We start from the raw sequence: 57,671 nt of genomic DNA, 5'->3' as shown, positions 1-57,671 counted from the left end.
CCGACGCGTCCCGCTGGTCGTCCAAGACCGGCACGCTGCTCAACCTCCGGCACGAGGTCGGCGTGGTCGAGCACGCGGACGGCCAGGTGTTCGCCGTCGCCGCGCTCACCGGGTCACGGGTGCCCGCCGTGGTGCAGCCGGGCGCGGAAGCGGTGATGGCGCACGTCGCCCGCACGCTCCGCGACCACCTGCGGGCGTCCTGACTCAGCGGAAGTCGCGTGAGGACGGCACGAGCGCGGCGGCGGCCGGTGCGGCGAAGCAGACCACCGCGCACACCACCAGCACGACCCCCGCGCCGAACCCGTCGATCGCCGGTGCGATCAGGGCCAGGCCGACCGGTGCCAGGCCGTAGGACAGCAGGAAGTCCAACGACGACACCCTGGCCAGCTTCGAGGGCTCGACCTCGCGCTGCGCCGCGGTGAACCACGGCACGTTGAACAGCTCGATCCCCAGCCCCGCCACCACGTACGCGGCGATCACGACCGCCGCGTGCACCGGCAGCAGCAGGCTAAGCGGCACGAACCCGTAGCAGGCCAACCCGGCCAGTGCGGTCCAGCCCTCCGCCCGGGGCCGCCGGCGCGCGGCGATGACCGCACCGACCAACGCGCCCACCGTGTACGCGGTCATGGCAGCCGCGAGCACCGCGCCGGTGCCGTAGCGGTCACGGCTCACCAGCGGCAGGACCACACCGGTCGCCGAGTACCCCGTGGCGATCACCGCCGTCAGCGCGCCCAGACCGGCCACGAACCACGGGTGCCGCCTGGCCTCGCGCACCCCGTCACCGAACTCCGCCGCGAAACGCCGGCGGGCCACCGGAACGACGACCCGGTCGCCCGCCGGCGGGACGAAGGCCGCGACCAGCCACAGCACCCCCGTGGCGACGACCAGCGCCGGCGTGTCGACGGCCAACGCCAGCAACGCGGTCAGTCCCGGCGCCACCAACGTGGTGACCCGCACCGCCAACGTCATCGCCGCGTTCGCCCGCCGCCGCCCGTCCTCGGCGACGACTTCCGCCGTGAGCGCCTGGAAGGCCGGTCGGCACGCGCCCTGCCCCGCGCCGACCACCGCCGCCGCCACGGCCATCAGCACCAGCGAGCGCCCCAACCCGACCGCGATCAACGGCGTGCCGAGCCCGGCGGCGAGCCCCGACCACAGCACCACCCGCCGCCGCGGGTGCCGATCGGCCAGCACACCGGCGACCGGGACCGCGACCAGGAACCCGGCGGTCCGGACGGCCAGCACGACCCCCAGCTCCACGGCCGTCATCGACCGCTCCAGCACCGCCAACCCGAGCACGAACGGCAGCGCCCACGTCGCCAACCCGGACGCGGTGACCGCCGTCCACAGCCGCACGAACGCCCCACTGCGCAGCAGGGCGGCACCGGGCCGGAGGTCAGCGCGCACGGACGGTCAGCCGACCTCGGTGGCGTCCGACCGCCCCGTCGCACGCACCAGGTCGTCGCGCGCCCGCGCGACCCGGGACCGGATCGTGCCGATCGGGCACCCCGCGATCTCGGCCGCCTCCGCGTAGGACAGGCCGAGGACCTGGGTGAGCACCAAGGCCTCCCGGCGGTCCGGGTCCAGCGCGTCCAGCAGCATGGTCAGCTCGACGGTGCCCTCGAAACCGGACTCGACCGGCCGCCGGTCGACCTCGCGCTCCCAGTCCGCTCCGGGTGACAACCGCGGCCGTGACCGGGCCAGGCGGACCTGGTCGACCACCACCCGGCGGGCGATCGACAGCAGCCACGTGCGCGCCGACGAACGCCCGGCGAACCGGCGCAGGCTGCCCAGGGCGCGCGCGTAGGTCTCCTGGGTCAGGTCTTCGGCCACGGTGACGTCGGAGAGGTGGGCGATGAACCGCCACACGTCCCGCTGCGTGGCCCGCACGAACCGCTCCAGCGCGTCCCGGTCGCCGGAACGGGCCCGCAACGCCCAGCGCGTCACCTCGTCGTCGGGGCCGGCCACGTCGGGGAAGGTCACGACTCCGGATCGTAACCACGCCGGGGCCGCGAACTCTTGCGCCGAATGGACCGACTGCCGCGGACGGCCGGACCCGCCGCGCGGACCGTGCCCGCTCAAGCGCGCCAGACGGTGCCGCGGCGCTCGTACTCCAGCACGGTCTCCACCCGCTGGGCGAGCTTCGCGCCGAGGAACCGCTCCACCAGCCACAGCGCCACGTCCAGGCCCGAGGTGATGCCGCCGCCCGTGATCAGGTCGCCGTCGTCCACCACGCGGGCGTTGACGACGTTCGCGCCCTGCGCGGCCAGGTCCGCTTTCGCGCCCGTGTGCGTGGTCGCGTTGCGGCCCTTGGTCAGACCCGCGGCGGACAACACCATCGTGCCGGTGCAGATGCCGACCCGCAGCGCGTCCACGGCGGCCAGGCGGCGCAGGAATCCCTGGTCGGCGGCGAGCCGGTTGACGCCGGGCCCGGTCTTGTCGTTGTACCCGCCGCCGGGCACGACCAGCACGTCGGCGTCGTTGTGCGCCCAGCCCTCGGCGACCTCGACCTCGGTGCCGTAGGTGCAGGTGACCGTGCCGGGACGTCCCGCGGTCGTCAACGTCGTGGTCACCGCGCCGCCGCTCATCCGCCCGGCGAGGCCGAGCACCTCCAACGGTGCGACGAAGTCCTGCTCCTCCACCCCGTCGAACATCACCACCCGCACCCGCAGCGGTGCCGCCGCCGACGCCGTGCCACCGGACACGGCACCCACCGCTCCCACCGACAGTGCCGACGCGCGCAAGAAAGTACGACGTTCCACCGCTGCCTCCTCGGTTGCCCGTTCACCTCAGTGGTCGGCCGAGGGCACCTTCGGGTTCCGGGTGATCCGCACCGAGTGTCGGCATTCTCATATCTCTATAGCTTCAGTGCAATCTGAAATCAACGCTGTAGCGGGTGGTGGTCGAGCCAGGTCCGCAGCGCCCACCAGTGGTGCAGGGTGCCCAGGACGGTCGACGGCGCCTCCGCGGTGTCGTCCCACGGTGTGCCGGTGATCTCGGCGAGCCGGTCCAGCCGGTACCGCACGGTGTTGGGGTGCACGTGCAGCGCGGCGGCGGCGTGGCCGAGCCGCTGGCCGTGGTCGAGGTAGACCAGGGCGGTGCCGACGAGTTCGCGGTGGAAGTCGTCGGCGTGGTCGAGACCGGCGAGCGTGCCGCGCAGCAGGTCGGCGAGCACCGGCTGGGCGGCCAGCGCCACTTGGCCGGACAGGTCGGTCAGGTCGTGCACACCGCGCCGCCCGGCCCGGCCGGCGATCCGCAGCGCCGCCACGCACAACGGGTGGACGTCACGCAGCGCCGTGAGCGCCGTGGCGGGCGCCACCACCAGGAGCGCGTCGAGGTCGGCCGAGGTCGGCCTGCGGGCGGACAACCCGGCCAGCCGGCCCTCCACCAACCCGTACACGCCGCCGCAGCCCAGCAGGCGCTGTTCCAGCGCACGCGCCTCACCCGGCTGCGTCACGTCGGACACCAGGCAGTGGTAGAGCCCGTCCGGTGACAGCCCCGCGCGCCGCAGCTGCGCCGGTTCCGGTGGCGGGCCGTCGCCGGGCAGCAGCAACCGGCGCAGCAGGTGGGTGTTGGCGTCCCGGTTCGTGCGGGACAGTTCGAGTTCGGCCGTGTGGTAGCCGTTGACGACGTGCCGTTCCAGGACGCCGGTGTAGCGGTCGAGGTCGACCATCCCCTCCAGCAGCACCTCGTCGGGCACACCCACGGCCCGGCTGCGCGCGATGGCGATCTTCATCGCCTGCGTGCGGGCGGCCTGGACACCGCGCAGCAGGCCGTCGATCGAGATGCCCTGCGCGGCGCGGTCGGCGCCCAGCGTCTCGGCGGCGCGGAAGTCTTGCTCGTCCGGTTCGTCGGACCGCTCGAAGAAGTCGAGCCCGGTGGCCAGCAGCACCTCGACGTGGCGGCGGTTCTCCGCTTCCGGCAGCCGTGCCACCTCCGGCGACTGGCCGCGGGCGGCCCGGACCAGCTCCTCCACGACACCGCGGTCGGTCGCCATGCTCCTGAGCACCTGTCCGAGCAGGCGACCTCGGTCGTGCGCTGCCGACACCGGCCCATCCTCCCGCCGCGACGTTGTGGCAGTGGCATAACGAGCACGCGGCTCGTTGGGCATCGGCCCCTACCGCGGGCGTGCCGCGAGCCGGTACCCATGACCTACTGAACAGTAGCCTTGTGGTTGGGAGCTGTCGTGGACGAGAAATCCGGGTCGAAGAGGCACGTGCCCCGCCGGTTGCTCGGTGTGCTGGCCACCTGCGTGCTGGCCACGACCGCCGCGCCCGCCGTCGCCGCGCCGGCCGAGACCTTGCGCGAGGTGATGTTCGTCGGCAACAACTGGGACGGTACCGCCGACGTGATCGCCTCCAGTGGCGACTTCGCGAAGATCGGCCGGGTGAACATCATCCCGGACCGTCAGGAGCGGCTCTGGGAGATCTACCTCAACCCGATCAAGCTCGCGTTCTTCCTCGGCATCCGGTCCGGCCCCGGCGAGGGCCACGACCAGTTCGTGGACGACATGTACACCACGCCGGACGGCCGCGCGGTGGTCGCCTCCCGGCCGAGCTTCGCCGACGTGGTGTCCCTCGACCTGGCGACGGGCCGGGTCAACTGGCGCTTCCCGGTGTCGGGCTTCCGCTCCGACCACATGGCCGTCTCGCCGGACGGGCGCCGGGTCGCGGTGTCCGCGTCGACGTCCAACACCGTGCACGTGCTGGACATCCAGACCGGTCGCGAGGTCGGGTCGTTCCGGACCGGCGACAAGCCGCACGAGAACGTGTTCACCGATGGCGGCCGGTACTTGTGGAACATGTCCATCGGCGAGGTCAACACCGCGCTGGACGACCCGGCGCTGGACTTCACCAAGGGCGACCGCCGCGTCACGGTCGTGGACACCGCGACGTTCCAGCAGGTGAAGGTGATCGACATGCGGCAGCGGCTGGACGCGTTCAGCCGTGCCGACCTGTCCGACTCGGTGCGACCGGTGGCGTTCACGCCCGACGAGTCGAAGCTGTACTTCCAGGTGTCGTTCTTCCACGGCTTCCTGGAGTACGACGTCGCCACCGACCGGATCACCCGGCTGAAGGAACTGCCGAAGAACCCGGGCACCAGCGAGGACCGCACCACGTGGGTCAACGACTCGCGCCACCACGGCATGTCGATGAGCCCCGCCGGCGACAAGCTGTGCGTCGCCGGGACGATGGACGACTACGCCGTGATCGTGGACCGGGCGACCCTGCGCGAAGGCGCGCTCGTGCCCGCGGCCAAGCCGTACTGGGCGACCGTCAGCGGTGACGGGCGCAGTTGCGTGATCTCGGAGAGCGGTTCGGACCAGGTGACGGCGATCGACTTCGCCACCGGGCGCAAGGTGGTCTCGGTGCCGGTGGGCGACCACCCGCAGCGCGTGCGCGTCGGCCACGTGCCCGCCGGCTGGACCGGTCCTTCGACCGGCTGACACAGGGCGCGCGGCGACGTCCGCCCGGCCCGTCACGGGTCGGCGAGTCCCGCTTCGTAGCCCGCGATCACCAGTTGTGCCCGGTCGCGGGCGGCCAGTTTCGCCATGAGGTGGCCGATGTGGGTCTTGACCGTGTGCCGGCTCAGGTGCAGGGCCTGCTCGATCTCGGTGTTGGACAGCCCTCGGGTGATGAGCTGGAGCACTTCCCGTTCGCGCGGGGTCACGCGGTCGAGCGGTCGGTGCGGGCGGCGGGGCGCGGGGGAGCGGAGGAAGTCCGCGATGAGCCTGCGGGTGACGGTGGGCGCGAGCAGCGCCTCGCCCGCCGCGACCGTCCGGACGGCGTCGAGCAGCCGGTGCGGTGCGACGTCCTTGAGCAGGAACCCGGCGGCGCCCGCGCGCAACGTCTCGTAGACGACGCCGTCGAGGTCGAACGTGGTGAGGATGAGCACCTTCGGCGGGTCGGGCAGCGCGGTGACGTGCCGGGTCACGGCGATGCCGTCGAGATCGGGCATGCGGACGTCGACCACGGCCACGTCCGGTCGGTGCCGGGCGGCCAGCTCGCACGCCGCGCGACCGGTGCCCGCCTGGGCGACGACCTCCACGCCGGGGTCGGCGTCCATCAGCACCCTGATGGTGTCGAGGTACAGCGGCTCGTCGTCGGCGAGCAGTACGCGGATCGGCTCAGTCGTCATGGTGGAAGGGGAGGGTCGCGCGGACTTCGAACCCGCCGCCGGGAGCCGGTCCCGCGTGCAGCGCGCCGCCGTGGAGCGCGACCCGTTCCCGCAGTCCGAACAGTCCGTGCCCGGCGGGGTCGGGTGTGGTCGCGGTGGTGCCCTCGTCCACGACGGAGACCACGAGCCGGCCCGGTTCGACGGTCGTGACGAGGTGGCAGCGCGGCGGGTGGCAGTGCCGCCGCACGTTGGTCAACGCCTCCTGCACGATGCGGTAGGCCGAGATCCGCACCGCCGCCGGCGTTCCGGTCAGGTCGGCGTGCTCGGCGGTCACGTGGACTCCGGCCGACCGGGCGTCGGCGACGAGCCGGTCCAGTCCGGCGGTGCTCGCCGGTGTGGCGGCCGGGTCGCGCAGCCCGCGGAGCACGGTCCGGACGTCGGCCAGGGCGGACCGGCTGACCTGTTCGATGCCCCGCAGTGCCGCTTCACGCTCGTCGGGACGGGTGTCCGCCACGTGGTTGGCGACGGCGGCTTTCATGGCGATCAGGCTGAGGTTGTGCCCGACCACGTCGTGGATGTCGCGGGCGATGCGCAGGCGTTCCTCGGCCACGGCCCGCGCGGTGCGTGACTCGGCCAGTTCGGCGAGGTGCCGCCGGCGGGTGCGGACGGCCGCGGCGACCGCCCAGGACCCGATGAGGACCACCGCGCTGAACAGCAACGTCGGCACGGGGGAGGTGGCGAACGACTCCGTCCCCGCGGGCGCCGGGACGAGCGGCAGGCCGGGGACGGCCGCCACCGCGGTACCGGCGGCCACCACGCACGCCAGCGCGGCGACCGCGCCCACGACGCCCGATCGGGGTGAGGACGACACGACCGGGTAGAGCGCGAGCGCGACCGCCGCCAGCACCGACTCGTTCCCGATGCCGACCACGATGGCCACCGCGCCGACCAGCAGCACGGTGGTCAGCACGGCGGTCGGCCGCAGCCGGCGGGCGGCGACCGGGATCCCCAGCGCCGCGGCCACGACCACGGCGGGCACGTCGACCGCGGGCGCCCGCAGGACGGTCCACACCACGACCACGACGGCGGCCACCGCGTCCACCACCAGCAGCCCTCCCGGGCCGAGTCCCCGCACCATGGGTGGGCACGGTAACCGGCCGGCGATCGGCGGAACTCGGACCACGGTCTGATGGCACGGGAGCCGATCGCTTCGAGACTGCCGGTGTGTTCACCTTGATCCTCTCCGCTCTGATCGTCTCCGCCGGGTCCCTCGTTCCCTCGACCACGGCACCACCCGCGGTCGACGGTGCCGCCGTCGACGCGGTCGTGGCGCAATACCGGGAGCAGACCGCGGTGCCGGGGGTCGCGGTGACCGTCACCCGCGGCGACACCGTCGTGCACACCGCCGGGTACGGCCGCACGCCGGACGGCGACGCCGTCTCCGAGCACACCACCATGGCAGCGGCGTCGCTGAGCAAGTCCTTCACCGCGTTGGCGGTCGTGCAGCTGGTGGAGGCCGGCCGGGTCCGGCTGGACGACCCGGTGCGCGCGCACCTGCCCGAGTTCACGATGGCCGACCCGCGTGCCGCCGACATCACCGTGCGGCAGCTGCTCGACCAGACCTCGGGCCTGTCGGACACGACGTTCCGGTCGTTCAGCGGCCCCGCGGTCCACACCCTGGCGGAGGCCGTGGCGGCGATGCGCGGTTCGGCGCTGGCCTCCGCGCCCGGCACGCGTTGGGAGTACCACAACCCGAACTTCCAGGTGGCCGCACGGCTGGTCGAAGTCGTCGTCGGCGTGCCGTTCGCGGATTACCTGCGCGAGCACGTCTTCGCACCGCTCGGCATGGACGACAGCCACACCGCCGACACCGAGCGCGACCTGCCGCCGACCGCCCGCGGGCACGTCAAGGTCCTCGGCCACCCCGTCGCGCTGCCCGAACCACCGGCGTTCGGCAACGGTTCCGGTGGCGTGCTGACCTCTGCCCACGACCTGGCGGCGTGGCTGATCGCGCACAACAACGGAGGCCTCGGACCCGCCGGCAGGTCGATCGCCACCCCGCAGGGCATCACCGCTACGCACACCCCGTCCGCGGTGTCGGAGTACGGCCTCGGCTGGTTCGTGGGCCGCACGGCGTCCGGCGCGCCGTTGATCGACCACGGCGGTGACCTGTTCACCTCGACCGCGTACCAGGCGCTGCTGCCCGGCTCGGGCCACGGCATCGCCGTCCTGGCCAACACGGGCCTGCAGTACGGCGACGCCAAGGCGATCGGCGAGCGCCTCATCGCCCTGGTCGAGGGCCGGCAGCTGCCGCCCGTGGACGACCCGTACCCGGTGGTCGACGCGGTGCTGCTCGTCCTCGCCCTGGCGATCGGGGCACTGGCCGGGCGCGGCGTGGTCCGCTCCCGGCGGTGGGCCGACCGCCGACAGTCGGGACCGTGGACGGTGGCACGCCTGCTCCCGCTGGTGCTGCCGCTGCTGCTCGCCGCGACGGTCCACCGGATCGTGGGCTTCCTCTACCGGGGCCGTGACGTGGCGTGGCTGCAGGTGCCGTACCTGTACCCGACGTTCATGCTCGCGCTGGCGGTGGCGACGCTGGGCGGTGTCGCCGTGCTCGCCGCGCGGCTCCTCGCGCTGTCCCGGCGACGTGCCACCGCTTGACGCACACCTCAGCGTCGCGGCGACGACCGGGCCCGTCCCGCCGCTGTGGCAGCCGGCGCCACGGCAAGCGATGATCTTCGCGTGACGGAGGGACCGCTGACCGCCGTGGCCGCCCACGCCCGCTTCGACAGCACCCCGGAGGAACACCGATGACCGCCCGCACCATCGACCCCGCCGACCTCGCCGAGTCCATCCGCGACGGGATCCGCGCCGACCTCGCGGCGATCCCGGAACGCCTCACCGTCGTCGGCTTCCTGGTCGACGGCGACCGGCCCGCGCGCACCTACGCCGAGTACACCCGGCGCGCGTGCGCCGAGGTCGGCATCGACTTCGACCTGCGCACACCCCGTGCCGACGACGTCGAGGCCGCCGTCCGCGACGCCGGTGCCGACGACGGCATGCACGGCGTGTTCGTGTACTACCCGGTCCGCGACCCCGAACGGGACCGCTGGCTGCGCGAGCTGGTCGACCCGCGCAAGGACGTCGAGGGCCTGCACTCGTTCTGGAGCCGGTGCCTGTACGAGAACCGGCGGTTCATCGACGACGCGGGCACCCGGCGGGCGGTGCTGCCCTGCACCCCGCTGGCCGTGATGAAGCTGCTCGGCGAGGCGGGCGCGTTCCGCGGCGACGGCGACACCCCGCTGGCGTCGGTGAAGGCGTGCGTCTTCAACCGCAGCGAGGTCGTCGGCCGCCCGCTGGCCGCGATGCTGGCCAACGACGGCGCCGAGGTGACGTCGTTCGACCTCTCCGGTTCGCTGGTGTTCCGCCACGCGCCGGGCATCCAGGGCCACCACGTGGACGCCGTCGCGACCGACCGGGCGACCGCCCTGGCCGAGGCGGACGTCGTGGTCACCGGCGTGCCGTCACGCGAGTTCCCGCTGGTCCGGGCGGACGAGATCAAGCCGGGCGCGGTGTGCGTGAACTTCTCCACGAGGAAGAACTTCGCCGACGACGTGGTGGAACGCGCCTCGGTCTTCGTGCCGCGGGTGGGCTCGATGACCGTGACCATGGCGATGCGCAACGCCGTCCGCCTCTACCGCAACGCCCACTCGTCGTGAGCGGCGGGCAGCGGCGTCCAGAGCACGGGCCGGTTGGTGCTGTCCGTGCCGGTGGTGTGGCCGACGACGACGGCAGGTGCAGTTCGGTCGGGGCGGCCACGCCGTCGCCCCGCCGGACGAGCACGCCGAACCGGCCCGTGTCCCCACCGCGGGCAGGCGTTTCACGTTGAGCGTGGCGGGTCGGCCGGGTCGCACGAGGGCGTCGAGCCGGGGTTACGCTCGCCCGGTGATCCCGCACGACCCCCCGCAGGCCGACGAGCAGGAGACCTCGCTCCGACCGCAGTCGCTGATGCTCAGCTTCCTCGGCGTCCACGTGCTCAACCGGGGCGTCGCGGTCTTCTCCGGCAGCGTCATCGACGTGTTCGCCCGGGTCGGCGTGTCCGAGGAGGCGGTGCGCTCGACGCTGACCCGGATGGTCAAGCGGGACCTGCTGGCCCGGCACCGCCGGGGCAGGCGGATGTACTTCGGGCTGACCGCGCGGTCGGCGGCCGTGCTGGAGGACGGCGAGCACCGGGTCTGGCGCAGCGGCGCGGTCAACAGCGACTGGGACGGCACCTGGACGATGGTGGGCTTCTCGCTGCCCGAGTCGTGGCGCGGCCGGCGGCACGACCTGCGCTCCCGGCTGGTCTGGGGCGGGTTCGGCCCGCTGCAGAACGGCCTGTGGGTCGCGCCCGGCGTCGTCGACGTGGCCGCCCTGGTCGAAGACCTGGACCTGAGCGACTACCTGAAGGTGTTCACCGCGCACACCGCCAAGCCGACCGAGGCCGAGCAGATCGCGCACACCGCGTTCGACGTGCCCGCGATCGCCGGGCGCTACCAGGCCTTCCTGCGCCGCTGGGACCACGACCACCCGCTGGCCGACGCACCGGACGACCTGGCCAGGCAACTCCTGCTGCACACCGAGTGGCTGCACCTGGTCCGCCAGGACCCCCGGCTGCCCGCCGAGCACCTGCCCGCCGACTGGCCGGCGATCCGCGCCGAACAGGTCTTCCACACCCTCGCCGAGGCCTACGACGCACCGGCCCGCACGATCGCCGAGTCGGTCCTGGACACGATCTTGGTCGACGGCCCGGGTGCCGGCTAGACCGCGGTCGGCAACGCCCGGGGTGACGCCGTACCGCCGGACGTGCACGCGGTCGGCGACGTCGAACCAGTGGCCGTCGGTCATCCCGCGAGCCTGTGCGACCGGCGGTTTTTCGCGTTTCCCGGCTTTTTCCGCGCCGTCGCGCCGAACCGTTCCCGTGATGTGGCGTTGACGGCCCGGAAACCTGTGCTCTACCTTCGCGACAAGGATTCGAAGAACTTTCTAGAGCGTGCCGCCAACCGCCGCCTCCGTTTGTCGGCAGCCGTTGCCCTTCTGCGTTCGCACCGGCGTTCACCAGCGTGAACGCATTCATCAGTGTGAACGATGCGGGGCCGGCGGAATCGGTCGATGACCGCCCGGTTCACCCTGAGGAGGCTCTTTTGAGCAAGCACGGAAGATTAGCGTCGCTCGGCGCGGTGGCGAGCGCGTTCGTGGTCGCGGTGGCGGTTTTGCTGGTGCCCTCGGCAGCAGCGGCCACGTTGTTCGGCGACGACTTCGAGGACGGCGACTCGATCGGCTGGAGCTCCAGCGGCGGCAGCTGGTCCGTGGTCACCGATGGCTCGCGGGCGTGGCGCCAGTCCGGCACCAGTTCCGACGCCAGGGCGCTCGCGGGCGCGGTCTGGACCGGCCAGTCGGTGCAGGCCAGGGTCAAGCCGACCGCGTTCAACGGCTCGAACCGGCACGTCGCCGTGACGGCCCGGGCGCAGAACACGGGCAACTACTACTACCTGGGCCTGACCAACGCCGGCAGCGCCGTGCTCGGCAAGCGGGTCGGCGGCGGGTTCACCGTCCTGGCCACCGCGCCGGCCACCGTGGCGGTCGGCACCTGGTCCACGCTGCGGCTGGAGGCGTTCGGCAGCACGCTGCGCGGATTCGTCGACGGCGCGCAGCTCGTGACGGCGACCGACGCGACGTTCGGCAGCGGCCGGATCGGCGTGGCGACCCACTACGCCGCGGCGACGTTCGACGACGTGCTGGTCACCGACGTGGCGGGACCCGGTGGGCCGACGAGCACCACCACCACGACCACCACGTCGCAGCAGCCCGGCACCTGCGCCACCTCGGACCGCCCGACCGGGTTCGCCTCGGTCACCGCGTGGGGCCAGAGCGGCACGACCGGCGGCGCCGGCGGACCCACGATCGAGGTCGACACGGCCGCGGAGTTCCTCGCCGCGATCGCCCGGACCGGGCCGCTGAACATCTGCGTGCGCGGCATGATCGCGCTGCCCGGCCCCATGCACAACGTCACCTCGGACAAGACGATCGTCGGCATCGGATCGGCCTCCGGCTTCACCGGCGGCGGGCTCAACATCGGCCTGCCCGCCTCGAACGTCACCACGCCGCCCGCCGACGCGGTGCACAACGTGATCATCCGCAACCTGGTGTTCCGCGACTGGGCCGACGACGCGGTCAACGTGCAGATGTTCTCGCACCACGTGTGGATCGACCACAACGACCTGTCCAACGGCTACGACGGCGCCATCGACATCAAACGCGGCTCCAGCTACGTCACCGTCTCCTGGAACCACACCCACAACCACACCAAGAACATGCTGCTGGGCCACGACGACAGCAACGGCGCCCAGGACGTCGGCCGGCTCAAGGTGACCTACCACCACAACTGGTTCGACCGGACACCGCAGCGCAACCCGCGGGTGCGGTTCGGCGAGCCGGTGCACATGTTCAACAACTACTACCTCTACAACACCGACGTCGGCGTGGCGTGCCAGGCGGACTCGGGCTGCGTGGTCGAGGGCAACTACTTCGAGGACGTCGAGGAGCCGGTGAGCAACAGTTACGCCGGTCCGGGCGGGCGGTGCGTGGCGCGGAACAACGTGTTCGTCGGCGAGTCCGGCCAGCCCGACTGCAGCGGCACCGTGCAGGAGCCGCGCGACTACTACCCCTACACGCTGGACGACCCGAACACCGTGAAGGCCACCGTGATGGCCGGCTCGGGCGTCGGCAAGATCGGCTGACCGCGACGGCGTGGCCGGCTCCAGTCGGCCACGCCGTTCACCCCACCCACCGATCCACCGCGAGTCGAACGTTCAGGTCCCGCGTGTCGTCCACTCAGGACCCCCGAGTTCCACGCTCGGGACCCTGCCGGGCGGCCGACGCCGGACGCGAACGCAGAACTCGGGGGTCCTGAACGTTCGACACGCGGGCGCTGAGGGTTCGACTCGCGGTCAGGAGATGGCGGTGACGGCGGCGAGGATCTGGGCGGCCACCTCGGTCGGGCGGGACAGGGCGATGGCGTGCGAGGCGTCGACCTCGACGGTGGTGGAGCCCAGGCGGCCGGCGGCGGCGCGCTGGGAGTCCGGGTGGATGGCGTTGTCGGCCGTGGCCACCACGAACCACGACGGCAGGGACTTCCACGCGGGCTCGACGGACAGCGGCTCGCCCAGCGCACGCGCGGCGATCGGGCGCTGGCTCACGGCGGCGGTCGCGGTGACCTCCGCCGGCAGGTCGGCGGCGAACACGCTCGCGAACGCGTCACGGCGGATCGTGAACTCCGTGTCGGTGCCCTCGCCGTCCGGGAACTGCCGCGGCACCAGGGACGTGTTCAGCTCGACCGGCGGGAAGCTCTCCACCGAGCCCAACGCGCTCTGACCCCGGTCGATGCCGAACGACGCCACGTACACCAGCGCCTTGACGTTCGGCGCCTTCGTGGCCGCGTGCGTGATCACCGGGCCACCGTACGAGTGGCCGACCAGCACGACCGGCCCGTCCACCTGCCCGGCGACGCTCGCCACGTAGTCGCCGTCGTGTGCCAGCCCGCGCAACGGGTTGCTCACCGCGACCGCATCCACGCCCCGGGCACGCAGCAGCTCGATCACCTGGGCCCAGCTGGACCCGTCCGCGAACGCGCCGTGCACCAGGACGACGGTGGGGTTCTGGCCGGTCATCTCGATCTCCTCGGTTCGTCGTGCGCTTCGTTGCCACAAAGCTAGTGCGCGATTGAATTGTGCACAAGGTAAGTCGAACGTGACGATCTTCACGGTCGGTCGTTGGATGACTGCGCTCCCCTGCGACCCCAGCGCCCGACGACCCGGAGGAACCCATGCGCCTCGTGATCGCCCTCGCCCTGGCGGCTGTCGCCGTGACCCCTCCCGCCGCCGCGAGCGCCGATCACCCGGCGCCGGACCACGTCTGCGTCGCGAGCGTGCCGGAGACCGACCCGCCGGCACCCGGACCGGTGAACATCTGCGTCAGCGTGTTCAAGCCCGCCACCGCGTCACGGGACGACCGCGTGCCCGTGCTGCTGCACAGCCACGGCTGGGGCGGCAGCCGCACGTCCGCGCCAGGCTCGTTCCAGCGGTACCTCGACGCGGGTTTCGGCGTGGTCAGCATCGACCAGCGCGGTTTCGGCGAGAGCGGCGGCAAGGCGCACGTGGAGGACCCGGCGTTCGAGGGCGAGGACGTGATCCGGGTCGTCGACCACGTCGCCACGCTGGACTGGGTCCGCCGCGACGGCCCGAACGACCCGGTCCTCGGCGCGATCGGCGGCTCCTACGGCGGCGGCTTCCAGTTCGCCGGCGCGTTCACCGAGATCGCGAAGACCGGCCGCACCCGGTTCGACGCGCTGGCGCCCCAGATCACCTGGCACTCCCTCAACGACAGCCTCGCGCCGCGCGAGGTCGTCCGCACCACCTGGGTCACCGCCCTGTACGCCGCCGCCCTCGACGCGCACACCTCGACCCTGCACGCCGGCTACGCCGAAGGCCTGCTGACCGGCGACTGGCCCACCACCATGGACGAGTTCTTCCGCGACAACGGCCCCGCCCACCACGTCGCCGCGGGCCGTCGGCTGGACATCCCGGTGCTGCTGCGCCAGGGCATCAGCGACAACCTGTTCCCACTGGACCAGGCGATCGACAACTTCGACCGCGCGCTGACCCCGCGTGCCCGCGCGAACAGCCTGCTCGTCGGCTACAACGGCGGTCACGCGCTGCCTAACGCCATCCCCGCCGGGTACGCCGTGACGGGCGACGCGTGCTCGGCCGGGCACGGTGGCTACGACGAGCTGGAACTGCGGTTCCTGGCCGAGAACCTGCAAGGCGCGCCGCGCACGATCACCGGCCACGGCCGCTACCAGCTCATGACCGCCGAGGGCGGCTGCGTCACCACGGACTCCGTCGCGCCCACCACCTCCGTCGCGCTGCCCGACATCGTGACCACGGCCGCGGTCGGCCTGCCGCAGGCGATCAAGATCGCGGACGGTCCGCTCACCGTCGCCGGTTCGCCGACGCTCGACGCCGTCGTCAGCACGCTCGGCCTGGACAGCCGCGCGTTCTTCGCCCTCAGCGTCGGCACTTCGCCGCTGGACGCCAAGGTGATCCAGAACAACGTGCTGCCGCACCGCGAGAAGAGCCTCAACCTGGGCACCCGCCGCACGATCGAGCTGCCGTCCGTCGCCGCGTCGATCCCGGCGGGCCAGTCGCTGTTCCTCACCGTCACGCCGATCTCGGACATGTTCGTCCTGCACGGCAGCCGCACGCCCGGCGTGATGGTCCTGCGCGACGTCACCGTGCGGCTTCCCGTGCGTGGCTAGATTCGGAGCCGTGGACTTCGAGGAGATCGTGATCGAGACCGATCGGCTCGACTTCCCCGCGCTCGCGGCGGGCGACGGGCCGGTGGTCGTGTGCAGGCACGGGTTCCCCGACCACCCGGCCACCTTCGGACCGCTCGCCGAGCACCTGGTCGCCGCGGGCCGCCGGGTCGTGGCGCCGTTCCTGCGCGGCCACCACCCGGCGACCGCGGACCGGATGACCTGCGCCGACAGCATCACGCCGACGCCGCCGACGCCGCCGACGCCGCCGACGCCGCCGACGCCGCCGACGCCGCCGACGCCGCCGACGCCGCCGGGGTCGCGCGGGCGCTGTCCCCGGACGCCGGGATCGACCTGATCGGGCACGACATCGGCGCGGGCGTGGTGGGCCGGCCGGCGGCGGCCTGGCCGGAACGGGTGCGGCACGCGGTCACGACGGCCCCGTGAGCCGGCCGGCGACGCCCGGACCCGCCGGCCATCCGCGCTGGTCCGCGCGGATTGTGCAGGGTTGTGAGCGCTAACAGGCGTTGACTGCGGCGTGGTCGGCAGGTGATCAGCGCCAGAAAAACGACTCTTGAGCTGCCTCGCCCAGTGCTGTTAGCGTTAACACATCAGCGCGAACCCGGCGCGCGTGCCTGTATCGACACTGCTTCAAGGAGGAAGCCGTGCCATCGACCAGCGCAGTGCCGCGACAACCGGTGCGCGACCCGGCCACCGGCCCCGTCGCCGCGATCACGAACCCCTGACCGACCGCCCCGCGGGTGGCCGGCGGCCCGTCTCCCGCCGCCGGCCACCAACCCCACCCTGCGCGCGTTCGAGCGCGACGGGGAGTTCACCCTTCACCTGAGGAGTGGTTGTGCTGTTCGCTCAACGTCGAGGAACCGCCTGGCGGGCGTTGCCGCTCGTCGCCGCCGTCGTCGCCGGGCTGATGCTCAGCCCGGTCGGCCAGGACCAGGCGTCGGCCGCACCCGGCCCGTCGTTCACCAACCCGGCAGTCGGGGTGCCCAACAGCGCGGACCCGACACTGGTGCAGTACAACGGCAACTACTACTACGTCGCCACCACCTGGTCCTCCGACGTGGTGATGCGGCGGTCGTCCACGATCGCCGGTCTGAAGAGCGCCCCCGAGCAGCTCGTGCTGCGCACCGGCGGCACGCAGATGTGGGCGCCGCACCTGGAGATGGTCGGCAGCCGCTGGTACCTGTACTACTCGGTGGAGATGTCCGGCGCGCCGCGGCGGACGCACGTCGCCGAGAGCGCGGGCAGCGACCCGATGGGCCCGTACACCTACCGCGGCGTCGTCAACCTCATGCCGGACAACGGGTGGGCGATCGACGCGAGCCTGCTCAAGCTCAACGGCGCGCTCTACATGACGTTCTCGGCGTTCCACGGGGACGGACTCCAGTCGCTCTACATCGCGCCGATGGCGAGTCCGGTCCAGACCAGTGCGTTCGGTTCCCGGATCTCCGCGCCCACCCTCGCCTGGGAACGCCAGGACGGCGCCGTCAACGAGGGGTCGTTCGCGTTGCAGCGGGGCGGCCGGACGTTCCTGACCTACTCCGCCAGCCACTGCAACGGCCCGAACTACAAGCTCGGCACGCTGGAGTACCGCGGCGGCGACCCGTTGGCGCAGGGCTCGTGGACGAAGTTCACCAACCCGATCTTCCAGCGCAACGACGCCAACGGCGTGTTCGGCCCCGGCCACCACTCGTTCTTCACCTCGCCGGACGGCACCGAGACGTGGATCGCCTACCACGCCAACTCCTCCGCCTCCCAGGGCTGCGGCACCACCCGCACCACGCGTGTGCAGAAGATCTCGTGGAACGCCGACGGCACCCCGAACCTCGGCGTCCCGGTCTCCACGTCCACGGTGCTGCAAGGCCCGTCCGGTGAGACCGGTGGCCCGTCCCGGGTGCACATCCGCAACCGGCACAGCGCCCTCTGCCTGGACGACTACAACTTCGTCACCACGCCCGGCGCGGAGGTCCGCCAGTGGACGTGCAACGACCTGGCGGTGCAGGACTGGTACCTCCGGTCGGTCGGCGACGGGTACTACGAGATCCGCAACGGCCACAGCAACCTGTGCCTGGACAACAAGGACTTCGCCACCGCGCCCGGTTCGGTGGTCCAGCAGTGGACCTGCAACGGCCTGGCCGTGCAGCAGTGGCGGATCACGTCGGTGGGCGGCGGCTACTCCACGCTGACCAACCGGCACAGCGGTCTCTGCCTGGACGACTACAACTTCGGCACCGCACCGGGCGCCGAGGTGCGGCAGTGGACGTGCAACGGCAACAACGCCCAGCAGTGGACCACGCTGTGACCCTCACCCCAGGGTGAGGGCGACGCCGGTGAGGACCGGCACGGACAGGACGGTGGTGAGCAGCACGGCGTCGCGGGCCAGCTCCGTGCCCCGGTCGTAGGCGGTGGCGTAGACGAACACGTTCTGCGCGGTCGGCAACGCCGAGGCGATGGTGACGGCCTGCAGCGCCGGGTCGTCCAGGTGGACGACCCAGCGGCCGAGCGAGTAGGCCAGCGCCGGCTGCGCCACCGTCTTCAGCGCGACCACCAGCCACACCTGACCGGCCGCGCCGCTGGACGCCGGGCGCGGTGCGCCGTGCAGGCTCGCGCCGTAGGCCAGCAGCGCGGCCGGGACGGCGAGGTCGGCCAGCAGTTCGACCGGCCGCAGCACCGGTGCCGGCGGCATCCAGTCGACGGCGGCCAGCGCCAACCCCAGCCCGCAGCCGATCACCAGCGGCGTGCGCAGCGGTTGGGTGAGCAGCTGGGTGCGGGTCGGCGCGGTCTGGCCGGGGTCGCGGGACGCGGCCAGCACGGCCAGCCCGATCGGCGCCAGGACCAGCACCTGGAACAGCAGGACGGGCGCGACGAGCGAGGCGTCGCCGAGCACGTACACGGCGATGGCCACGCCGAGGTTGCCCGCGTTGACGTAGGACGAGGCCAGCGCGCCGGTCGCGAGGTGACCGGCGCGCGGCTTCCACCGCCACCGCGCGATCACGACGTAGAGCACAGCGCACACCACCGCGCTGCCCGCCGTGGCGACCAACGTGGTGGACAGCAGCACGGCCGGGTCGGCTTCGGCGAGCGTGAGCAGCAGCAACGCCGGTGTCGCGATGAAGTACGACAGCCGCGACAGCACCCCGGCCGCACCCTCGCCCAGGACGCGGGCGCGGCCGGCGATCCAGCCGACCGCGATCACCGCGACGAGGGTGGCGAAACCGGCCAGGACCGCGTTCACCCGGAGGCGTCCACCGTGGTGGTCTCGACGGTCCAGGCGCGGGCCTGGTCGCTGAGGGTGATGCCCAGCCCGGGTCGGTCGGACAGGTGCATGCGCCCGTCGCGGGTGTCCAGGCGTTCGTCGAACAGCGGGTGCAGCCAGTCGAAGTGCTCGACCCACGGCTCGCGGGGGTAGGCGGCGGCCAGGTGGACGTGGATCTCCATCGCGAAGTGGGGTGCGAGCTGGAGGTGGTGGTGGTCGGCGAGGGTGGCGAGCTTGAGGAACTGCGTGATGCCGCCGACCCTGGGCGCGTCCGGTTGCAGGATGTCCACGGCGCCGGCCTTGATCAGCTCGTAGTGCTCGGCGACGCTGGTCAGCATCTCGCCGGAGGCGACCGCGGTGGTCAGGGCACGGGCCAGTTCGGCGTGGCCTTCGACGTCGTAGGCGTCGAGCGGTTCCTCGATCCAGACCAGGTCGAACTCGTCCAGTGCGCGTCCGATGCGCAGGGCGGTGGGCCGGTCCCACTGCTGGTTGGCGTCGACCATCAGCGGCACGCCGTCGCCGAGGTGCTCGCGGACGGCGGCGACCCGGCGCAGGTCCTCGGCCCGGTCGGGCAGGCCGACCTTGATCTTGATGCCGCCGACGCCGGAGTCCAGGGTGCGGGTGGCGTTGTCCTTGATCTGCCCGATCGACTCGTGCAGGAAGCCGCCGGAGGTGTTGTAGCAGCGCACGGAGTCGCGGTGCGCGCCGAGCAGCTTGGCCAGCGGGAGGTTCGCGCGCTTGGCCTTGAGGTCCCACAGGGCGATGTCGAACGCGGCGAGCGCCTGGGTGGCCGCGCCGCTGCGGCCGACCGACGCGCCCGCCCACACCAGCTTGGTCCACAGCCGGCCGATGTCGTTGGGGTCCTCGCCGATCAGGTCCGGCGCCACCTCGCGGGCGTGCGCGAACTGGGCCGGCCCGCCCGCGCGCTTGGAGTAGGAGAACCCGACGCCCTCCAGCCCGGCCTCGGTGCGGATCTCGGCGAACAGCATCGCGACCTCGGTCATCGGCCGCTGCCTGCCGGTGAACACCTTGGCGTCACTGATCGCGGTCGGCAGCGGCAGGGTCACCGACGACAACGTCACCGAGCGGATCCGGTCGGAACTCATCGCACTCCTCAGCGGTCAGGCGATCTGCTGGACCAGGGCGGCGAGCCGGGCGCGCTCGTCGTCGGTCAGGTCGGTCAGCGGCGGGCGCACCGGGCCACCGTCGCGGCCCACGGCGGTCAACCCGGCCTTCACGATCGACACCGCGTACCCGCGCTGCCGGTCGCGGAGGTCGAGGTAGGGGATGACGAAGTCGCGCAGCATCCCGTACACGGCGGTCCGGTCCTGGGCGCGGACGGCGGCGTAGAACTTCAGCGCGAACTCGGGCACGAAGTTGAACAGGGCCGACGAGTACGTGGTCACGCCGAGCTGGAGCAGCGGCAGCGCGAACGTCTCCGCGGTCGGCAGGCCCCCGATGTACATCAGCCGGTCGCCCACGCGGGCGTAGGTGCGGGTCAGCTGCTCGATGTCGCCGATACCGTCCTTGAGCCCGATCAGGTTGGGGTTGCGGTCGGCCAACTCGGCGACGGTCGTGTCGGTCAGCACGGCGTTGGCGCGGCTGTAGACGATCACGCCCAGCCCGGTGGCCCGGCACACCGCCGAGACGTGCTCGACCAGGCCGCGCTGGCTCGCCTCGGTGAGGTAGGGCGGGAACAGCAGCACGCCGGACGCGCCGGCGGCCTCAGCGGCACGCGCCTGCTCCACCGACACGGCGGTGGCACCGGTCGCCGGCGCGATGACCGGCACCTCGCCGCCCACCTCGTCCACCGCGGCCCGGACCACCCGGTCCACCTCGGCCGGGGTCAGCGAGAAGCCCTCGCCGGTGCCGCCCGCGGCGAACAGCCCGGCCACGTCGAAGCTCGCCTGCCAGGCCAGGTGCTCGCGGTAGCGGGGCTCGTCGAACCGGAGGTCGGCGTCGAAGTGGGTGACCGGGAAGGAGAGCAGCCCGGAGGCGAGTCGGTCGGCGAGAGCGGCTGGGTGCGTCACGACCTCAACCTAAGGACCATTGGTGATGCTTGTCCAAGAGTTGTTTAGCATTGCGCAATACCCTGACGGTATCACTCGAACGGCGTGCGGCCCTCCAAGACGCTCAACGTCCGCCACAGCGCGGGGTTCGCCGACGCCTTCAACCACACCAGGTGCAGTTCCACCGGCTGGGCCACGGCCGTCTCCAGCCGGACGAACTCGACCCCGTCCAGGCGCAACCGCGCCGCCGACTCCGGGACGAACGCGACGCCCCGACCCGCCGCCACCAGCCACAGCATGGTGAGCACCTGGCCGACCGTGTGCACGGTGTTCGCCGGCGCGATCGGCACGGTCCGCACGACCAGGTCGTAGAAGTACCGCGCGTCGGTGGGGGAGTGCATGATCACCGGCTCGCGGACCACGTCGGCGGCCGTCGCGGCACGCCCCAGCGTCGGCAGGTGGTGCCCGGCGGGCACGGCGACCAGCAGCCCTTCCCGGTGCAGCAGCCGCGAGCCGAACGCGGAGTCGTCGAATGGCGGCCGGCCGAGGCCGAGGTCGATCTCCTCGTTCACCAGCGCGGCGACCTGTTCCCGGGTCACCAACTCGGCCAGTTCCACGTCCACGTCCGGCAGGAGCCCGGCCAGCTCGTCCAGCAGCCGCCCGAGCACGCCGTAGGTCGCCGCCGCGGTGAACCCGACCCGCACCACCCCGCTCGACCCGGACGACACCCGCCTGGCCAGCTCCGGCGCGGTCTCGGCCAGCGACAGCAGCCGCCGCGCCTCGACCAGGAACACCTCGCCCGCCGCGGTGAGCGTGACCCGCCGGTTGTCCCGGATCAGCAGCCGGGCGCCGACCACCCGCTCCAGCTTCTGGATCTGCCTGCTCAACGGCGGCTGCGTCATCGCCAGCCGGGCGGCGGCACGGCTGAAGTGCAGCTCCTCGGCCACGGCTACGAAACCCCGTAGCTGCTCCAGCGTGAACGCCATGCGGGGAAGGTATCAACCCTGGTCAGGTGCGGTCGGGCGGGTGAGAGGGCCACCGCCCGCACCACCCACCTGAGCACGACGGGCACGACCGCGTCGGCCCAGTGCCGGGACGCGTGCCCGCGATCGTGCTGTCCCACGACCCGACCGGCTCCGCGACGGCCCGGAACGTCATCGCCCGCACGCTGACCTTCGTGTCGACGCAGGAGTACACGATGTGCCGCACGGACCACCCGGCGTTCGTGGTCGACTACACGTTCCGAGCCGCTTCACGCAGCACGCGCACGGCTTTCGGCCCGACGCCGTGCATGGCCAGCAGTTCGGCGTCGGACAGCGCGGTGGCCTGGGCCAACGTGGTCAGGCCCGCGTTCGTGAGCGCCTGCGTGGCCGGCTTGCCGATGCCCTTGGGCAGGTCACCGACCTCGCCGGCGACGGCCTCGTCCGCGGCGGCGACCTGCTCGGCGAGACGCTTCGGCGCCCGCCCCAGCCAGGCCCGCCGCACCCAGTGGTTGAGCTGCTGACCGTCGAGGTCGCCGAGCGCGACGCGCACGCCCGTGCCGCGGCTCAGCCGCTCGGCGGTCGGGTGCGCGGCGAGGAACCCGTCGACCTCGGCCGCCGGGAGGTGGAGGTCGACGCGGCCGTGCTCGTCCACCGAGGCGAACCGCTTGTCCCGCACGCGGAACGCGAGGCCGTGCGCCACCACCTCCGGCAGCGGCTGCACGGCCTTGCGCAGCTGGGCGATCGTCGTCACGCCCTCATTGCATCACGCGGGCAGGAACCGCCACAGGTGGTCGGCGGTGCCGACGTCGGCGAACTGCACGACCCGGGCCGAGTTCGCGGTGGACCTGCCGTCCACGGCGAGCACCTTGCCGCTGTTCTTGTTCTGGACACGCACGACCGCGCCGGGCGTGCCCCAGCCACGTGACCCCCGGACGGGTCCAGCGAGGCGGGCAGCAGGTTGAACGCCAGGTCCTCGGTGCGGTCGGCCCACACCGCGTCGCGGCGGGACGCGGGGAGAACGGCGTCACGCCGAGAGCGGTGGCGGCGGTGAGGAACGTACGACGTCGCATCGACACGGTCGGCTCCAGGTTGTCCTCGTCGACAGGGTCCGGCCAGTTTTCCAACGTTGTATCAACGATGTAAATCCGCCACCCGGCCCTGCGGTGGTGGGCCCGCGACCAGAGGCCGGCCGCCCGTGGTGGGCAGCCGGCCTCCGGTGTCAGCGTGCGGTCAGGACGCGGTGCAGGTCAGGCTCGGTGTCCCGAGCGTGCCCGAGGCGACGAAACCGAACGTGGTGCTCGCCCCGGCGCCGAGCGAGCCGTTGTAGTTGACGTTGCGCGCGGTCACGGACGTGCCGCTGGTGGTCGCCGCGGCGCTCCAGATCGAGTTGATCCGCTCGCCGTTGGCGAAGGTCCAGGTCACCGCCCAGCCGCTGACGGCGGCGGAACCGGCGGTCACGCGCACCTCGGCCTGGAAGCCACCGTTCCACTGCGAGGTCGTGCGCAGGGTCGCCGAGCAGCCGCGGGGCGGCGCGTCGGTGGTCGTGGTCGTCGTTGTGGAGGTCGTGGTGGTGGTCGTCGTGGTAGTGGTGGTCTGCCCGCCGCCGGTGAAGTTGACGTCGCTGCAGAAGTAGTACGACTGGTCGAGGTGGCTGGCCTGCCACACCGTGTACAGGACGTGGTGGCCGGTCCGCCCGGGCGCGTTGACCTGGACGGGCGTGGTGCTGCCGGTGGCGATCCGACCGGTCTGGCCGACCAGTTCCAGGTCGCTCCAGCGCAGCTTCTGGGTCTTCGGGTCGAAGCCCTGCCGGGTGGCGTAGACGCGCATGTAGTCGGCGCCGTGCGAGGACTGGTCGTGCAGGTTCAGCGTGAACTGGGCCGGGCGGTCGACGGTCTTCCAGTTGCCGGGCTCGTCGAACGCGCCGTAACGCCCGTTGTGCGCCAGGCCGGCGCTGCACAACTGGCCATCGGGGATCACGGACTCGTGGCGGCCGGCGACGCCCTCGCGGAACAGGCCGTTCCAGTTGTACATCGCCGACGAGTCGGTCTGCCAGGCCTTGTAGCACATGGGGTCTTCGGTGGCCATCTGCTGCGTCGGGCCGTTGGGCCACCGGTGGTAGCAGGCGTACTGGCGGGCGGGCGGGTCGCTGACGGCGCCGTGGGCGGACGCCGTGCCCGCGCCGAAGGTGACCAGCAGGGTCGTCAGCAGTGCCAGGCAGGCGCCGAGTACCGCCGACACCCGCAACAGCGCGCCCGGACGGGCCGGGACCCGCACGGTCAGGGCGCCTCGCGACTGCTTGGGAGCGCTCCCAGAGCGGTGAAGCATGTGAACCGCCAAATCTTCGTTGATCGACGTTGGGCTGCCGCGGTTCCGCCGTGAGCGGAACCGCTTGGTGCTGGAGCTCGCCGACGCGGAAACCGCGTGGCCCGCTGGGCAAGGGACTACCAGCGCTCTCTGGGAGCGCTCCCAGCGAGGTCAGTGTCGAGAGGTGCGGGACCATCGGCATCGGCCATTCGGGTGATGTTGCGCAAAACCGTCTGTCGGGCGGAGCCCGAGTGGTGGAACGGGCGCACCGGCACGGCCGTTCGGCCGCTTGCGCGACAGCGGGGTCGGCTGTCGCGGTCCGGGCGCGCGACCCCGGCGATACCCGTTTCCCGCACCGGTGCGGCAACGCCAGTTGAGACTCGAAACATCCGCGAAACGTCTGGTAGACGGGTTGATCGCGACCTGATAGTGGTCAGCGCTCGTCCGACGAAGGGGATTTCGCGATGCGGTGGAGAACGGTGTTGTTGACCACTGGCCTGGTGCTCGGCTTGAGCGCGGCGCCGGCGAACGCGGCCGAACCGGTGATCGTCGACTCCACCAAGCACGGTGGCCGCACGGTCTCGTTCACGTTCGACGACGGCCCGAACCCGGCGGACACGCCGCGGCTGCTGGCCATCCTGCGGCAGCACCACGTCAAGGCGGTGTTCTGCCTGTGGGGCGACTTCGTGGTGGAGAACCCCGACGTGGTGCGGCAGATCGTCCGCGGCGGGCACATCCTGTGCAACCACAGCATGCACCACGACAACATGGGCGAGTGGACGCCCGAGCAGATCGAGGCCGACCTCAAGCAGACCAGCGAGGCCATCCGCGACGCCGTGCCGGGTGTGCCGATCCGCTACTTCCGCGCCCCCTACGGCAGCTGGGGCCAGACACCGCAGGTCGCCGCCAAGCTCGGCATGACCCCGCTCGGCTGGAAGCTCGCCATCGGCGACTGGGAGCCGCCGGGCGTGGACGAGTTGGTGCGCCGGGTCAAGGAAGGCCTCACCGAGGGCGCCGTGGTCCTGATGCACGACGGCCCGAACGAGCGCGGCCAGACCGTGGACGCGGTGGCCAGGCTCATCCCCGAACTCCGCGCCGACGGCTGGCGCTTCGACCGTCCCGCCCGCCGGTGAGGGGCCGGGACGTGAAGCGCACCGCCACGGCGGCGTTGGCCGCCCTGCTGCTCCTGCTGCCGACCCCGGCGTCCGCGTCACCGCGGGCGACGTGGGTCGGCGCGTGGGCGACCTCGCCCACCACCGTGCCCGCCTCCGACACCACGTCGTTCGAGGACCAGACGCTGCGCCAGGTGGTGCACCTCAGCGTCGGCGGCAGCACGATCCGCGTGCGGCTGTCGAACGAGTTCGGCACCCGGCCGCTGGTCATCGGCGAGGCCCGCGTGGCACGGCGGTCCGGTACGGGGTCGGCGGTCGAGCCCGGCAGCGACCGGCGGCTGACGTTCGGCGGCCGACCGTCCGCGACCCTGCCGCCCGGCACGCCGCTGCTCAGCGACCCGGTGGCGCTGCCCGTGGCGGCCGACTCCGACCTGGTGATCAGCATCCACCTGCCCGAGCGCACCCCCGGCGACACCGTGCACGCGTTCCCCTACCAGGACGGGTGGGTCGCGACGGGCAACGTCACCGGCCGCGCCGAGATCACCCCGACCGCCGTGCTCGGCAAGTGGCACTTCCTCACCGGCGTCAGCGTCACGGGCGGCAAGCGCGGGTCGACCGTGGTGGCGTTCGGCGACTCCATCACGGACGGCGCGGAGACCACGCGCGGCGCGAACCGGCGCTGGCCCGACGTCCTCGCCCGTCGCCTCCAGGACGAGCGGAGCCTGCGGCACCTCGGCGTGGTCAACGCGGGCATCGCCGGCAACCGGCTGCTGCACGACCCGAACCCGCCGGTCGGTCACCCGGCGGAGGGCTACGCGGCGTACTTCGGGCAGGCCGCGCTGCGCCGCTTCGACCGCGACGTGCTGGCCCAGCCCGGTGTCGGGCACGTCGTGGTGCTGCTCGGCGTCAACGACCTCGGCCACCCCGGCACGAGCGCGCCGCTGTCGGAGAAGGTGACCGCGCAGGACATCATCGGCGCGCACCGGCAGCTGATCGCCCGTGCGCACGCCCAGGGCCTGCGCATCCACGGCGGCACCATCACGCCGTTCCGCGACGACACGTTCGGCTTCTTCAGCCCGGAGAACGAAGCCGCCCGCCAGACCGTCAACCAGTGGATCCGGACCAGCGGCGAGTACGACGGCGTGATCGACTTCGACCGCGCCCTCCGCGACCCGGGCCGACCCGACCGCCTGCTGCCCGCCTACGACAGCGGCGACCACCTCCACCCGAACGACGCGGGCATGGCCGCGATGGCCGCCGCCGTGCCACTGCGCCTGTTCCGCTTCTGATCGCCGCTGCTCCTCAGACGGCGGCGGGGGCGCGTCGGTCGCGAGCGACCGACGCGCCCCCGCGGGTGGGTGGCCTCGTCACCCGTCGTTCACGTCGTGGCACCTCCCGCTTGGTGACGAACTTTTGCGATCTTGGTTATGTTGGGTCGGAAGTCTCGTAAGCGCCTGGACCGGGGGAGTGCCAGATGCCGCTGTTGCGGATTTGTGCTGTCGTCGTCGCCTTGTTGGCCGCCACCGCGGTGCCCGTGTCGGGGCAGCCGCAGGTCGCGGCGGCGCAGTCGCACTCGGAGAAGATCATCTTCGACGGTGGTGGCGACGACGTGCTCAACGGGCTCCGCTACCACTCGTTCCGCATCCCGTCGCTGATCCGCACCAACACGAACCGGCTCATCGCGTTCGTCGAGGGCCGTGCCGCGGACAACGCCGACTTCGGCAACATCAACCTGGTCTACAAAGTCTCCGACGACAACGGCGCGACGTGGTCGAACCTGCGCGAGGTGGTGGGCGCCGGCCAGGGCACCTGGGGCAACCCGACCGCCGTGGTCGACCGCTCGAACAACAAGGTCTGGCTGTTCCTCAACTTCCAGCCCGAGGGCCACTCGCCGGTCGACTCGTGGGACGACCGGCAGGTGTGGCTGACCTCCAGCACCGACAACGGCACCACTTGGGCGTCACCGGTGAACATGTCCGAGACCCTCAAGCCTCGGACGCTGGCCAACGGCCGGAGCTGGAACTGGGACGCGGTCGGCCCCGGTGTCGGCATCCAGACGACCTACCGGAACGCCGGCCGCCTGGTGATCCCCGCGCAGCACCGCAACATCTACAGCGACGACCACGGCGTGACGTGGAAGTCCGCGCCGTTGCGCACCACCACGGGTGGCGCGATGGAGCAGACCGGCGAGTCCACCGTGCTGGAGCTGTCCAACGGCGAGCTGTACCGCAACGACCGGCCGACGTCGGCGACCGCGGAGATCCAGGAACGGCGCTGGGTCACCCGCGGCACCATCGAGTCCGGCTTCCGGCCGTTCGCACCGGCGAGCTGCCTGCTCGACCCGGTGAACGAGGGCTCGACCATGCGCTACAACGCCGACGCGCCCGCCCGGCTGGCGTTCGTGAACTCCGCCAGCACCGAGACCCGCACCAAGATGCGGATCCGGATGAGCGAGGACGAAGGCCGCACGTGGGCCTACAGCCGACCGTTCTCGGACGCGCCGCTGCCCGGCGAGGGCGGCAGCTACCGGGAAGGCGGCTACTCCAGCATCGTCAAGACGGCCGACTACCACGTGGGCGCGCTGATCGAGGTCAACGAGAACACGTCGTCGAGCTCCACCTCGCACCGGTCGATCGCGTTCCGGAAGGTGAACCTGCCGTGGATCCAGGGCGGGGTCCGGGACGCGGGCTGCGACGGTGGCATCTCCTGACCGACTCCCGACCCGGGCCCCTCACACCGACATCGACGGCACGAGCGGACGGCGGGTCGACTCGGCGCCGAACGCCCGCCACGCGTCGGCGAGAGCGGCGACGGCGGCGCTGATCACGGCCGGCGCGGCGGTGAACGGCACCCGCAGCCGGTCGCCGCTGCCGCCGGTCGGGTCGAGCGAAGCCCCGGGCAGCACGGCCACCCCGTGCCGCAACGCCACTTGGGCGTACGACGCGGCGTCCACCCCGGGCAGCCGCACCCACAGCGTCTGGCCGCCCTCGGCGGGCGTGAACCCCCACTCGGGCAGTTCCTCGCGCAGCCGCGCGCACAGGTGGTCGTGTTGCCGCCGCAACGCCGTGACGCGCTCCGACCGCACGGCGTCGAAGTCGGCCAGCAGCTCCACCGCCGCGAACTGGTCCAGCACCGCGCCGCCCAGGTCGTGCACCGCCTTGAACCGGGCCAGCCGGGCGACGAGCGCCGCGTCGGCCCGCACCCAGCCGACCCGCAGCCCGCCCCACACCACCTTGCTCAACGACCCCACCGTGATCACGCCCGGGGTCGGTGGCGGCGCAGGCGCCCCGGTCAGGTCCAGGTCGGCCAAGACCTCGTCGAACACCAGCGGCACGTCACCGGCCGACCGCGCCAGGCGCGTGCGCTCCAACGCGCTCAGCGACGAGCCGGTGGGATTGCGGAACGACGGCATCGCGTACACGAGCGCGGGCGTGGACCGGGCGAGGGCGTCCGCGAGGTCGTCGGTCGCCCGCACCACCGCGCCGACCTCCCGGAACAGGTCCAGCGCACCGGGGTACGTCGGCGCCTCCACCAGCACCTCGTCACCCGGCCGCACGAGCGCGCGTGTCAGCAGCGCCAACGCCTGCTGGGCTCCCGTCGTGACCAGGACCTGGGCCGCCGTGGTCGGCACGCCGAGGTCGCGGTACCGGGTGGCGAGCGCCGCGCGCAGCACCGGGTGCCCGGACGGGTGGTAGCCCAGGTCGTCGCCACCCAGCCGGTCCACCGCCCGCCGCTGGGCCTCGACCAGCCGTGGTGGCGGCGCGGACGGCCCGGCGCAGGCGAACTGGAGCACGCCGTCCGGCGGTTCCAGCAGGTTCACGAACATCGGGTTCGCGGTCTCCGCGCGGGCCGCCGCCGCGCCGCCACCCGGCGACACCCACGTGCCGCTGCCGCGCCGCCGCGTCAACCGACCCTCCTGCCGCAGCAGGTCGTACGCCGCGATCACGGTCGTCCGCCCGACCGCGAGACCGGCGGCCAGCGACCGGTCCGGCGGCAGCACCGTCCCCGCGGGCAGCAGCCCTTCGTCGACCAGCTCACGCAGCCGTGCGGCCAGCAGCAGGTACAGCGAGCCGCGCCCGGCCGACCAGCGCCCGAGCCTGCCCGCCAGGTCGTCGACGGAGATTGGCTTCATGATGAGACCAATCTAGCCGAATTGGATCTGCAGACATACCGCTTCACGAACCAGACTCGGTTCATGCCGACCCACTCCCGCGCCGCGGTGCCCCCGCTGACCAGCACGCCCCTGTCCGTGCCGCTGTACCAGACCTCGAGCTTCGCGTTCGACGACCTCGACACCCTCGCCGACGCCATGACCAGGCCGGACGGCGCGTTCGTCTACACCCGGTTCGGCAACCCGACGGTCCGGGCACTGGAGGACGCCGTCGCCGCGCTCGAAAGGGGCACGGCGGCGCTGGCCACCGCGTCCGGGATGGGCGCGATCAACGCGGTGCTGCTCGCCACCCTCAAGTCGGGCGACCACCTGATCGCCCAGCGCGCGCTCTACGGCGGCACCCTGGCCTTGCTGCGCGACCTGGAGGAACGCTGGGGCGTCGCGGTCACCTACGTCGGCGGCCACGACCCCGACGAGGTCCGCGCGGCGCTGCGGCCCGAGACCAGGGTGCTCTACCTGGAGACGATCGCCAACCCCACCGGCCACGTCAGCGACCTGCCCGCGCTGAGCGCCGCCGCGGGCGACGACGTGCTCGTGGTCGTGGACAACACGTTCGCGTCACCGCTGCTGTGCCGCCCGATCGAGCACGGCGCGGACGTCGTCATCCACTCGACCACCAAGTACCTCGGCGGGCACAGCGACGTGACCGGCGGCGTCGCCGTGTTCGCCGACGACGCCCGGTACCGCTCGGTCTGGCGGCACTCGGTCGAGCTGGGCGTCACGCCCGACCCGTTCGCCGCCTGGCTCACCATCCGCGGCCTGCGCACCCTGGCGCTGCGCGTCCGCCGGCACGAGGAGAACGCCGGGATCCTGGCCCGACGCCTCGCCGCGCACCCGGCGGTGCGCGTGGTGCACTGGCCCGGCCTCGACACGCACCCCAGCCACGCCGTCGCGGCCCGGTTCCTCGGCGGCTTCGGCAGCACGTTCGCGTTCGACGTGGCGGACGTGGCGGCGGGCCGGAAGTTCGTCACCGGCGTCGAGCTGGCCCGGCTCGCGCCGTCGCTGGGCGGCACCGAGACGTTGGTGCTGCACCCCGCCAGCACGTCGCACCGGCAACTGGACGAGGAGCAGCTGAGGGCGAACGGCATCACCGGCGGCACGATCCGGCTGTCGGTGGGCATCGAGGACGCCGACGACCTGTGGCGGGACATCGCCCAGGCGCTGGAACGCTGACCGGGTGGCCGCCACCGCGGCGGCCACCCGGTCACCGCTTCGATCAGCAGGCGCCCCCGTCCCGCCACACGGCCCACGAGCCGGGCGCGCCGGGCTCCGCGCCGGTGGAGTACCAGGTCGACGTCCACCGGTGCGCGTTGTGCGAGACCACGTCGTCAGGCACGTAGGCCCGGGACGCGCTCCACGCCGGCAGCCCGGCGCAGCCGCCCGGCGTGCCCTCCCGCACGGTCACCGTGAACGTCACCGAGTGCGACACCGCCGGTCCGGCACCGGTGACCGTGACGGCGTACGTGCCCACCGGTGTGCTCGCGGACGTGGTGATCGTCAACCGGGACGACTCGCCCGACGCGACCGTGGCCGGGTCGAACGCCGCCGTCGCGCCCGCCGGCAGGCCGGACGCGGACAGGGCCACCTTCTGCGACTCGCCCGCCGTGGTCGTGGTGCCGACGGAGGACGTCACCGCGCCGCCGGGTTCGGCGGTGCCCGCGGTCGGGTCGAGCGCCAGGGCGAAGTCGTCCGCCGGCGGTTCGCCGCCGACCGTGAGGTGGTAGGTCACCGTGTGGCTGGTCGACCCCGCGCCCCGCACGGTGATCGGGTACGTGCCCGGTGCGACGTCCTCCGTCGTGGCCACGGTCATGGTCGAGGACCCGCCCGACGTCACCGACGACGGGGTGAACTGCACCGCCACGCCGGACGGCTGCCCGGTGGCGCTGAACACCACCGCCTGCGGGTCGCCGGACGTGGTGGTCGTGCGGAGGGTCGACTGGGTCTTGCCGCCCGGCTCCACCGTGCCCGCGGCGGGGTCGAGCGAGAGGGTGAAGTCGTCGTCCGGCACGGTCACGCACGTCGGCTCACCGGGCTGCGCGGGCAGGTTGATCGCGTTCCACGCCGCCTTGACGGCGGTGAACTGCCGGCAGGTCGGGTCGAGGTTCTTCGCCGCGGTCAGGGTCGCCACGCGGTAGCGGAAGTGCGTCATGCCGGACGTCTTGAGCAGCATCGCGTTGTAGAACACCCGGCCCGCGGCCTGGATGCCGATACCGGTCACGGTCGAGCCGTCGCACGTCGGGCTGGCCGCCGAACCCTCGGCCAGCAGGTGGAACCAGTGGTTGAGCGGACCGGCGGCGGCGTGCACCTCCGTGCCGGGGATGGCGCTGGACCAGCAGTTCGGGTGGCCGCTGACGGCCGAGGGGTTCGCCATGTTCCGGATCGGGCCGCGGCCGACCAGGTTGACCGACTCGCCCACCAGGTAGTCCGGCGTGTCGAACGGGGTCGGCTCGTTGGCGTAGGCCTCGGTCAGCGCGCCGAAGATGTCGCCGGTGGCCTCGCCGAGACCGGCTTCGCGTGCCGCGCCGCCGGGCGTGTACTGGTCGATCGCGTGCCCGTGCTCGTGCGCCACCACGTCCATGGACGCGATCCACTGGTTGGCGTTGTTGCGGCCGATCTCGATGTGCTGGCCGGTCCAGTACGCGTTGACCGCGTTGAGCCCGACCTTGACCGTGACGCCGCGGCCTTTGCCGTCGATCCCGTTGCGGCCCAGCCAGGTCTTCATCATCTCCCACTGCTTCTGCGTGGACCACAGCACGTCGACGCAGCCGGTCTCCTTGCTGGTCGCGTTGCCGTTGCCGAAGGAGTTGGTGGCCTTGGTGAACGGGGCGTCGGTCGCGTAGTCCACGCAGCGGACACCGGGCCGCGTGTCGTCCACCGTGCTGTTGTTGCCGGTGTCGATGGTCAGCGGGTTCGGGCCGTTCCACTGGCTCGTGCCGGTGCCCGCCCGCGCGTCGTCGTGGGTGCCTTCGACGGCGCCGGTTCGTGCGTTGACGTAGACGTGCAGGCGGCTCGGCGCGCCGTCCTTGCGGCCCGCCAGCACGGTCTCGTAGACCAGCGTGCCGTGCCCACCCGCGAGCACGGACAGCGTGGTGCTCTCCATTTTGTCCACAGTGGAGAGTCGGGTTCCGGCGATGGCTTCGGCGCGCTCGGGAGCGATGGCCGGTGTCGTGTCGACCGCGAGCCCGCCCAGGGGAGCGGCGACGGTGTCGAGCACGGCGCCCGCCGCGTCGGTGGCCACCACGGCGTCGCCGCCGATGACGGGCAGACCGTCGTACGTGCGGTCGTAGGAGACGTAGAACAGGTCTCTCCGGCTGGGGATGCCACCTTGGTAGACAGCCCGACGCCGGAACTGTTCGTGTGGACCCTTGGCCAGGGCGTCCAGCCCGGACGCGGCGGCCTGGTCGGCCGCCCGGATCGCGAGGGCTCGAGGGCTCACCGGGTCCGCGGGTGCGGCCGGCGCCCCGGCCACCTGGACGGACAGGGCCGCCAGGCACACGGCCAGGTACGTGCCGATTCTGCGATTCACGCCAACTCCTCAGGCATGCAGGGAAATCCCGAGTGGCGGCCTCGATGGACAACTCAGTGTCTAGTGCCTCGGCGGTCTTTCCATCGAGGCTTGACCGTTGCCAGTGGAAATCGGCGAATCGGTTGGCCTATAACGTTCTTCCCATCCCATTTCCGTTATGCCGCCATTGGCGCGGGATCACTCCACCGCTGCCCATCCCGTATGCGGGCGGCCGGAACGGGGCATTCATCACGGCCCCGGCAGCAGACGGGGATCACAGCGACACCCGCCCGCCCCGAAGGGCGGGCGGTGCGCTTTCCCCCCTGCCCGGGCGGCCCGGCTCCCCAACCAGACCCCCGACACTGGAGAAGAGGGCGGTCGGGCGGTGCTGGATACACCCGGCGCGAAATTCTTCCCGTCACCGACCTGCCCGGTCGGCCGACGAGCACGGCGCCGGGCAGGTCACCCGGGCGTCAGGCCGGTTCGATGGGGAGCCAGAGCTCGCAGGTCGCGGTGCTGAAGTCGGCCGCGCGGTCGAGGACCGTGACGATCGAGGGCCCCGGCCGCAGCCGCCACGGGTTGGAGGGGAACCACTCCGTCGCCGTCGCCGCCCAGGTCGTCTGCAGGGCCTGCGGGTGCGGGCCGGTGGTGCGGAAGACCGCCCACCGGCCCGCCGGCACCTCGATGGCGTCGAGGTCGTCCGGGGCCGCCGTGTCCCGGGAGACGGCGACCCCGTGCAGGTAGGTCAGCTCGCTGCCCTCGGTGGCGTCGGGGTCGACGTCGTCGCTGACCTGCAGCAGGCCCGCCGGCTCGGTGTTGCCGAGTGCCTTGAGCCGGACGTGCTCGTCCTGCGGCAGCGCGGTGATGTGCCGCTGGATGTGCGGGTTGACGCCGTGGTGGATGAGCGGGACGCGGGTGGCGTGTCCGACGAGCCGGAACGCGGGGCGGTCGACGATGCGGGTGTCCATGGCAGTGCTCCCTTCGACGGTCAGGCGGAACCTGAGCTGTGGTTGTGCGCGAAGGGGGCCTCCGTCCCGGCGGACGTCACCGGGGTTGGCGCCGTGGACCGCCCGGAACGCCCGGCCGAACGCCTCGGTCGAGCCGTAGCCGTGCCGGACCGCGATGCCCAGCAGGTCGTCCTCGCCGCGGACGACGTCCGCCGCGGCCACGGTCATGCGGCGCCGGCGCACGTACTCCGACAGCGGCATGCCCGCCAACGACGAGAACATCCGGCGCAGGTGGTACCCGGTCGTGCCGAGCGACCTGGCCAACCCGTCGACGTCGAACTCCTCGCCCAAGTGCTCCTCGACCAGGTCGACGAGGCGGTTGAGTGCCGAGATCACGAGGCCTCCTTTCGACCTCAACCCTGACCGGTCACACCCCGGTCGCGCCCGACCGCGGCGAACCGGTCCGATCAGTTTCCACCCCCACTGGCCTCAATCCCCCGCGGGCTGTTGGATATGGTCCGCACTGAATCGCTCACCTACCGTGCATGGAGGTCGACGTCCGGTGATCGGGCATCCCGACGAGCGCGATCTGGAACGGTGGGCGAACGCGGACCTGGCGGCCCTGCGCGACGACCTGGACCACGTGCTCAACGCCGACACCGCCTCGTCGTCCGGGCTGTCGGCGGGGTCCTCGGGCGTGCCGTCGTCGTCCCGGCCGCCATCGGACGCGGAACTGATCGACGCCGTGCGCGGCGGGGAGATCCAGGCGTACGGGCAGCTGTTCGAACGGCACGTGCGCGCGGCCCGCACCCTGGCCCGACACCTGGCCTGGTCCAGCGCGGAGGCCGACGACCTGGTGTCGGACGCGTTCGCCAAGGTGCTCGACACGTTGCGCGCGGGCGGCGGCCCGGACTCGGCGTTCCGCGCGTACCTGCTGACCGCGTTGCGCCACACCGCCTACGACAAGACGCGGCGGGACAAGAAGCTCAGGCTGGCCGACGACGTCGAGGCCGTATCCGGCGTGGAGAAGGTGACCACGGTGCCGTTCCACGACCCGGCCGTGGCGACGCTGGAGCGGGCGCTGGCGACCAGGGCGTTCGCCAGCCTGCCCGAGCGGTGGCAGACGGTGCTGTGGCAGACCGAGATCGAGGGCCAGTCGGCGGCCGAGTTGGCGAAGCTGCTGGGGTTGACCGCCAACGGCGCGTCGGCGTTGGCCTACCGGGCCCGTGAAGGGCTCAAGACCGCCTACCTCCAGGCGCACCTCGCGGACAACGCCACCAACCGCTGCCGCGCCACCGTCGCGAAGCTGGCCGCGTGGACCAGGGGCGGTCTCACCAAACGGGAAACCGCCCAGGTCGAAGCGCATCTGGACGAGTGCGCGACCTGTCGCGCGATGGCCGCCGAACTGGCCGACGTCAACGGCACGCTGCGCGCGGTCGTCGCACCGCTGGTGCTCGGCGCGGGCGTGTCGGGGTACCTGGCGACCACCGCGGGCACGGCGGAGGCGGGCGCGGCCGCCGCGAGCGTGGCCGCCAACTCGGTCACCACGACGGCGCAGTGGCTCGGCGTGGCGGCGTCGGCCACGGCGGTGGTCGCAGCCCTGGCGCTGGGGCTGAACACCGCGCGGCCGGCGGTCGTGCCCACGGTCGACGCCCAGCCACCCGCGGCGACGGCCGACCAGCAACCGCCGGACGTCACCTCATCGTCCGTTCCGGTCACGGGGTCCGTGCCGGCCCCGGGGTCCGGCGGGCCATCGGTGACCACGACCGGGTCGGCCGACCAGCCGTCCGGAGCGGTACCGCCCGGAGCGGTCCCGTCCGGTGCGCCCACGACCGTCGAACCCCCGGCGCAGCCACTGGTGCCCGTCGTACCGGCCGGGTTCACCATGGCCACCGGCGGACCGCCCGTCGACCTGCCCGTCATCGTCCGCAACACCGGCTCGACGCCCCTCACGCCCACCACGCTGGTGCTGACCCTGCCCGAAGGCGTCCAGGTGGTGGGTGCCGGCAGGAACCTGCGCGGCAGGCCGCTCGTGGGGTTCGACGGCGCGTCACGGGTGGGCTGCCCGGCGGGCAAGGGCACGGTGACGTGCACGTCCGAGGCGGTGTTACCCGCCGGCGGGTCGGTGACGTTCGTGTTCCGGCTGCTGGCGGGCCCGAAGTCGGTCGGCGGCACGATCCGCGGCACGGTCACCGCCGGCTCGGCGCAGCCCGTGCCCGTCGACGTGCCCCTCACGGTCACGCCCCGGTAGACCGGCCGGTTTGACCCGTTGGGCCATCGGGTACCACCGCCTTGTTCATGCCTTGAGACCACAGGGCATTGGAGGGCGATCCATGAGCACGATCGAATTACCCAGGGACGGCGTCGACCTCGGCCTCCCGGACACCCCTCCCACCCCGAACGAGCTGCTCAGACTGGTCGCCGTGACGTTCCCGGGCACCGACCGCGACCGGCTCGTGGACATCCAGGTGGTCGCCGCGCAGCTGGTCGGCAACGCCTACCGCCACGCGGGCACACCTCGCCGGCTGCGGTTGCGCCGGGTGGCCGAGCACGACGTCATCCGGGTCGAGGTGGAGGACGGCAGTCCCAGCAAGCTCCCGGTCCTGGGGCGTGTCGACACCCCCGAGGACGGCCGCGGCCTGGTCATGGTGAACCGGCTGTCGGTCAACTGGGGTCACGAGTCCCGCGGCGACCGCAAGACGGTCTGGGCCGAGGTCCGACTCGTCTGAATCGTTCCCGTCGCGGGTGGACGGCAATGCGACACGGGAGGCGATCGGTGGCGACCACATCACGTTCGCGCGGTCCACGCGCGGGTTTCTCCTGCGATTGCCGCACCGGTGACGGCACGACGGTGATCACGGTGGCCGGTGAGGTGGACATCGTGGCGGCGGACCGGATCCAGGACTACCTCGTGCGCGACGAGCTGGGGCCGGACGGGATCCGGCTCGATCTGGGCGGTGTGACGTTCATGGGCGTCGCGGGCCTCGCGTTGCTGCTGCACGCGGCCGACCTGTGCCGCGACCAGGGGATGGACCTGACCCTGGTGGCGTCACCCGAGGTCACGCGGGTGGTCAAGCTGATCGACGCCACCGCCGGGCTGGTCGACCACCTGATTCCCGTGACGGCCGACTCGCGATGAGGTCGCCGGCACGTTTCACCCCAGGGCCACGGGGAACCCGCCGTCTACGCCTGAGCCCGAAATGGGAGTGCCGATTTTTGGAAGGCTCGTGTTGTGAACGTCGTCGATCGGTCCGCTGACCACGTCGACTTCGATCTGGAGGACACCGTTCCACCTGTGCGCCGTGCACGGAGGTGGATCACCGAGAACGTGCCGGAACTGGACCAGTCCACCTTGCTCGACCTGCTGCTGATCTCCGACGCCCTGCTCACCAACGCGTTCGAGCACGCCACCGCACCCCGCCGGTTGCGGCTGAGCCACCGCGGCGGGCACGTGGTCCGGGTCGAGGTCCACGACGGCAGCCCGGAACTGCTGCCGGTGCTCGGCAAACCCGGTGCCCGCGGTCCGCGCAACAGAGGTCTGCTGATGGTCAACCGGCTGGCGTCGAGATGGGGCGTCGATCCGGAGCAGGGCCACAAGGCCGTGTGGGGCGAGGTCGTCGCCTGACCACCGTGTCCTGAGCGGGGTGCTCAGTTCTCGCCGCTCTTGCCACCACCGCGTTTCCGGTCGTCCTTTTCGTTGTCATCGTCGTCCTTGTCGTCACCGTTGCCTTTGTCGATGCGTTGCGAGGAAACGACTTCGTCCGAGTCGATCAGCGGTGTCCCGTTGTGGACGACGAGCCGAAGGCGGTGCGACTCGCGGAACCTCTTGCCCTCCACACCGGTGAAGTCGATGCCGACGGTCACGGTGTCGGGTCCGGCGGCGGTGGGCGGTGAGCTGACGGTGAGGTCCTTGACGTCCCGCCAGGACTTCTCGTACTGGTCGCGGCCCTGCGCCCGCAGGCCGGGGCCGAGCATTTCCCAGGCCCGAGCGGTGTCCTTGGGCACCAACGCGTAGTACTCGGCCACCGCCCCCTCCAGCTGTGCGGGGGAGGGCGCCGCGCTGCTGGGCGAAGACGTGGACTTGGACGCACCGGCCGTGTCGTCGGTGGCCCGGTTGCCGTTCGTCAACACCAGGACCAACACGACCAGACCGACCGCAGCCGCAGCGGCCACCGCGATGAGCCCCACCCGCCCGCCGCGCGCCGATCGCGGGGCCAGGGCGTTCGGGTGCGGTGCCACCGAGGTCCCCGCCGGTCCGGTGGCGTGCGGTGGACCGGCTGGGTGCGCCGCCACCGCGGTCGGCTGGGGACCGGTCTGCCACTGCGGCGTGTTCACCGGCTCCTCGCCCGTCCGGGGTGTCGGCTCCGCCACGGGTCGGCCCGTGGGCCACGGTGTCAGGTTGGCCGGGTGCGGCCCTGTCGGCCGTGATGTCGCGTCTGACGTGGCTTGGCCTGTGGGCCGGGGTGTCGGGCCTGCCGGAGCTCGGCCTGTCGGCGGGGGCGGCGAGTCCGCCGGGTGCAGGTCGAGCCGGGTCGGCGCAGGCCGTGGCGCGGTCGGCTCGCGCAGCCGTTCGGCGGCCTGCGCCATGGTCGGCCGGGCGGTCGGGTCGGTGCGCAGCAGGTCCAGCAGCACCTCGGTCAACGGACCGGCCTGCGTCGGCGGGGCGAAGTGACCCGCCGCGACGGCGTGCAGCAGCACGATGGCGTTGTCCCCGTCACCGAACGGCGGACGTCCTTCCACTGCCGCGTACAGCGTCGCTCCCAGGGCGAACACATCCGAGGCAGGGCCGGGCTCACCGCCGCGCGCCACCTCGGGCGAGAGGAACGCGGGCGTCCCCGCGAGCAGCCCCGTCCTGGTGACGGTGACGTCGCCGACCGCGCGGGCGATGCCGAAGTCCGTGATCTTCGCAGTGCCGTCCTCGGTCAGCAGGACGTTGCCCGGCTTGACGTCCCGGTGCACGATGCCCGAGGCGTGCGCCGCCGCCAGCGCACCGGCGATCTGCGCCCCGATCCCCACCACCCGCTCGGCGGGCAACGGGCCTTGCGCGATCAGGTCGGCCAGGGTCCGCGCGGACAGGTACTCCATGACCAGCACCGGCTTGCCGTCGTCCTCCACGACGTCGTGCACGGTCACCGCGTTCGGGTGCTGCAACCGGGCCGCGATGCGCGCCTCCCGCGCCGCCCGCCCCACCGCTGCCACCGGGTCGGAGCCCTCGGGCACCACTAGCTGCTTGAGCGCGACCACGCGGTCCAAGCGCTCGTCCAACGCCTGCCACACCACGCCCATCGCCCCGGCACCCACGCGCCCACGCAACCGGTACCGCCCGGCCACCAAGCGCCCCACGTCCATCACCAGCGAACCCCGTCCTGCCCGGCACCAACCGGTCAACCTTACGTACCCGGAAGGCCGTCGCGGATCACCGGTCAACCGCGTCCACCGGTGACCAGGCCGCTCTCGTACGCCGGCACCACAGCGTGCACGCGGTCGACGGCGGGATCCGCGCTCGGGCCAGGTCAGCGCCAGCCGCGCCCCGACCCCACCACCGCGTCCTTTGCCACCTCCTCTCGCTCAGCCACCACGTCTCGCAGGTTCGGCCACCACAGCCAGTCGCCCTCCTCACCTCGTAGCGGGCTTGTCGTCCTACGGCCGTCACCGCGATCCGTCATCAGCTGCGGGCAGGTGGGCGTGGACCCAGCGCAGCAGGCCGGGGACGGTGGCCTCGATGATGTCCAGGACTTCCCGGAACGCCTCCGGCCCGCGGTGGTACGGGTCCGGCACGTCGAGGTCGTCCGCGGCGGTCGGGTCGAAACAGCGCAGGGGTCGGACACGCTCGGCCGACCCGACGAGTCTCAGCAGCACCGGCGGCGGGGTGGCGTCGAGCAGCAGCACCAGGTCGGCGGACGACTGCGGCAGCCCGATCCTGGTCGCCAGGTGGCCGGTCGGGTAGCCGTGCTCGGCGAGCACCCGCACCGCGCGGCGGTCCGCCGGTTGCCCCACCCGCCACGGTTCGGTGCCGGCGGTGCTCACCCGCACCCGGTCGGCCAGGGCGTTGCGCCGCAACTGCTCGCGCATCACCAGAGCGGCCATCGGTGAGCGGCACACGTTGTCGCGGCCCACGAAGCTCAGGTGCAGCGCGGTCATCGCAACAGCCCTTCACACGCCGACAGGACGATCGCCTCAGTGCTGTCGGGCGTGGCAGGGTGGGCGCCGACCGGTGAACCGCGCAGCGGCGCGGGCCAACCGTAGGCCACCATGTTGCTGCCCGCGCCGGTGATGTGCGGGTCGCCCGCGCCCCAACCCGCCTCGTACCCACCGCGCCACGACGTCTCGTCTGCCGGCACGTACCCCTGCGTCTCGTTGGCGTAGGCCATGATCCACAGAGGCCCGGTGCCCAACCGGCCCGCCAGCCCTTTGAGCAGCACGTGGTAGCTGCTGAGCACTTCATGCGCCAACGCGAGCACGGTCAACCCGCCGAGCTTCCAGCACTGCAACGGCATCGGGAAGCTCCGGGGAAAGCTGCCGTCGCCCAGCCGTCTCAGCACCACCTCCGCGTGCCGCACCTCCGCCTGCCCGAGGTGGCCGTCCAACCGCGACCGGTACTTGCGCTCCAACTCGGCCACCGCGCCGGGATCACCGAGGTCGACCGAGAACGGCAGCTGTACCTCGGTCAGCTCGCCGCGCACCGGCCCGGTCACGGGAGTGAACTGGTCGCGCCGCACCACGTCCAGCACGGCATCGGCCAGCACCTGCCCCAGCTCGGCCGGTCGGTGCGGGCCTTGACCGCCGACCGGGTCGTGGTCGCCCGCAGTGCCTTGGAAGAACAACGCCATCACGCCGAGTTCCCGTTCGACGGCCTCCGCCGCGGCGCCGACGAAGTCGCTGTCGAAGACGTCGTCACGGCCGCGGCACACCGGGTGGCAGGTCGCGCCGAACAGCACGGCCAGCGGTGCGCCGTCGTCGGTGTCGCGGACGAGCAGCACCGGCACGTCGGTGATCACGTGGTCGAGCCCGGCCCGGTTGAAGCCGATCTCCGCCGAACCCTCGGCGTAGTGCAGGGTGGCCGGGATCGGCTGCTCCTGGACGGTCCGCCGGACCAGTTCGACCACCAGGTCGATGAACAGCGCCGTGGAGCCGTTGACCGCGTCGATGTCCGCCGGTTCCAGGCCCATCAGCACGTACGGGTCCGGGTGCGTGTCACCGAGGAACGGGCCGCTGTGGGTGTGGCTGGCGACGATGACGAAGTCCGGCGAGGCGACCAGCCGCTCCTGGTCGCACACCCTCCGCCGGATCTCTTGGTGCACGTCACGCGGGATGCCGACCACGTCGACCCGCACCAGCACCCGGACGCCGCGGTCGCCGTCGTGCAAGGCCAGGCAGTGGGCGTGCAGGTCACGGGCCACCGCGCCCCGGCTGCCGCGCTTCGTCCAGCCGTAGCCCCCCATCCACAGGCTCGGCCACGGCGGCGCGTGGGGCGTGATGACGAGGTCGTTGTAGGCCACCGCGAACCCGTCCCGGTGTGGCTCGGCGGCGGCGGTGCCCGCGAGCCGGGTGGTGATGACGCCAGTGGCGGCGAGCAGCCCGCCCCGCAGCAGGGCACGTCTGGTGATCGTGGTCATGGCTGGTCCTCGGGTGGTGTGCTGGTGCGGGTCAGATCGGGTCGGCGGCCAGTTCGGCGGCGATCCGGGCCGCGACGGCGTGCGGCTCACCGGTCGGCCGGGTGGCGTGCGGCTCACGGCCCTGGCTCCAGGCGGCCCCGTGCTCGGCCCAGTCGTCGAACACCGGTGGTTCGCCGGACGCCGTGGTGGCGGGCAGCGCGTCGAGGAACCGCGCCCACCGCGACCGGTAGTAGCCGCCGAGCAGGCCGTGCCAGTCGCGGTTGGCGTACTCACGCAGGATCGGCGCGGCGTGGACGCTCCACGTGGTGATGATCGTGCGCGCGTTCCACTCCAGCGCCGCGCGTTCCTCCGCGTTGTCGGCCCAGCTCCGGGCCTGCGCCAGCCACCGGCCCAGCAGCCAGTCCTCGTGCGTGCCCAGCACCTCCTCGCAGAGGTCCAAGGCGCGCAGGAAGCGTGCGCCGTGCCGCACGACCGCCTCGCGATCACGCGCCTCGTACGCGGCGCGCAACCGGTCGAGCACCAGCCGACCGCGGTTGGCCAGCACCTGCCTGGTCACGTCGACCAGGTCGTACCGGTAGGTCGCGGTCGCACGCAACTCCGGCGCCACGGCCAGGAGTTCGGTCAGGCAGGGCGCGAACTCGGCCGGGTCGTAGCGCCACTGCGCCGGACCCCACTGCGACACCGACCCCACGGTGAGCGCCGGTTCGGCGGCGAACGGCGTCTCGTGCGGTCCTTCACCACTGGTGTGGCCGGTGGAGGCGTAGGAGTAGGCGGTGCGGAGCAGGATGGCCCACGCCCTGGCGGCGTGCGGGTCGTCGCCTCCGTACCGCCGGCGGGCGTAGCCACGCACCCAGACCGCCAGGTCGACCGGTTCCCGCCGCCACGGCGTCTCGCTGAGCAGGTCGAACACGACCGGGTTGTGGCGGATGCCCTCCGGCACGACCGCGGTGCCGACGAGCCGGCGGCGCGCCGGGTCGACCCGCACCTCGGGCAGTGTGCGACCCGGTTCGGCCAGGGTGCCGAACATGCCCAGCCTGCCGCCGAAGTTCTGGATGGTGCCCCAGCACCACGGCGCACCCCAGTAGGAGTCGGTCTCCTGCCACTTGCGCGAGTCGTCGGAGTCGAGGTCGAGCACCACGACCCGGCCCTCGTCGACGGCGTCGAGCAGCTCGCGGCGCGGGTTGGCCTGCCAGCCCTGCACCAGCCACCGCGCTCCCGGCACCGCCCGAGCCAACGCGTCCTGCACGGCGACCGCCGCCGCGCCCAGATCGGCACCGTCCAGCAGGGACGGCAGCTCCTCGTCACCCACCTCGTGGAACAGGTCGTTGGAGTAGTGCGTGGTGGTGCCGAAGTGCTCGGCCTGCGCGCGGTAGAACCGGTCCGCCACAGCCGCGTAGAGCGGTTCGGTGCAGTCCAGCCAGAACGGCCGCGGGTGGCCCGCGTAATCGGCCTGCGCGACGACGTGCACACCCGGGTGCCGCTCGGCGAACACCCGGTCGGGCACGTGGCCGACGAAGGCCGGGAACACCGGCGTGATCCCCAGCTCGCGCATCCGGTCCACGATCCGCCTGCCCAGGTCGCGCCGCCGGTGCAGCAACCCGGCGCTCACCGGTCCACTGTGGGCGGACGCGCCCTCGTCGTACCCGGTGATCTCCCCGTACCACTGCCACGGTTGGTGGGCCGGCTGCGCGATCCACTGCCGGACCTCCGTCTCCGACAGCCCGAAGTCTTGAAACGTCTCGTACCAGACGATTTCCTGACCGGTCAGCGCCAGCGCCCGGTTGACGCCGGCCGCGGCGAGGAGGTCCAGTTCCCGCTCCCACTCCGGCCACCCCCAGAACGGTGTGGTGTAGCCGAACACGGTGAAGTTGTAGGCATAGCGCTCGGTCAGCTCGGTGGACTGCCGGATCGGTCCTTCCGGCGCGGGCACTCCCGCGGGCAGGGCGACCCGGTCGCCGTTGCCCGACAGGTGACCACCCGCGACGTGCTTGAGCCACCAGTGCACGCCCGAGAGCAGGGCGACCGGGCTGCTGCCCGCGACCCGGACCGCGCCGCGCCGACCGCCGATTTCGAACGCGTCGGCCTCGCCGGCCTCCGGTTCGAGCCCTTCGAGGACGAACCCGGCGGCGGCCCGCTCGCCGAGCAGCCTGCCGATCGCCGCACGCACGGGGCCGAGTTCGCGCGCCGTCACCCCGAACGCGACGGCAGGCGAACGACCCGTGGCGGCGCCGAGGCCGGTGAGCGCCACGGCGGCCAACGAGCCATGCACGAACGTGCGCCGGGGAAAGCCTGGCATGGCGCGGTCCTCTCGTCAGGGTGCGGTCTGCTGCACACCTTCCGAGAGGTCGATGACTTCCGGTTGACGCCATGATGACTTCACCCGGTGCAGCAGCAGGGCCATCTCGGTGATCTCCGCCGCGCCGATCCGCCGGAACAGCGCGAGGGCGGCCTGCCACAGCTCCTCGGCCTCCTCCGGCCGCCGGGCCAGCGAGCCGAGCAGGCGCAGCGCCTGCGCCTGGCCGAACGGGTCACCGATCTCCCGGTGCAGCCGCAGCGCCTTCCCGGCCAGGTCGCGCGCCGCGTCGTGGTGACGCAGGTCCAGTTCCACGCGCGCCGCCTCCACCAGCGCCTGCGCCTCGCGCAGCCGGAACCCGGAGTCGCGTGCGAGCGCCAGCGCCGCCTGCACCTCGAGCAGCCCTTCGGCGGCCCGCCCCGCGGCCCGCAGCTCCCGGCCCGCCCCGAGCCAGGCGGTGATCTGCCCCTGCGCGTACCCGGCGTGCGCGCTCAACACCAACGCCTCGTGGTGCCTGCGCCGGGCGGTGGCCCGGTCACCGGAACGCAACGCCGTCGAACCGAGCGTGTTCAACGCGTCCGCCTCGTAGCGCATGTTGCCGGTCCGCCTCGCCAGTTCCAACGCCTGCGTGCCGCACTCGACCGCCTCCTCGTAACGCCCGGCCTCCCGGTGCGTGGCGGCGAGGTTCTGCAGCACTTCCGCTTCGTCGTGCCGGGCGTGCAGGCGTCGGTAGGTCTCCAAGGCGGCCTTGTGGTGCGACAGCGCCTCGTTCAACCTGCCCTGCCGCAGCCGAACACCGCCGAGGTTGTTGCGCGCCGTCGCACCCGTGTGCGCCAGGCCCAACTTCTCGCACAACGTCAGCGCGACCTGGAGGTGCTCCTCGGCGCGGTCCAACTCGCCGCGTTCCAGGTGCATGAAACCGAGGTTCACCAGCGTGGCGGCCTCCGTGCGGCGTTCTCCCAGCTCCCGGCACAACACCAGAGCACGCGAAGTGTGCTCCACCGCCGTGTCGACCTCGCCCAGCTCCAGGTGCACGATGCCGAGGTTGCTCAGCACCACGGCCTCACCCGTTCGTGACCCGGCAGCCCGGTGACCCTCCAGCGCGACCTCCAGGTCGCGCATCGCCGAGTCGTAGTCGCCGCGGCTCCAGTGCAGCATCCCGCGGCTGTTGTGCAGGAACGGCACCACGTCCCGCTGGCCGTGCGCACGTGCGGCGGTCAGCGCCGTGTCGGTGACGGCGACCAGGTCCGCGTCCAGCCGGCGCGAGTACAGGTAGCCGCGCACCGCGTCGGCCAGGTGCCAGCACAACTCGGGGGCGGCCGTCGCGGCGTGCTCGATGGCGGCGACCAGGTTCACGTGCTCGGCGGCGAACCAGGCCGCGGCCTCGGCGCCGTTGCCGAGGTAGGGCACCACCGGTTCGCTGCTCGGCGCGGGACGCGGCAGCCTGCTCAACGTCGGGTTGAGCAGTTCGGCCGCCGCGTCCGCGGTGTGCAGGCAGTGTTCGTGCCAGCGGCGCAGCGCGGCGGTGCGCTCGGGCTCGGAATCCTCCTCGGCGGCCTGCGTGCGCGCGTACAGCCGCAGCAGGTCGTGGAACTGGTAGCGGCGGGGCGCGTGCTGCTGCACCAGGCTCGCCGCGGCCAAGGCTTCGAGCAGGCGCGTCGCCGTGCCGAACGGCACCCCGAGCAACGCGGCGGCGGCCGGTGCGGTGAAGTCCGTGCCCGGCAGCAGCCCCAACCGCCGGAACAACACCTGTGCCTGCGGCGACAGGGCCGCGTAGGACGCGCTGAACGCGCTGCGCACGGCGGCGCTGTCGTCACCCTCCACGGCCAGGGCCGCCAACCGGTCGTCCTGCCGCAGTTCGGCCACGTAGTCGGCGATGTCGGGCTGGGGACGGGCGGACAGGTTGGCCGCGGCGATCCGCAACGCCAACGGCAACCGTGCGCACAGACCGGCCAGCAGCCCGCTCGCCGCGGGCTCCGCCGCCACCGCGTCGGCGCCGAGGATCGCGGCCAGCAACTCGCGCGCTTCCTCCTCCGTGAGCACGTCGAGCGACAACCGGCGGGCGCCCTGCAACGCGGTGAGGCCGCGCAGCTCGCTTCGGCTGGTCACCAGTGCCGCGCACGCGGCGTCGGCGGGCAGCAAGGGCCGCACCTGGTCGGCGTCGGCCGCGTTGTCCAGCACGACGAGCATCCGCCGCCCGCTCAGCATCGCCCGGTAGTGCGACTCCTGCTCGTCCTGCGCCAACGGCACCTGCTCGGCGGGCATGCCCAACACCCGCAGGAAGTAGCCGAGCGCCTGCGTCACCGACGTCGGCCGCGTGTTCGAGTAACCGTGCAGGTTGACGTGCAGGACACCGTCGGGGAACTCCGCGTTCAACCGGTGCGCCAGGTGGACCGCCAGCGCCGACTTGCCGACACCCGGCGGACCGGACAGCACCACGATCGGGGCGGCCGACCCGCCGGTGGCGCGCAACCGCTCCTCGGCCTCGCGGATCAGCTCCTCGCGGCCGACGAAGTCGCCGATGTCGGGTGGCACGGCGGGCCGCACGCGCACCACCCGTGCCCTCGGGGCGGCCAGCTCCGGGTCCTCCCGCAGGATCGCCTCCTGCAGCGCACGCACCTCCTCGCCCGGGCGCAACCCCAGCTCCTCGACCAGCGTGCGGTCGAGTTCCTGGTAGACGTGCAGCGCGTCGGCCTGCCGGTTGCACCGGTGCAGTGCCAGCATGAGCTGCGCCCAGAACCGCTCCTGGTACGGGTGTTCGGCGGTCAGCGCGGTCAGCTCGCCGACCAGGTCCTCGTGCCTGCCGAGCGCGAGGTCGGCGTCGACCCGCTGCGCCAGCGCCCGCAGGCGCTGCTCGGTCAGGGCGGGCACCACGTCCCGGTGCAACGACTCCGAAGGCACGTCGACCAGCGCCGGTCCCCGCCAGAGCGTCAACGCCCGGTGCAGCAACTCGGCGCGTTCCTCCGGTCGGGTGGCGACGCCCGCCTCCTTGGTCAGCGCGGCGAACCGGCCCACGTCGACCTGCTCGGGCGTGACGTCGACCAGGTACCCGCCGGGACAGGTGCGCACCACGGCGCCGTCACCGAGGGCCTGGCGCAGCCGCATCACGTACGCCTGGCACGTGCTGCGGGCCCGGTCCGGCGGTTCGTCACCCCACAACGCCGTGACCAGCGTGTCGACCGGGACGACAGCACCCGGTTGCAGCAGCAGCGCGGTCAGCACCACGCGGTGCTTGGCCGCCGACAAGGTGACCGCCACCCCGTCCTGCCGCGCGATCAACGGCCCCAGCACACCGAACTCCCACATCGCCGCCGCCCCACCTGATACGCCATTCGGAGTATTTGAATAGTACGGGTGCCGATAATCGGTTTTCCGCCGCGCGTCAACGAGCCGTCACTGAACGTCAACGAGCCGTCATCACCCCCTGCCACGGTTCACCCCACATCGCAGAACCGGGGGAGGAACCATGTCGAGCACTTCGCGCAGTCGAACGGGGATGTCGCTGCTCTTGGCGGCACTGGCGCTGGTGGGGCCCGTCGTGCCGGCGGCCACCGCGGCGGAGCGGGACCGGCCGACCGGTGGTCGGATCGCCGTGCTGCAGGGGGACCGGCTGTACGCCAACGAGGGGGACATAGCGGCACCGTGGGTGCTCCAGGAGGAGGGGGTGTCCGACTACGACCTCTTCGGTGACCGGATCGGCGTGGTCAAGGCCGGTGCCTTGCTGGTCAAGGAGGGTGATCTGGAACCGGGTTGGCACACCGTCAACCCCGATTCGGTCACCGACTTCCAGTTGGAGGACGACCGGATCGGCTACCTCGACCACGGTGAGCTGTGGGTGGTGGAGGGTGCGCTGGACGCCGAGCCCGTGCTCCAGGAGCGGGACGTGCGGGCGTTCCAGCTGCACGGCGACCGGATCGGCGTGCTGAAGAACGACGGCTCGCTGCTGGTGAAGGAGGGCGACCTCGGGCCGGGGTGGGAGGTGATCAACCCCGATTCGGTGACGGATTTCCAACTGTCGGGTGACCGCATCGCCTTCGCGGAAGGTGCCGAGCTGTGGGTCAAGGAGGGTGACCTGAGCGCGGACCCGGTGTTCCAGGAGCGGGACGTGCGGAAGTTCCAGCTCTCCGGTGACCGGATCGGGGTGCTGAAAGCCGATGGCTCGCTGCTGGTGAAGGGCGGCGACCTGGAGCCCGGTTGGTTCACCGTGAACACCGCCTCGGTGACCGACTTCCAACTCGACTACGACCGCATCGCGTTCACCGAGAGTGGTTCGCTGTGGGCGAAGGAGGGGCCGCTGGACGCCGAGCTCGTGCACCAGGAGGACGGCGTGTCCGCGTTCCTGCTCGCCGGTGACCGGGTCGCGGCCGTCAAGGACGGTGCCCTGCTGGTCAAGGCGGGCGACCTCGGGCCGGGCTGGCACACCGCCGCACCGGCGGGCGTCACCGGCTTCCGGCTCGTGCTGCCGCCGCGCGCCTCCGGCCTGGTGTCGTTGGCGGACCTGAAGGCGATCTTCGGCTACGTCGGCGACGAGCGCCTGATCGAGGAGGGCCTGCCCAAGCTGAACGAGGAGATGCGCGAGGGCCGGATCGACAACCCCGCGCGCATCGCCGCGTTCGTTGCGACCCTGCGCCGGGAGAGCGGATTCCGCTACAACGCCCAAGAGGCGGGCAATCCGAGCAACTACCGCGGTCGCGGCTACATCCAGCTCACCGGCGTCGCCAACTACCGCGGCGCGGGGGAGCACCTGGGCCACGACTTCGTGGCCACACCGGACGACGTGGCCACGCTCGAGTGGAGCGCACCCGTCGCCCGCTACTACTGGACCGTCGCCCGACCGAACACCAACGACTACGCCGACGCCCTCGACATGGGCGGCGTCAGCAAGAACATCGGCTACGCGAACCCGGCACAAGAGGACCCGCGCCGCTGCGCCGACTTCAAAGAAGCCTTGCGCCACTTCAACGGCGGCGCACTCCCACCGGGCCACATCAACTGCAACCGGCGCTGACCCGGGGAGCCGCGATGCCGCGTCCTCGCGTCCCGAACCCGCGGCGACGAGGCACTCGCCACCGGCCTGACATCCGGGCCGGTGAGTGCGCAGTCCGGATACAGCAGGCCCTTCTCGGGCCGCTCGGAACCTTACGGAGGACCACATGACAACCACGTTGGTGAGGCTGCTCCTCGCTGCCGTCATCGCGATCGGGGTGGTGCCGGCGGCGCACGCCGGCCAGGTCGCTCGCGCGGCGCCGGACTGCGGGCTGCTCGGCGGTGGTGCGGCGGTCGAAGCGGAGCGCGCGGTCGCGGAGGCCTGCGGGTTGGTCGGCACGCCGTACTCGTGGGGCGGTGGGCACGAAAAGGAGCCGGGGATCACCTACGGCATCTGCGATCCGGCGCACGGTGCACCCAACGACTGCCACGTGCGGGGCCTGGACTGCTCCGGTTTCGTCCGGTACGCCTACGCGTTGGCCGTGGGCGAGGACATCATCGACGGGACCACCCGCATCCAGTGGCAGAGTTCGCGGGCGGTCGACCGGTTCTCCCGGGACGAGGGCCTGGCCCCGCTGGTTCCGGGCGACCTGCTGTTCTACGGCGCCACGGCGGGCAAGATCCACCACGTCGCGATGTACCTCGGTGACGGGTGGATCGTGGAGGCGCCGCAGTCGGGCCAGTTGGTGAAGGTGTCCGACCACTCCCGCCACCGCGACTACTTCGGTGCGCTGCGGCTGTTCCCCGGCGGCACGGGGAGCGGTCCGGCGCCGGGTGCCGATCGGGTCGGGTACGTGGACCACGGCGAGCTGTGGGTGGCCGAGGGCGAGTTGGGTTCCGACCCGGTGTTGCAGGAAGGCGGTGTCCGGCAGTTCCGGATGTCGGGCAAGCGGATCGCCGTGCTCGACGACCAGGGTGCGTTGCTGGTGAAGGAAGGCGACCTCGGGCCCGGCTGGGAGGTGGTGAACCCGGACTCGGTGACGGACTTCCAGCTGTGGGGCGAGCGGATCGGCTACCTCGACCACGGCGGGCTGTGGGTCGAGGAAGGTGGTCTGGACGCCGATCCGGTGTTCCAGGAGGCGGACGTGCGGAAGTTCCAGCTTCACGGCGACCGCGTCGGCGTGCTCAAGCAGGACGGCACGCTCCTGGTGAAAGAAGGTGATCTCGGACCGGGGTGGATCACCGCCGAGACCGGCGTGGCGGATTTCCAGCTCTTCGGCGCGCGGATCGGCGTGCTGAAGAACGGCGAGCTGCTGGTGAAGGACGAGGAGCTGACCGCGCCGTGGGTGTCGCAGGAGCACGGCGTGAGCCGGTTCCAGCTGTCCGGCGACCGCATCGCCGCCCTGGTGGGCGAGGCGCTGCTGGTGAAGGAGGGCGACCTCGGCCCCGGTTGGGAGACCGTGGCCGCCGATTCGGTGGCCGACTTCCAGCTCGACACCGACCGGATCGCCGTGCTGGAGCGTTCCGGTGAACTGTTCGCCAAGGAAGGTGACCTGACCGCGCCGTGGGTTTCCCAGGAACAAGCGGTCACTGCATTCCAACTCGACGGTGTGCGCATCGCGGTCGTGCGGAATGGTGCGCTGATGGTCAAGCACGGCGACCTCGGGCCGGGCTGGCTGACGGTCAACCCCGACTCGGTGACGGCATTCCAGATCGGTGCCGATCTCAACCTCCCGACCCGCCTCTGACGACCCGCATCTTCACCCTCTCCGGCCTCCCTCGTAAGTAATGAGGGAGGTCGGAAAGTGGTGCGGCGTAAATGGTAGGCGGGAAAAAGGACTGCCGTGGTGGAGGCTCGGCGCGGTCGCTCAGAAGTGCGGTTAGGTGGAGATGTGGTCATACGGCGATCCGGTCACATGAAACCACCCCCGACCGCGGTTGCGGTCGGGGGTGGCGCCTCCGGTTCTCAGCAGATGCGGACCGCCGGCGTCTGGAAGCGGCGCTGGCCGCGGACTTCCATCCAGCCGACGATGTCCTGGCCACACTGCAGGTTCTGCTCCAGCCAGACACTGCTCTTCGTCTCGTCGGGGTAGATCTCGACCTCCTCCGGAGACGCGTGGCTGACACCGGCGTGGTCATAACCGAAACGCACCCAGATGGGGTTGCCCGAATTCTTGTCGTACGCGACTCCGACATCCCGGGCCTCGACGAGCAGGCACAGCAGGCCGCTGTCCAGCGGATTGCACTCGAAGCCGGACTCCCGAGGTGCGGCGGAGGCCGGTGTCACCACCACTCCGGCGCTCAATGCGGCGGCGATCAACAAAGCTGACAGAGACTTCCTCACGGTGAACCCCCAGATTCGATTACCGTTGGGATCGTGTGTTTTTCGATCCGGTTACCACGGTATGCGGGGTGTTCGTTGATGTCGATTACCTGATGGTGTGAATGCGACCGTGGGAATTCTTTCGCGCCCTCTGGCCGGTCCGGGTGCGGGGGTGTGCCTTGACGGCTGTTCGACAATGGGGTGAAGCTGCGCCGGCGCAAGCTCGTCGAAGGTGACCCGCGGCGGTTCTACGGACGCCGGGTCAGGCGGAGGTCGTGGCCAGGTAGACCGTGGCCGTCGCCTCACGTTGTTGCAGCGGGTTGTGGAAGCGGACGACCTCGGCGCGGGCCCGGGCGAACCGGTCGGCGAGCGCCGCGGTGTAGGCGTCGTCCGGCGGTTCGTTGGACCACAGGGCGAACACGCCGCCGGGGTGCAGGCGCGCGGCCACGCGGCGCAGGCCTTCGGGTTCGTAGAAGTCGGCGTTGCCCGGGTGGAGCAGGTGCCGGGGCGAGTGGTCGATGTCGACGATGATCGCGTGGAAGCGCCGTTCCGGGTCGGCCGGGTCCAGGCCCTGGTCGGAGCGCGAGAGCGCGAAGAAGTCCGCGTGGACCAGTCGGCAACGCGGGTCGGACGCCAGCGCCTGCCCGCCGGGCAGCAGGCCGCGCTGGTGCCACTCGATGACCTCGCCGAGAGCGTCGATGACGATCATCGACCGCACGTCCGGGTTCTCCAGCACGGTCCGCGCGGTGTAGCCCAGGCCCAGGCCGCCCACGACGACGTCCAGCGGCCCGTGCAGGTCCGCGAGCGCCAGGTGCGCCAGTTCGACCTCGGACACGGTGAACAGGCTCGACATCAGGAACTCGTCGTTGAGCTTGATCTCGTGGACCTCGCGGTCGAAGGCGGGGTCCCACCGGCGGCGCAGCACGAGTTCGCCCAGCGGCGTCTGGCGCCAGTCCAGTTCCTGGAAACGCGCACTCATCGGGTTACCTCCGGACGGGTGTGGTCGAGGACCACAGTGGACCGCGAGCAAGCGGTGAGCGCACGGCGGGGCCCATCGTCGCAGCACGGCCCCGACCGGGTGAGGGTGGGCCCCGGCGGAGTGGGGGCGGCTCCGGCCGGGGCTCGACGGCTCGACGGCTAGGCGGGTCCGTCGAGGAGTTCGGCGAGCAGGCCGCGCACGCGGCGGTCGATGTCGTCGCGGATCGGGCGGACGGCGTCGACGCCCTGGCCTGCGGGGTCTTCGAGTTCCCAGTCGAGGTAGCGCTTGCCGGGGAAGACGGGGCAGGTGTCGCCGCAGCCCATGGTGATGACGACGTCGGAGGCTTCGACGTCCTCGGTGGTCAGCTTGGACGGCACTTCGGCGGTGATGTCCAGGCCGAGTTCGGCCAGCGCCTCGGCGGCGGCGGGGTTGACCTGGTCGGCGGGCGCGGAGCCGGCCGAACGGACGGTGACGCGACCGAGGGCGTAGTGCTGGAGCAAGGCGGCGGCCATCTGCGAGCGTCCGGCGTTGTGGACGCAGACGAACAGGACTTCAGGCTTGGTGAGGCTCAACGGACGTGTCCTTCGGCGACGGCGGTGACGGTGGGTTCGGCCGGGTGGAGGGTGCGCAGGAGCGGCACGGCCACCACGACGGCGACGAGCTGCGCCAGCACGAACACCGGCACGGACGAGGGTGCGATCCCGGCGAACGAGTCGCTGAACACGCGGCCCACGGTGATGGCGGGATTGGCGAAGCTGGTGGAGCTGGTGAAGAAGTACGCGGCGCCGATGTACGCGCCCACGGCCGCCGGTGCGAGGGCGGCCCGCCCCGTGCGGACCAGCGAGAAGATGACCAGCAAAAGGCCGGTGGTGGCGACCACCTCGGACAGTCCGTGCGCGAGGGTGGCCCGTTCGGTGGTGCTGATGCTGACCGGCGCCGCCTCGAACATGGTGTTGGCCAGCACCGCGCCGGTGACGCATCCGAGCACCTGGACCAGCGCGTACGGCGGCACGTCACGCCAGGGCAGACCGCGGAACGCGGCGTCCACGACGGACACGACCGGGTTGAAGTGACCACCGCTGACCGGGCCGAAGACCAGGATGATGGCGTAGAGGCCGACAGCGGTGGCGGCGGCGTTCTCCAGCAGTTGCAGGCCGACGTCGCCGGGGGACAGGCGTTGCGCGGCGATGCCGGAGCCGATCACCAGGGCGGCGAGCAGCAGGCTGCCGAGGTACTCGGCCAGGAGCCGGTGGGGGAGCGGGCGGGGCATTCAGGATCCCTCGATGGCGGGGCGGACGGCGGGCACGAGGCGTTCGACGCGATCGGAGAGGTCGTGGAACGCGGCGTCGAACGCGTCCGGTGTCCCGACCGCGGCCGGATCGGGCACGGACCAGTGCAACCGGTCGGCGTCGTCGGTGAGTTCCTCGTGGGCGTTGTCGCACACCGCGACCACGAGGTCATCGGGACGCCGCACGTCGTCGAGGTGCTGCGGACGGGCACGGGTCAACGACAGCCCGTGCGTGCGGGCCGTGGCGACGGCCAGCGGGTGCACGCGTTGCGCGGGTCGGGTGCCCGCGCTGGCGGCCGGGACGCTGCTGCGCCGCTTCCACAGCGCGGCGGCCAACTGCGAGCGGGCCGAGTTGTGGCTGCACACGAACACCACGCGTGGCGCCTGCCGGAGGCCGCTCGGCACGAGGTCGCTGAGCGCGGCGGTGCGCAGCCGGAGGTAGGTGCGCCGGTGGTCGCCCTCCGACCGGGACCGCTCCACGATCCCCGCCTGTTCGAGCAGCTTCACGTGGTGGGCGAGCAGGTTGCTGGGCAGCCCGAGCCGGCGACCGACCTCGCCGGGTGAGGCGTCGCCGAGCACGAGCAGGTCCACCACGGCCAGCCGGGCGGGCTCGCCCAACGCCGCGTGGACGCGTGCGCGCGCCACCGTGCCCGAAGGCCAGTCAGTACTCATTGACTCAATGATGCTTGAGCAGTCCGCCGCCGTCAACAGCGGCGGACGTCACTGCGCGCGCTGCGCCGGGTCGGGCACCCGGGCGACCAGGTCCTCGGGCGCGGACAGCCGCCAGGCCTCGAAGACCAGCTCGGACAGCTCGTCTGCCTCGATACCGACCAGGTAGACGACCACCCAGCCGAAACCGCCGGAGGTGAACTGCTCCTCGAACACGTCCGGCCGTTCGGCCACCAGCGCCTGCTGCTCGGACAGCAGTTGCTTCAGCCCCACGGTCTGCGTGCGCGGCCAGTAGTAGCCGAACCGCTTGCCGTGCACGCTGAACGAGCTGTAGTCGCCGCCTTCCGCGCGCTTGACGTCGACGAGCGTGTTCACCATGCGGATGAACTCGTCACTGCTCACTGCCACCGCGTCCCCCACCGAAGTCCAGGCGCACAGTGTAGGCGGCCCGGGTCGGCCGCCGCGTCCACGCCGAACGGTCGGTGACCCTCGCCCGGTCCTGTCAACGCTCGACGGGTCGTAGCGCCCACGATCGTGGCCGCCGATGTGCGGTTACCGGCGGCGCGGGTGACACTGGGCGGGCCGTGGTCCGTCTACAAGGGACGGTCGCATGCCGATGCGCGCCGAGTCCGGTTTCCCCGAGTTGATCAGGCCCATGCTGGCGTCGTCGGGACAGCTGCCGACGGGGTCCGGGTGGGCGTTCGAGTTCAAGTGGGACGGTGTCCGGGCGGTCACCTACGTGCGTGGTGGTCGGGTGCGGGCGATGACCCGCAACGACCTGGAGGTGTCCGCGACTTACCCGGAGGTGCGGGCGCTGTCGTCACTTTTGGGTGACCGTGAGGCGGTGTTCGACGGCGAGATCGTCGCTCTGGGTGCCCGGAAGCAGCCCGACTTCGGCCGGTTGCAGGCCCGGATGCACGTCGCCCGACCCGGTGACGACCTGCTGACCCGCGTGCCGGTCGTGTACTACGTGTTCGACCTGCTCCACGTGGACGGCCGGTCGCTGCTCGGCGCCCCGTACGCGGAACGGCGGCAGGAGCTGGCGGAGCTGGGGCTGGGCGGGTGTGCGGACGTGCGCGTGCCGCCGACGTTCAGCGAGGCGCACGGTGCGGACGTGCTCTCGGTGGCCGAGGACTACGGGCTCGAAGGCGTGGTGGCCAAGCGGGTGACGTCGCGTTACGAGCCGGGACGGCGGTCGACGGCTTGGGTGAAGGTGCCGTTGGTGCGCACGCAGGAGGTGTTGATCGGCGGGTGGAGGCCCGGTGACGGACGTCGTGCGGGCACGATCGGGTCGTTGTTGTTGGGGGTGAGGTCCGACGACGGGCTGCGGTACGTGGGCAAGGTCGGCACCGGGTTCACCCACTCGGCGTTGGTGGACCTGCAGGAGCGGCTGCGGCCGTTGGCACGGCAGGGTTCGCCGTTCGTCGACCCGGTGCCCGCCGACCACGCCCGCCACGCGCACTGGGTGCGGCCGGAGCTGGTCGGCGAGGTCGAGTACCGCACGTGGACGACGGACGGACGGCTGCGGCACTCGTCGTGGCGGGGGCTGCGGCCGGACAAGGCCCCGGACGACGTCCGGCCGCCGACGCGGTGAACCGGAATTGTCGGTGCTGCCTGTTAACGTCCGCCGTGATCCGACCAACAGGGGGGCGGACCGGTGGAGGACGACGAAAAGGCGGCACTGTCGCTGTTCCTGGATGCCCAGCGCGGTGCCGTGCTGGCGATCCTCGAAGGTCTTGACGAGGAGGCTTTGCGGACCGCGGTCCTGCCATCGGGCTGGACGCCGCTGGGCATGGTCGAGCACCTCGGTTACGCCGAGCGGCACTGGTTCCAGGAGATCCTCCGCGGCCACGCCGACCCCTTACCGTGGCCGGACGATCCGGCGCCCCTCACCACGCCACGTGGGTCGGCGGAGGTCTTCGCCTTCTACCGGGAACAGTGCGAGCGGTCGAACGTCATCCTCGCCACCACGCCGCTGGACACCAGCCCGGTGGGCCGGTTCCCCGACCCGCTCGGCGCGGAGACCACCGACCTGCGGCGGATCGTGCTGCACATGATCGAGGAGACCGCCCGCCATGCCGGCCACCTCGACGCCGTGCGGGAACTGCTGGACGGCAAAACCGGACTCGGACCACGCTGACCGGGCACGGCCTCACCACAGAGCCACCGCCCCGGCCACGCCACCGCCCGAACCGCTCGGCCAACCCCATCCGCCGCGCGCAACTGCCCTGTCGCCCCGGGCGACGGCCTCCGCCGAACCGGGCGGCCGCCTGCGCCGGGCGGGACTGCTCTGGCGACGGCCTCTGCCGGGCCGGGTGGCCGCCTGTGCCGGGCCGGGTGGCGGTTACCGCCGCGCCCGCAGCCGGGACGACCGCGTGGCGGTCGGGGGTAGCCGCGCGGGCCGCTGGGTCGTCCATGGATCCCCATCCTTCGGTGGAAGCACTCGACAGCGGTTCGGTGCGGTGGCCAAGTCGGTTCGATCACTCGATCAGGTGAATGGCGGGCGGGCGGTGGAGGCACGGCTTAGCGTGGCCGCCGTGTCGGTGCGGCTGAGCGAGTCGATCATCACGCTGGTGCTGTTCGCCCTGCTGGTGCCGGTGGCGGTGTTGCCGTGGGTGCACTGGCAGTACCGGCGTCACGGTCGGCTGCGCGGGTGGACGGCGGTCGTCGCGGCGGCGGGCGCGCTGTACGGGTGTGGTCTGCTGGCGTTCACGCTGTTCCCGTTGCCGGACGTGACCAGCGGGTTCTGCACGGGCCGGACGGCGCGCGACTACTGGCAGCCCCGGCCGTTCGCGTCGCTGGACGACATCGCCGCCGCCGGGTTCTCGCCGACCAGCCCGGCGTTCCTCCAAGTGGCGCTGAACGTGGTGCTGTTCGTCCCCCTGGGTTTCCTGCTGTGCTACCGGTTACGACGCGGTGTCGTGGCCGCGACCGCGATCGGGCTGCTGGTGTCGCTCGCGGTGGAGACCACCCAGGGCACGGCTGTGTTCGGCCTCTACCCCTGCCCGTACCGCATCGCCGACGTGGACGACCTGATGACCAACACGGCGGGCACGGTCGTCGGGTGGCTGCTCGCGCGGTGGGTCGGCCGGTGGCTGCCCGCGGCCGTGCCGGAGCCCGTGGCCGACACCGGGCCGCCCGGCCTGGTGCGCCGAGGGCTGGCGTTCGCGGGTGACCTGCTCACCATGGCGCTGGTGCAGGTCGCGTGCCGGGTGGTGCTCGTGCTGGTGGGTGAGGGCACCGGGACGCGCCGGCTGACCGACCTCGCCGTGTCCGACTGGTTCGGGGCCGTGCTCGGCGTGCTGGTGCCGGTGGTCGCCACGGTCGTCGTGCCGCTGCTGCGCGCCGACCGGGCCACGCCGGGGCAGGTGGCGTTCAACCTCGCCCTGACCGAAGCGCGCACGGGCGGCACGGCACCGGCGCGGGCTGTGGTGCTGCGGTTCGTGGTGTGGTGGCTACCGGTCCTGCTGCTGATCTCGACCGGGCACGGCGGTGTCGTGCTGTTCGCGGCCGTCGTGGTCGGTCTCGCGGCCCGCTCCCGAACCGACCGCCGCAGCCTGCTCGGCCTGATCGCCGCCACCGACACCACCACCGCGAGAGTCCTGCGTTCAGCACGCGAGAGTCCAACGCTCAGGAACCCTGAATTCAACGCTCGGCACAAGCCGGAGCCCTAGAGCGGTGTGTTGCCGTGTTTGCGGCGGGGTGGTTCGATGCGTTTGTCGCGGAGTGCGTTGAGGCCGCGGGCGATGGCGGCGCGGGTGTCGGCGGGGTCGATGACGTCGTCGACGAGGCCGTGTTCGGCGGCG

Annotated in this window: 51 protein-coding genes (1 of these 51 running past the window's edge); 22 read left to right on the top strand and 29 right to left on the bottom strand. The window is 72.2% G+C overall.

The genetic code is table 11. From position 1 onward, the window contains the following. A protein-coding gene (locus B0I31_RS35190; protein ID WP_106619728.1) for a serine hydrolase crosses the window boundary here: on the top strand, window positions 1-203 show its end. The gene continues 700 nt to the left of window position 1, outside the view; only the last 203 of its 903 coding nucleotides appear in the window; its start codon lies beyond the left edge, outside the window; it ends in the stop codon at window positions 201-203. Between the two features lies 1 nt (window position 204). Here B0I31_RS35190 and B0I31_RS35185 read toward each other — a convergent pair whose 3' ends face one another. The 4 genes from B0I31_RS35185 to B0I31_RS35170 form a co-directional block, all read right to left on the bottom strand. Further along, the gene (locus B0I31_RS35185) at window positions 205-1,374 is read right to left on the bottom strand and encodes an MFS transporter (protein ID WP_106619786.1); all 1,170 of its coding nucleotides are present in this window, start codon (window positions 1,372-1,374) and stop codon (window positions 205-207) included. Window positions 1,375-1,410: 36 nt separating this feature from the next. Further along, complete coding sequence (gene sigC, locus B0I31_RS35180) at window positions 1,411-1,980, bottom strand: RNA polymerase sigma factor SigC (protein ID WP_245950664.1); 570 nt, start codon at window positions 1,978-1,980, stop codon at window positions 1,411-1,413. 95 nt (window positions 1,981-2,075) lie between these two features. After that, window positions 2,076-2,759, bottom strand: a complete 684-nt coding sequence (locus tag B0I31_RS35175) for a DJ-1/PfpI family protein (RefSeq protein WP_181320699.1) — start codon at window positions 2,757-2,759, stop codon at window positions 2,076-2,078. Window positions 2,760-2,878: 119 nt separating this feature from the next. Continuing rightward, window positions 2,879-3,994 (bottom strand): PucR family transcriptional regulator, encoded by a 1,116-nt coding sequence (locus B0I31_RS35170; protein WP_245950663.1) that lies wholly within the window; start codon window positions 3,992-3,994, stop codon window positions 2,879-2,881. A gap of 219 nt (window positions 3,995-4,213) precedes the next feature. Here B0I31_RS35170 and B0I31_RS35165 point away from each other — a divergent pair, with 219 nt between their 5' ends. After that, on the top strand, window positions 4,214-5,443 hold the full coding sequence (locus B0I31_RS35165; protein ID WP_425444460.1) for a YncE family protein: 1,230 nt from the start codon (window positions 4,214-4,216) through the stop codon (window positions 5,441-5,443). A gap of 32 nt (window positions 5,444-5,475) precedes the next feature. Here the strand turns inward: B0I31_RS35165 and B0I31_RS35160 are convergent, their stop codons facing one another. Both B0I31_RS35160 and B0I31_RS35155 read right to left on the bottom strand, forming a co-directional pair. Next, window positions 5,476-6,135 carry a response regulator gene (locus B0I31_RS35160; protein WP_106619726.1) on the bottom strand — a complete coding sequence of 220 codons (660 nt, stop codon included), beginning with the start codon at window positions 6,133-6,135 and terminating at the stop codon, window positions 5,476-5,478. Next, window positions 6,125-7,252, bottom strand: a complete 1,128-nt coding sequence (locus tag B0I31_RS35155; protein WP_106619725.1) for a sensor histidine kinase — start codon at window positions 7,250-7,252, stop codon at window positions 6,125-6,127. Before B0I31_RS35155 ends, B0I31_RS35160 begins: the two co-directional genes overlap by 11 nt. Before the next feature lie 86 nt (window positions 7,253-7,338). Between B0I31_RS35155 and B0I31_RS35150 the strand changes: the two genes are divergently transcribed. The 4 genes from B0I31_RS35150 (at window position 7,339) to B0I31_RS35135 (ending at window position 12,893) form a co-directional block, all read left to right on the top strand. Further along, window positions 7,339-8,775, top strand: a complete 1,437-nt coding sequence (locus tag B0I31_RS35150) for a serine hydrolase domain-containing protein (RefSeq protein ID WP_106619724.1) — start codon at window positions 7,339-7,341, stop codon at window positions 8,773-8,775. A 149-nt stretch (window positions 8,776-8,924) separates the two neighbouring features. Next, window positions 8,925-9,833 carry a bifunctional methylenetetrahydrofolate dehydrogenase/methenyltetrahydrofolate cyclohydrolase gene (locus tag B0I31_RS35145; RefSeq protein ID WP_106619723.1) on the top strand — a complete coding sequence of 303 codons (909 nt, stop codon included), beginning with the start codon at window positions 8,925-8,927 and terminating at the stop codon, window positions 9,831-9,833. A gap of 226 nt (window positions 9,834-10,059) precedes the next feature. Further along, the gene (locus B0I31_RS35140) at window positions 10,060-10,917 is read left to right on the top strand and encodes a PaaX family transcriptional regulator (RefSeq protein WP_245950662.1); all 858 of its coding nucleotides are present in this window, start codon (window positions 10,060-10,062) and stop codon (window positions 10,915-10,917) included. A gap of 380 nt (window positions 10,918-11,297) precedes the next feature. Beyond that, window positions 11,298-12,893 (top strand): pectate lyase family protein, encoded by a 1,596-nt coding sequence (locus B0I31_RS35135; RefSeq protein ID WP_106619722.1) that lies wholly within the window; start codon window positions 11,298-11,300, stop codon window positions 12,891-12,893. A gap of 210 nt (window positions 12,894-13,103) precedes the next feature. Here the strand turns inward: B0I31_RS35135 and B0I31_RS35130 are convergent, their stop codons facing one another. Further along, window positions 13,104-13,823, bottom strand: coding sequence for an alpha/beta fold hydrolase (locus tag B0I31_RS35130; protein WP_106619721.1), 720 nt, complete (start codon window positions 13,821-13,823; stop codon window positions 13,104-13,106). Window positions 13,824-13,978: 155 nt separating this feature from the next. On the opposite strand from B0I31_RS35130, the gene B0I31_RS35125 reads away from it, so the two are divergent. The 3 genes from B0I31_RS35125 (at window position 13,979) to B0I31_RS35115 (ending at window position 17,786) form a co-directional block, all read left to right on the top strand. After that, window positions 13,979-15,469: an alpha/beta fold hydrolase gene (locus B0I31_RS35125; RefSeq protein WP_106619720.1), complete on the top strand. Its 1,491-nt coding sequence runs from the start codon at window positions 13,979-13,981 to the stop codon at window positions 15,467-15,469. A gap of 10 nt (window positions 15,470-15,479) precedes the next feature. After that, on the top strand, window positions 15,480-15,824 hold the full coding sequence (locus tag B0I31_RS40965) for a hypothetical protein (RefSeq protein WP_181320698.1): 345 nt from the start codon (window positions 15,480-15,482) through the stop codon (window positions 15,822-15,824). A gap of 498 nt (window positions 15,825-16,322) precedes the next feature. Further along, a complete protein-coding gene (locus B0I31_RS35115; protein WP_146174070.1) occupies window positions 16,323-17,786 on the top strand; it encodes a family 43 glycosylhydrolase in 1,464 nt (487 codons plus the stop codon). A gap of 3 nt (window positions 17,787-17,789) precedes the next feature. Here the strand turns inward: B0I31_RS35115 and B0I31_RS35110 are convergent, their stop codons facing one another. The 7 genes from B0I31_RS35110 to B0I31_RS35080 all read right to left on the bottom strand — a co-directional run bounded on the left by B0I31_RS35110 (window position 17,790) and on the right by B0I31_RS35080 (window position 24,006). After that, window positions 17,790-18,719: an AEC family transporter gene (locus B0I31_RS35110; RefSeq protein WP_106619718.1), complete on the bottom strand. Its 930-nt coding sequence runs from the start codon at window positions 18,717-18,719 to the stop codon at window positions 17,790-17,792. Then, entirely contained in the window at window positions 18,716-19,846 is a 1,131-nt protein-coding gene (locus B0I31_RS35105; protein WP_106619717.1) for an L-talarate/galactarate dehydratase, read from the bottom strand. The genes B0I31_RS35110 and B0I31_RS35105 overlap by 4 nt, the downstream gene beginning before the upstream one ends. A 15-nt stretch (window positions 19,847-19,861) precedes the next feature. Then, the gene (kdgD, locus tag B0I31_RS35100; RefSeq protein ID WP_106619716.1) at window positions 19,862-20,770 is read right to left on the bottom strand and encodes a 5-dehydro-4-deoxyglucarate dehydratase; all 909 of its coding nucleotides are present in this window, start codon (window positions 20,768-20,770) and stop codon (window positions 19,862-19,864) included. A gap of 71 nt (window positions 20,771-20,841) precedes the next feature. After that, entirely contained in the window at window positions 20,842-21,735 is an 894-nt protein-coding gene (locus tag B0I31_RS42805; RefSeq protein ID WP_106619715.1) for a LysR substrate-binding domain-containing protein, read from the bottom strand. A 247-nt stretch (window positions 21,736-21,982) separates the two neighbouring features. Beyond that, window positions 21,983-22,483, bottom strand: a complete 501-nt coding sequence (locus B0I31_RS35090) for a helix-hairpin-helix domain-containing protein (protein ID WP_106619714.1) — start codon at window positions 22,481-22,483, stop codon at window positions 21,983-21,985. 12 nt (window positions 22,484-22,495) lie between these two features. After that, the gene (locus B0I31_RS35085; RefSeq protein ID WP_245950661.1) at window positions 22,496-22,627 is read right to left on the bottom strand and encodes an RICIN domain-containing protein; all 132 of its coding nucleotides are present in this window, start codon (window positions 22,625-22,627) and stop codon (window positions 22,496-22,498) included. 335 nt (window positions 22,628-22,962) lie between these two features. Then, complete coding sequence (locus tag B0I31_RS35080) at window positions 22,963-24,006, bottom strand: lytic polysaccharide monooxygenase auxiliary activity family 9 protein (RefSeq protein ID WP_245950660.1); 1,044 nt, start codon at window positions 24,004-24,006, stop codon at window positions 22,963-22,965. Window positions 24,007-24,515: 509 nt separating this feature from the next. On the opposite strand from B0I31_RS35080, the gene B0I31_RS35075 reads away from it, so the two are divergent. The 3 genes from B0I31_RS35075 to B0I31_RS35065 all read left to right on the top strand — a co-directional run bounded on the left by B0I31_RS35075 (window position 24,516) and on the right by B0I31_RS35065 (window position 27,858). Beyond that, on the top strand, window positions 24,516-25,169 hold the full coding sequence (locus B0I31_RS35075) for a polysaccharide deacetylase family protein (RefSeq protein WP_245950659.1): 654 nt from the start codon (window positions 24,516-24,518) through the stop codon (window positions 25,167-25,169). Between the two features lie 11 nt (window positions 25,170-25,180). Beyond that, entirely contained in the window at window positions 25,181-26,437 is a 1,257-nt protein-coding gene (locus B0I31_RS35070) for an SGNH/GDSL hydrolase family protein (RefSeq protein ID WP_219910953.1), read from the top strand. A gap of 185 nt (window positions 26,438-26,622) precedes the next feature. Beyond that, window positions 26,623-27,858 carry a sialidase family protein gene (locus B0I31_RS35065; RefSeq protein ID WP_106619710.1) on the top strand — a complete coding sequence of 412 codons (1,236 nt, stop codon included), beginning with the start codon at window positions 26,623-26,625 and terminating at the stop codon, window positions 27,856-27,858. A 21-nt stretch (window positions 27,859-27,879) separates the two neighbouring features. On the opposite strand, the gene B0I31_RS35060 is transcribed toward B0I31_RS35065, so the two are convergent. Further along, window positions 27,880-29,280, bottom strand: coding sequence for an aminotransferase-like domain-containing protein (locus B0I31_RS35060; protein ID WP_106619709.1), 1,401 nt, complete (start codon window positions 29,278-29,280; stop codon window positions 27,880-27,882). 63 nt (window positions 29,281-29,343) lie between these two features. On the opposite strand from B0I31_RS35060, the gene B0I31_RS35055 reads away from it, so the two are divergent. Continuing rightward, a complete protein-coding gene (locus B0I31_RS35055; RefSeq protein ID WP_106619708.1) occupies window positions 29,344-30,492 on the top strand; it encodes a trans-sulfuration enzyme family protein in 1,149 nt (382 codons plus the stop codon). Window positions 30,493-30,535: 43 nt separating this feature from the next. On the opposite strand, the gene B0I31_RS35050 is transcribed toward B0I31_RS35055, so the two are convergent. Together B0I31_RS35050 and B0I31_RS35045 are read right to left on the bottom strand one after the other, a co-directional pair. Then, window positions 30,536-32,845, bottom strand: a complete 2,310-nt coding sequence (locus tag B0I31_RS35050) for a M4 family metallopeptidase (RefSeq protein WP_106619707.1) — start codon at window positions 32,843-32,845, stop codon at window positions 30,536-30,538. A gap of 452 nt (window positions 32,846-33,297) precedes the next feature. Continuing rightward, a complete protein-coding gene (locus B0I31_RS35045; RefSeq protein ID WP_106619781.1) occupies window positions 33,298-34,167 on the bottom strand; it encodes an AraC family transcriptional regulator in 870 nt (289 codons plus the stop codon). 166 nt (window positions 34,168-34,333) lie between these two features. Between B0I31_RS35045 and B0I31_RS35040 the strand changes: the two genes are divergently transcribed. The 4 genes from B0I31_RS35040 (at window position 34,334) to B0I31_RS35025 (ending at window position 37,396) form a co-directional block, all read left to right on the top strand. Beyond that, a complete protein-coding gene (locus B0I31_RS35040; protein WP_181320697.1) occupies window positions 34,334-36,022 on the top strand; it encodes a sigma-70 family RNA polymerase sigma factor in 1,689 nt (562 codons plus the stop codon). An 82-nt stretch (window positions 36,023-36,104) separates the two neighbouring features. Next, window positions 36,105-36,500, top strand: coding sequence for an ATP-binding protein (locus B0I31_RS35035; RefSeq protein ID WP_106619705.1), 396 nt, complete (start codon window positions 36,105-36,107; stop codon window positions 36,498-36,500). A 26-nt stretch (window positions 36,501-36,526) separates the two neighbouring features. Further along, window positions 36,527-36,910, top strand: a complete 384-nt coding sequence (locus tag B0I31_RS35030; RefSeq protein ID WP_106619704.1) for an anti-sigma factor antagonist — start codon at window positions 36,527-36,529, stop codon at window positions 36,908-36,910. A gap of 156 nt (window positions 36,911-37,066) precedes the next feature. After that, window positions 37,067-37,396: an ATP-binding protein gene (locus tag B0I31_RS35025; RefSeq protein ID WP_146174068.1), complete on the top strand. Its 330-nt coding sequence runs from the start codon at window positions 37,067-37,069 to the stop codon at window positions 37,394-37,396. Window positions 37,397-37,419: 23 nt separating this feature from the next. Here the strand turns inward: B0I31_RS35025 and B0I31_RS35020 are convergent, their stop codons facing one another. The 5 genes from B0I31_RS35020 to B0I31_RS35000 form a co-directional block, all read right to left on the bottom strand. After that, on the bottom strand, window positions 37,420-39,120 hold the full coding sequence (locus B0I31_RS35020) for a serine/threonine-protein kinase (protein WP_106619702.1): 1,701 nt from the start codon (window positions 39,118-39,120) through the stop codon (window positions 37,420-37,422). Between the two features lie 300 nt (window positions 39,121-39,420). After that, window positions 39,421-39,912 carry an arsenate reductase/protein-tyrosine-phosphatase family protein gene (locus tag B0I31_RS35015; protein WP_219910952.1) on the bottom strand — a complete coding sequence of 164 codons (492 nt, stop codon included), beginning with the start codon at window positions 39,910-39,912 and terminating at the stop codon, window positions 39,421-39,423. Next, the gene (locus B0I31_RS35010) at window positions 39,909-41,387 is read right to left on the bottom strand and encodes a hypothetical protein (protein ID WP_106619701.1); all 1,479 of its coding nucleotides are present in this window, start codon (window positions 41,385-41,387) and stop codon (window positions 39,909-39,911) included. The genes B0I31_RS35015 and B0I31_RS35010 overlap by 4 nt, the downstream gene beginning before the upstream one ends. Before the next feature lie 31 nt (window positions 41,388-41,418). Then, window positions 41,419-43,683, bottom strand: a complete 2,265-nt coding sequence (locus B0I31_RS35005) for an alpha-N-acetylglucosaminidase (RefSeq protein WP_106619700.1) — start codon at window positions 43,681-43,683, stop codon at window positions 41,419-41,421. A 15-nt stretch (window positions 43,684-43,698) separates the two neighbouring features. Then, window positions 43,699-46,986, bottom strand: coding sequence for an AfsR/SARP family transcriptional regulator (locus B0I31_RS35000; protein WP_106619699.1), 3,288 nt, complete (start codon window positions 46,984-46,986; stop codon window positions 43,699-43,701). Between the two features lie 160 nt (window positions 46,987-47,146). Between B0I31_RS35000 and B0I31_RS34995 the strand changes: the two genes are divergently transcribed. Then, window positions 47,147-48,688 (top strand): hypothetical protein, encoded by a 1,542-nt coding sequence (locus B0I31_RS34995; protein ID WP_146174067.1) that lies wholly within the window; start codon window positions 47,147-47,149, stop codon window positions 48,686-48,688. Window positions 48,689-48,833: 145 nt separating this feature from the next. After that, window positions 48,834-50,354, top strand: a complete 1,521-nt coding sequence (locus B0I31_RS34990; protein WP_106619697.1) for a C40 family peptidase — start codon at window positions 48,834-48,836, stop codon at window positions 50,352-50,354. 218 nt (window positions 50,355-50,572) lie between these two features. Here the strand turns inward: B0I31_RS34990 and B0I31_RS34985 are convergent, their stop codons facing one another. The 6 genes from B0I31_RS34985 to B0I31_RS34960 all read right to left on the bottom strand — a co-directional run bounded on the left by B0I31_RS34985 (window position 50,573) and on the right by B0I31_RS34960 (window position 54,273). Beyond that, the gene (locus tag B0I31_RS34985; RefSeq protein ID WP_146174066.1) at window positions 50,573-50,950 is read right to left on the bottom strand and encodes a hypothetical protein; all 378 of its coding nucleotides are present in this window, start codon (window positions 50,948-50,950) and stop codon (window positions 50,573-50,575) included. A 241-nt stretch (window positions 50,951-51,191) separates the two neighbouring features. After that, window positions 51,192-51,908, bottom strand: coding sequence for a spermine/spermidine synthase domain-containing protein (locus tag B0I31_RS34980; protein ID WP_106619695.1), 717 nt, complete (start codon window positions 51,906-51,908; stop codon window positions 51,192-51,194). Between the two features lie 158 nt (window positions 51,909-52,066). Beyond that, entirely contained in the window at window positions 52,067-52,480 is a 414-nt protein-coding gene (locus B0I31_RS34975; protein WP_106619694.1) for an arsenate-mycothiol transferase ArsC, read from the bottom strand. Then, entirely contained in the window at window positions 52,477-53,178 is a 702-nt protein-coding gene (locus tag B0I31_RS34970) for an aquaporin (protein ID WP_106619693.1), read from the bottom strand. Before B0I31_RS34970 ends, B0I31_RS34975 begins: the two co-directional genes overlap by 4 nt. Further along, window positions 53,179-53,868, bottom strand: coding sequence for an arsenate reductase/protein-tyrosine-phosphatase family protein (locus B0I31_RS34965; RefSeq protein WP_106619692.1), 690 nt, complete (start codon window positions 53,866-53,868; stop codon window positions 53,179-53,181). A 48-nt stretch (window positions 53,869-53,916) separates the two neighbouring features. Further along, the gene (locus B0I31_RS34960) at window positions 53,917-54,273 is read right to left on the bottom strand and encodes an MmcQ/YjbR family DNA-binding protein (RefSeq protein ID WP_106619779.1); all 357 of its coding nucleotides are present in this window, start codon (window positions 54,271-54,273) and stop codon (window positions 53,917-53,919) included. Between the two features lie 202 nt (window positions 54,274-54,475). Here B0I31_RS34960 and ligD point away from each other — a divergent pair, with 202 nt between their 5' ends. The 3 genes from ligD (at window position 54,476) to B0I31_RS34945 (ending at window position 57,539) form a co-directional block, all read left to right on the top strand. Continuing rightward, a complete protein-coding gene (gene ligD / locus B0I31_RS34955) occupies window positions 54,476-55,459 on the top strand; it encodes a non-homologous end-joining DNA ligase (RefSeq protein WP_245950658.1) in 984 nt (327 codons plus the stop codon). A 63-nt stretch (window positions 55,460-55,522) separates the two neighbouring features. Further along, window positions 55,523-56,005, top strand: a complete 483-nt coding sequence (locus tag B0I31_RS34950; RefSeq protein ID WP_219910951.1) for a DinB family protein — start codon at window positions 55,523-55,525, stop codon at window positions 56,003-56,005. A gap of 397 nt (window positions 56,006-56,402) precedes the next feature. Next, window positions 56,403-57,539: a VanZ family protein gene (locus B0I31_RS34945; protein ID WP_181320695.1), complete on the top strand. Its 1,137-nt coding sequence runs from the start codon at window positions 56,403-56,405 to the stop codon at window positions 57,537-57,539. Here B0I31_RS34945 and B0I31_RS42990 read toward each other — a convergent pair. Beyond that, window positions 57,536-57,671: carboxyl transferase domain-containing protein (locus B0I31_RS42990; protein ID WP_181320694.1), on the bottom strand; the 136-nt coding region annotated here is incomplete at its 5' end. The genes B0I31_RS34945 and B0I31_RS42990 overlap by 4 nt on opposite strands.

This window comes from Saccharothrix carnea (assembly GCF_003014735.1).
Classification (GTDB): Bacteria; Actinomycetota; Actinomycetes; order Mycobacteriales; family Pseudonocardiaceae; genus Actinosynnema; species Actinosynnema carneum.
The sequence above is the reverse complement of the archived record's forward strand: the minus strand, read 5'-3'. Positions and strand labels throughout refer to the sequence as shown.

Coding starts and splice junctions, on each gene's coding strand:
- B0I31_RS35015 (WP_219910952.1), bottom strand. CDS start 39,912: ATGACCGCGCTGCACCTGAGCTTCGTGGGCCGCGACAACGTGTGCCGC.
- B0I31_RS35130 (WP_106619721.1), bottom strand. CDS start 13,823: ATGACCGGCCAGAACCCCACCGTCGTCCTGGTGCACGGCGCGTTCGCG.
- B0I31_RS34990 (WP_106619697.1), top strand. CDS start 48,834: ATGACAACCACGTTGGTGAGGCTGCTCCTCGCTGCCGTCATCGCGATC.
- B0I31_RS35155 (WP_106619725.1), bottom strand. CDS start 7,252: ATGGTGCGGGGACTCGGCCCGGGAGGGCTGCTGGTGGTGGACGCGGTG.
- B0I31_RS35145 (WP_106619723.1), top strand. CDS start 8,925: ATGACCGCCCGCACCATCGACCCCGCCGACCTCGCCGAGTCCATCCGC.
- B0I31_RS35060 (WP_106619709.1), bottom strand. CDS start 29,280: ATGAAGCCAATCTCCGTCGACGACCTGGCGGGCAGGCTCGGGCGCTGG.
- ligD (WP_245950658.1), top strand. CDS start 54,476: ATGCCGATGCGCGCCGAGTCCGGTTTCCCCGAGTTGATCAGGCCCATG.
- B0I31_RS35035 (WP_106619705.1), top strand. CDS start 36,105: ATGAGCACGATCGAATTACCCAGGGACGGCGTCGACCTCGGCCTCCCG.
- B0I31_RS35065 (WP_106619710.1), top strand. CDS start 26,623: ATGCCGCTGTTGCGGATTTGTGCTGTCGTCGTCGCCTTGTTGGCCGCC.
- B0I31_RS34970 (WP_106619693.1), bottom strand. CDS start 53,178: ATGCCCCGCCCGCTCCCCCACCGGCTCCTGGCCGAGTACCTCGGCAGC.
- B0I31_RS35020 (WP_106619702.1), bottom strand. CDS start 39,120: ATGGACGTGGGGCGCTTGGTGGCCGGGCGGTACCGGTTGCGTGGGCGC.
- B0I31_RS34995 (WP_146174067.1), top strand. CDS start 47,147: ATGTCGAGCACTTCGCGCAGTCGAACGGGGATGTCGCTGCTCTTGGCG.
- B0I31_RS35030 (WP_106619704.1), top strand. CDS start 36,527: ATGCGACACGGGAGGCGATCGGTGGCGACCACATCACGTTCGCGCGGT.
- B0I31_RS35125 (WP_106619720.1), top strand. CDS start 13,979: ATGCGCCTCGTGATCGCCCTCGCCCTGGCGGCTGTCGCCGTGACCCCT.
- B0I31_RS35005 (WP_106619700.1), bottom strand. CDS start 43,683: ATGCCAGGCTTTCCCCGGCGCACGTTCGTGCATGGCTCGTTGGCCGCC.
- B0I31_RS34980 (WP_106619695.1), bottom strand. CDS start 51,908: ATGAGTGCGCGTTTCCAGGAACTGGACTGGCGCCAGACGCCGCTGGGC.
- B0I31_RS35105 (WP_106619717.1), bottom strand. CDS start 19,846: ATGAGTTCCGACCGGATCCGCTCGGTGACGTTGTCGTCGGTGACCCTG.
- B0I31_RS35010 (WP_106619701.1), bottom strand. CDS start 41,387: ATGACCACGATCACCAGACGTGCCCTGCTGCGGGGCGGGCTGCTCGCC.
- B0I31_RS35000 (WP_106619699.1), bottom strand. CDS start 46,986: ATGTGGGAGTTCGGTGTGCTGGGGCCGTTGATCGCGCGGCAGGACGGG.
- B0I31_RS35170 (WP_245950663.1), bottom strand. CDS start 3,994: ATGGCGACCGACCGCGGTGTCGTGGAGGAGCTGGTCCGGGCCGCCCGC.
- B0I31_RS35055 (WP_106619708.1), top strand. CDS start 29,344: ATGCCGACCCACTCCCGCGCCGCGGTGCCCCCGCTGACCAGCACGCCC.
- B0I31_RS42805 (WP_106619715.1), bottom strand. CDS start 21,735: ATGGCGTTCACGCTGGAGCAGCTACGGGGTTTCGTAGCCGTGGCCGAG.
- B0I31_RS34965 (WP_106619692.1), bottom strand. CDS start 53,868: ATGAGTACTGACTGGCCTTCGGGCACGGTGGCGCGCGCACGCGTCCAC.
- B0I31_RS35160 (WP_106619726.1), bottom strand. CDS start 6,135: ATGACGACTGAGCCGATCCGCGTACTGCTCGCCGACGACGAGCCGCTG.